Here is a 57219-nt window from a genome sequence, read left to right on the forward strand (position 1 = left end):
AGGGAGCCGCCGCATGACCACCACCGACAGCAAGCAGGCAGCCACCACCGACAGCAAGCGGGCAGCCACCGTCGGCAGCAAGCAGGCAGCACGGACCTCCCGGACGCGCACCGCCGCGTCCGGCGTCGCCCTGATCGCCCTCGTCGGCACGGCGCTCGCCGCCGCGCCCGCCCTCACCGCCACCGCCGCGCCGACGGTCGATGCGAGCCCCGCCGCGATGCTCGCGCCGTACTACACGCAGCTCGACCTGACCGGCGACGACCAGGTCACCCGTGACGACGTGGCACTCCTCACCGCCCACCTCGGTGCGACGAGCAGCACCGACCCCGACTGGTCGACGGTCGCGGCGGCGGACACCGACCAGGACGGCACGATCACCGTCGCCGACGTCGCCGCGCTCTCGCAGCGGATGATCTACGACGACGGCCCGTTCCAGCTCGTCGAGGCGTCGACGATCGACATGCAGGCCGCGATGAACGCCGGGGTCACCACCTCGGCCGCCATCACGCAGGAGTACCTCGACCGGATCGCCGCCTACGACCGCACCAAGGTCGACCCGGCGTCGACCGGCCGCCCGCTCAACTCGATCATCACGACGAACGCCGCCGCGCTGACCGTCGCGAAGGCCGCCGACGCCGAGCGTGCCGCGCACGGCATGACGAGCATGCTCCTCGGGGTCCCGATCGCCGTGAAGGACAACTACGACACCAAGGACATGCCGACCACCGGTGGCTGCGGCTGCTGGGACGGCAACCAGACCACCACCGACGCGACCATGGTCGCCGGGCTCCGGGACGCCGGCGCGGTGATCCTCGCGAAGGCCAGCCTGGACGAGTTCGCCTACGGCTTCGTGTCGGAGTTCTCGGCCGGCCAGCCGGCTGGCTCCTCGCTCCTCGTCGCGAGCCCGTACGTCACCGCGCAGAGCGCCGGTGGCTCGAGCGGCGGCACCGGCGCGGCGATCGCGGCGAACCTCGCCGGCATCGGGTTCGGCACCGACACCGGCGGATCGATCCGCATCCCGTCGACCTACAACCAGCTGGTCGGCATCCGCCCGACCGTCGGCCTGACCAGCCGCGACGGGATCATCCCGCTCGCGCTGTCGCAGGACACCGGCGGGCCGATCGCCCGCTCCGTGACCGACGCCGCGGTGGCCCTCGACGCCGTCACGGGCGTGGACGCCGCCGACCCGGCGACGAGCGCGCAAGTCGGCAAGGTGCCCACGTCGTACACCGCGTCGCTCGACCCGACCGCGCTGCAGGGCGCCCGGATCGGCTACGTCACGAGCATGGTCGGCACGAACGCGACGACGAAGCGACTCTTCGACCAGTCGGTCGCCGAGCTGCAGGCCGCCGGCGCGACCGTCGTCCCGATCACCGCGACGACGGGCTTCAACCGCGTACTCTCCGAGGGGAGCGGCAGCACGAACGAGTTCAAGCACGACCTGGACGAGTACGTGGCGAAGCACCTCGACCCCGACGTGAGTGCGCGGTCGCTGCAGGGCATCCTCGACTCCGGCAGGTACGTCCCGAGCCGGAAGGCGACCTACGAGTCGCGGAACGCGGTCACCGACGCGCAGTACCAGGCGTGGGCGGGTCCGAGCGGTTCGCACACGACGCAGCTCGCGACCGGCAAGCAGCTCGTCACGCAGATGCTGCAGGACCAGGACCTCGACGCCCTCGTGTACCCGTCCGGGACGCCGTACGGCACCCAGTCGACGAACATGCGGCTCAGCCCGAACACCGGCATGCCGGCGATCACCGTTCCGATGGGCCAGGCCACGGCAGCGGACGGCACCGTCACCGGCGGCGGCGTGAACCTCGAGTTCCTCGGCCGTTCGTTCGACGAGGCCACGGTCATCGGACTCGGCTACGCCTTCGAGCAGGCGACGCACGCGCGCACCACACCGGCCCTCTACGGGCCGGTCGGCTGACCGGGAGCGGCCGTCGGTCGGTCGCGACGCGACCCCACACCGGACGGGAGGCGCGGCACCAGCTGGTGTCGCGCCTCCCGTCCGTCACGTGGCCGGGTGGTGACCGTCAGTTGAGGACGGGGGTGTCCTCGGGGACCACGCCGCCGCCGTAGAGGTCGGTCGCCAGGTCGCGGAGCGCGCGCAGCGCGACGCGCTGCGTGAGCGGGCCGTAGGAGATGCGTGCGACGCCGAGTTCCTGGTACTCGGCGGCGGGCAGGGCGCCCGGCAGGCCGATGACCGAGAGCTTGCCGCGTCCGAGGCCCGCGACGAGTCGCTCGACCACGTCGCGCTGGATCGCGCCGGGGACGAACACGAGCGCCGCGCCGTTGTCCAGGAAGGCCTTGCCGCGGGCGATCGCGTCCTCGATGCTCTCGTCGATCGGGCGGTCTCCACCGCGGGCGATCGCGTCCGTGCGGGCGTTGAGCTGGAAGTCGATGCCCTCGGCCTGGGCGGCGGCGGTGATCGCGGCGACGCGGGCCACGGCCTCGTCGAAGGGGCGGAGCCGGTCCTCGACGTTCGCGCCGACGATGCCCGCGCCGATCGCCCGCCGGATCGTCTCGGCCGGGTCCTCGTAGCCGTCGTCGAGGTCTGCGGTCACCGGCAGGTCGGTCGCGCTCGCGATCGTCGCGGCGCCGGCGAGGGCGACGTCGAGGGGCATCCCGCCGTCGTCGTAGCCGTGGCTCGCGGCGATCGAGTGCCCGGCGGTCGCGATCGCCTTCGTCTCCGGCAGGTCGCTGACGACCTTGGCGCTGATCGCGTCCCACACGTTCACGACGCGGAGGATCTCGGGGGCTTCGTGCAGCTGCTTGAGGGTGGTCGCCTTGTCGGCGGTGCTCGTGCTCATGCCCCGAACCTACGGGCGGGACGGCGAGCGTGTCCGTGAGGCGCGTCAGCCCCGAAGGCGGGGAATCTCGGTGTCGTCGGCACGCCCTACGATTCTCCGAGGATCACTCGCCAGACTCATGCCCGATCAGTGGCTGATCGGCGCTGAACGAGAGGGATGACCTTGGCACGTAGACGCGGTTTCTTCGCGGAGATCCAGCACCAGCAGCGGCTCGCGGATCAGCGCGCAGCTCGCGCCCGGCGGGAACGTGCTGCCGCGCTTGCAGCCGTGGAACGTTCTCGCGTCCAGGTCGAGCGAGCTCGTGCACAGGCCGCCCGATCGGCGGCGGCATCCGCCCGGGCGACCGAAGCAGAGCGCAAGCGCGCCGAACGCGAAGCGCAGGCCGCCTACGCGGAGGCCCGCAAGGCTGAGGCTGATGACCAGAACGAAGCGCTCAGGCTGACGAACGAATCGATCGCGAATCTCCTCTCGGCAACGCTCGAGGTCGACGACTACGTCGACCTCGAGCAACTGAAGCGAACGGCCGAGCATCCGCCGTTCCCGCACCCGGATCTCGAAGCGCCGATTCCTCGCCCGATGCCTCTGGCTCTCCCGCCGGCACCGATGTGGCAAGAGCCGCCCGCTCCGAAGGGTCTGTTCGGAAAGCGGAAGAAGCACGAAGAGCTGAAGCAGGAAGCGTGGGCTACCTTCCAAGCGAATGGAGCCGAGTGGGAGCGTCTCCGCGATTCTCTTCCTGGGCGACAAGCAGAGGCGGACCGACAGTACGAAGGCCTCGAGCAGCGGCGCCGTGACCAGCTCGCTGCGGAGCGACGTCGCTACGAAGCGGCGTGCAACGTCCGCCAGCGCGATGTCGACGAGCACAACGCGGAGATCGATGCCCTCATCGCGGGGCTCGGGTACGGCGTACCCGAGGCCGTCCAGGAGTACCTCGACATCGTCCTCGCGAACTCGATCTACCCGGAAGACTTCGAGGTGCGGCATGAAGCGTCCTTCGACGCCGCTTCGAGCGAGGCGCGCATCCGCGCCGTCGTGCCGGCACCTGAGACGATCCCGACCGTCAAGGCTTACCGCTGGGTGAAGGCGTCGGACGAGATCGTCGGCTCTCCGCTCACCAAGAAGGATCAGACGGAGCGGTACGGGGACGCACTCGCGCAAGTCGCCCTCCGCACGCTCCACGAGGTGTTCGAGGCTGACCGCCGCGGTATCGTTCAGTCGATCTCGCTCGAGGTCGGACCCGCCACCAAGGATCCGGCGACCGGGCTCGACCGGTTCTTCCCCCTGGTGGCCGTCGGAGCCTCGCGGGAGCACTTCACCGGATTCGACCTTTCGGCAGTCGTGCCGTCCTCGACACTGCAGCACCTCGGTGCTGCGATCTCGAAGAACCCGTTGTCGCTCAGTGTCGTCGATCCTGGCGGGGTGCGCCGATCATGAGTACTCGACGGTTCAACCCGCCTCCGTCGTGGCCGCCGGTGCCGGCGGGATGGGAACCGCCGACATCGTGGGTGCCTCCCTCTGACTGGCCAGCGCTTCCGGCCGGATGGTCGTTGTGGATCGAGGACGAGCCGATCGATCCGGTGTTCGCTTCCGAGGACGTGCCGCCGCCGACTACGGACGCAACGGCTTCATCACCCGTCGCCGACTCACAGCTGACGGTGACGGAGATCGAACGCGACGGTGTCGTGTTCGTCGTCCTTCCGGTAGGGAGGGGAGCGGGATCCCCGGTCGTGACGATCCCGCGTTCGTCCTGGACTGGAGGCAGCGGTGACCGGCCGACGGTCGAGCCGTCCGAGGTGCAAGACCGTGCGATCGGCAGCCGGTCGACCGAACGTGCCGTCGTGGATCCTCGGGATCAGCGGATCGCGTCGCTCGAAGCTGAGGTGCTGCGACTTCGCAGCAGCACGACGGCGCCGTCGAACGGCGCGGTTCCCCTCGATGATCAGCAGGTCCTGCAGTCAGTCGGGATCTACCGGTACCACCACCCGCTGGAGAACGCAGTCGCTTACAAAGATCGTCTGACCGTCATCGAAGCGGAGATCGCGGCGCTCGTCCGCGAGGGACGAGCGATCGAGCGGTCGAACATGTTCACGTTCGACAACTCGCTCGCCAAGGGGCGGAAGATGAGTGACGATCTCTCCAAGCTCATGCTCCGCGCGTACAACGCCGAAGCAGACAACGCGGTTCGGTCCCTGCGCGCCGGGAACGTCGAAACCGCCAAACGACGGCTTGAGAAGTCACGAGAGGCCATCGCACGACTGGGAGCGATGATGGAGATGCGCATCGCGGCCGAGTACCACGACCTCCGCGTTGAAGAGGTCGAGTTGACGTCGGACTGGCTCATGCGGAAGCAAGAGGAGCGGGAACTCGAGCGAGACGAGCGTGCCCGACTGCGTGAGGAGAAACGCGTCCAGCAGGAACTCGAGGCAGAACGCGAGCGCCTCGACAAGGAACGCGCACTGATCGAGCAGACGATCGAGCGCCTGCGTGAGAACGGCGAGGTGGACGCAGTACTCGAAGCCCGCCTCGGTCAGATCGACGCCGCAATCCAGCAGAACGACTTCCGTGCGGCGAACATCCGAGCGGGGTACGTCTACGTCATCTCCAATCGCGGCGCCTTCGGATCCGATGTCGTCAAGATCGGGCTCACTCGGAGGCTCGAGCCCTCCGATCGAGTGAACGAGCTCGGAGGTGCTTCGGTCCCGTTCCGATTCGACGTGCACACCATCTACTTCTCCGAGGACGCTGTGTCCCTCGAGACCGAGCTGCACCGACACTTCGCCTCTCGCGCGCTCAACCAGGCGAACCCGCGCAAGGAGTTCTTCTTCGCGACTCCGGCAGAGGTTCGCGAGGTGCTCATGCAGAAGGTGGGCGCCCTTCTCGAGTTCCGGGAGGACGCAGAGGCGACCGAATACCTGCAGTCTGTCGGGGCGTGGCCGGTGCGGGCAGCCTGATGAAGTGACCACCCCTGCGACGCGGGATGACGGTCGGACTCGCACCGTGCCTCCTCTCCGATGCATGCTGATACGCATGGCTGACGACGAACAGGACCCGGTCGGCTCGCTCCGCGGGGTCCGCACGAGCATCAAGTGGACGCGGTACGCGCCCGACGTGCTGCCCCTGTTCGTCGCGGAGATGGACCACGACGTCGCACCGGCGATCCGGCAGGCGCTGATCGAGCGGGTGCAGCAGTCCGACCTCGGGTACCTGGACGGACCGGGGCCGCTCGCGCCCGCGTTCGCGCAGTTCGCCCGCGAGCGGTGGGGCTGGGACGTCGACCCGGCACGCGTGCACCTGGCGACGGACGTCAGCGTCGGGATCGTCGAGTCGCTGCGTCTCGCGCTGCCCGACGGTGGGCGCGTCGCCATCACGCCGCCGGTGTACCCGCCGTTCTTCGAGCTCGTCGAAGAAGCGCGATGTCAGGTCGAGGAGGTGCCGCTCGCCGAGCAGTGGGGCGTCTACCGGCTCGACCTCGAGGGGCTCGAACGGGCGTTCGCCGACGGGGTCCGCGTCTTCCTGCTCTGCAACCCGCACAACCCGATGGGTCTGGTGCACGACCGGGCCGACCTGGTGGCGCTCGCCGAACTCGCCGCGCGGCACGACGTGCTCGTCATCAGCGACGAGATCCACGCGCCGCTGACGCACCCCGGAGTCCGCTTCACCCCGTTCGCGATGGTCGCCGAGGCCGCGGGTGCCCGCAGCGTCTGCGTGACGAGTGCGAGCAAGGGGTGGAACCTCGCGGGGGTGAAGTGCTCGGTGATCGTGGCGGGGGACGACCGGACCGAGGCGCTCCTCGACACGCTGTGGGAGGAAGTGGCCTGCCGGACGAGCATCCTGGGCCTGCACGCGAACCTCGCGGCGTTCACGCTCGCGACGGACTGGCTCGACGACGTCGTCGCCCGGATCGTGGCGAACGAGCGGCTGCTCGGGTCGCTGCTCGCCGAGCACCTGCCCGGGGTCGTCTACACGCGCCCGCGGGCCGGGTACCTGGCGTGGCTGGACTTCCGCGGGATCGGCCTGGGCGACGACCCGGCGGTGCCGCTGCGCGAGAACGCCTACGTGGCGCTGAACTCGGGACTCGGGTTCGGGTCGCAGGGGCGGGGGTTCGCGCGGCTCAACCTGGCCTGCTCACCGGAGACCCTGCGCGAGGCGGTGTTCCGCATCGCGGCGGCGTACCCGTCGAGTGCGCAGGAGGGGTTGGTCTGGCACGTGGCGTGAGGGCCGCGCGCGTCCGACGCCGTGGGATCAGTCGTCGACGTACTGGTTGCGCCCGACGACGCGGATTCGCAGGTCGTCGGTGCGGTCCATGGCGAGGAACTCCCGTGCGACAGGCCCGACGGACGACCAGCGCAGGACCTCGGTGATCGGGGTCCCCTCGATGAACACCTGCCACACGCCGCGCTCGCGGACGGCCTGCACCTCGTACGTCGCCATGCCGCGAGCGTACCGGCTCAGCGCAGACGCTTCTCGTACCAGCGCATGGTCGGGACGGTCCCGTCCGGCTTCGCCCAGTCCGCAGGGGAACGGTGGGTCAACCGCCAGCCGCGGCGTTCGTACAGCCGCCACGCGCCTGGGGTCTCCTCGGTCACGTCGAGCCGGAGGGTCGGCACGTCGGCGTCGGCGTCGACGTCGGTGGCGGCTTCGGTCGTCGCCTTGGCTGCGGCTGTGGCTGCGGCTGCGGCGGCCGCTTCGGCGGTCGCGAGGAGGGCGTCGGCGATCCCGAGCCCGCGGTGGTCCCGGTGCACGACGAGCCGGGTGACCAGCGGGGCCGCGTCCGGGTCCGGAGCGGCCAGCCCGACGTGCCCGACCACGCTGCCGGACGACCACGCGGTCCACGCGACGAGGTGCCCGGGCGGCGTCAGCCACGACGCGGGGTCGTCGGGCCAGCGCGCCGGGTAGCCGTCTTCTCGGTGCGTGCGCCGGAGTAGCTCGACCAGGAGCTCCAGGTCGTCGTCGCGGCGCGGTCGGATGTGCACGACCGCGACGCTACCGGGCCGGGGGTCACACCAGGTCGAGCACCATGTGCACGTCGGCGCGGGCGTAGGGGCTCGGGGTGACCTCGTCGTGTTCGAGGTGCCGGAAGCCGAACGCCTCGTACAGGTGCACCGCGTTCGCCAGGCTGCTGGCGCTCTCGAGTGCCACGCGCTGGGAACCCAGTGCCCGCGCGCGGTCCAGGGCTGTGGCGATGAGCTTCCGGCCGGTGCCGTGCCCCTGGTGCTCGGGCGACACCGCCATCTTGACGAGCTCGTACACGCGCTCGCCGACGGGCATCAGGCCGACGCAGCCGATCACCTCGTCGTCCAGGCGGGCGACGAACACCGCACCGCCGGGTTCGACGATGCGGCCGACCGGGTCGCCGAGGATCGCCCGGTCCTCGTCCTCGAGCGTGAAGTACCGCTCGATCCACGCCTCGTTGAGGGTCCGGAACGCGGTGGCGTCGGCGGGGGAGTCGAGTTCGGCGATGGTCAGGGTGGGCGTCGCTTCGGGCATGCCTCCATCCTCGGCGGGCGATGCAGTCACGTCCAATACTCGTTCGTGCACATCGATAACCTGACTGCATGGATGTCGACCTCCGTCAGCTGCGCGCCTTCCTGGCCGTCGCGGACGAACTGCACTTCGGTCGGGCAGCGTCCCGACTGCGGCTCGCGCAGCCCGCCCTGTCGCAGCAGATCCGGCGCACCGAACGCGACCTCGGTGTCGACCTGTTCGTCCGGACCTCGCGCAGTGTGGCGCTGACGCCGGCGGGTCACGTGCTGCAGGGTCGGGCGAGGTCGCTCCTCGACCAGGTGGAGCGCGACCTGGACGAGGTCGTCCGGGTCGGTCGGGGTGAGGCCGGTCGGCTCGACGTCGGGTTCGTCGTCTCGGCGCTGCCCCTCGGGCCGATCGAGCGAGTCCAGGCGTTCCGGCAGCGGTACCCGCTCGTCCGCGTCGAGCTGTCCGAGGGCTACTCGTCGACGCTCCTCGCCCGGATCGTCCGCGGCGAGCTGGACCTCGCCGTCCTGCGGGATCCCGACCCGACGCCCGCCGTTCGCTTCCGGCCCTTCCGGTCCGAACCCTTCGTGGCCGCGGTCCCGCGCGGACACCGGCTCGCGGACCGGAAGGCGATCCGCGGCGCGGAGCTCGTGGACGACCCGTTCGTCTTCTTCCCCGCCGTCGCCGGTTCGGTCGCGACCGAGCGGAACCTCGCGCCCGTCGTCGTCGAGGGGCGCCGGCCGCGGGTCGTGCAGGAGGCGACGACCTGGGCGACCGTACTCCACCTGGTCGGCGCGGGGCTCGGGGTCACGGTCGCGCCGGAGAGCGCCACGCTCGCCGCGCCGGACACGGTCGTGCTGCTCCCGCTGCGGGACGATCCGCACCGGAGCGAACTGGTGTGGGCCGTCCGGGCCGACGACGACCGCGAGATCCTCCGCAACTTCATCGCCGCGACGGAGCCCTGACCCGCGCGGTGCGCTGCCGAACCCGCACGGCGCCCGATGCCCGGGGGTCCGGATCGAACCAGGCACCCGACATCGAACCAGCGCGCGGGGCTGGTTCGATGTCGGATCGGTGGTTCGACACCGACCGACACCGACCGACACCGACCGTCACCGACCGCACCCGCACGGCGCCGACCACGCGCCGTCAGCCCACGCAGACGGACCGGACGCGCAGCGACAGCCCCTCGGCGGTCCCGCGGATGTCCGCGCTCGCGACGCCGTGCGGTGCCGGGTCGTCGGCGGTCCACTCGTCGAGTCCCATCGCCCGACCGCTCATCGCCAGTCCCGCGGCGGTCCAGGTCGCCGTGACCCGGTCGAACGGCACCTGCGCGTCCGGGTACCGGCTGTAGACGGGCACGAGGACGGTCGCCACGGCCCGCGTGCCCTGCTCGTTCCCCAGTGCCTCCCGACCCACCGCGCAGGGCTCGACGGTCGTCGTCACCGTGGCGTCGACCCCGGTCCGCGCCACGGACTCCGCCGCGAGGGACCGCACGGCCTCCGTCTCGGCGCTGACGTCCGCCGACACCCACGGCAGCGCCGGACCCTCGAGGTCCTGCGGCTCGGCGGAGCCGAGGGGGAGTCCGAGCAGACCCACGATCGTCGCACCGGTGCCGTCCGGCCCCGTCAGCGAGAACGCGGTGCGCGGGGTCACGCCGTCCTGGGCCGCCTCGTCCCGGGTGCCGGCGAGCACCGTCGCGGTGCCGCGCGGATCCGGGACGGCCGCGCGCAGGAAGGGGCGAGCGGGTCCACCGCGGTCGGTCCGGTCGTAGCGGGTCCCGACCTCCGACCGGACGTCGCGGGCTCCGGCCTGGTCGAGCGCTGCGAGCAGGGCGGCTCCGGGGTGCAGCGCGTCGACCTCGACCGAGGAGTCGCCCGCCACCACCGTCACGGTGCGGTCCCCGGCGTCGGTCCGGACCCGGCGGACGGTCTCCGTCCACGAGGGCAGGGCGTCCGCCTCGACCCGGGTGCCGTACCGGTCCGCGTCGACAATCCGGACGAACGACTCGGCGCGGAGCCGTGCCGCCGTGTCGACCAGGTCCGGGTCGACCGGGTCGACGACGACCGCGGCGCGACCGTCACCGGCGGGGACGGTGAGCCCGACGACGAGCGTCGTGCCGGGCACGGGTGACGGCCCCCGGTCCGACACCACGCCGCGCACGGCAGCGGCCACGTCGAGGTCGCTGGTCCGGGCACGCACGTCGACACGGGCGAGCCAGTGCGTCGGGTCGTCCTTCGCGTCGACCTGGTCGACGTCGCCCTCAGCCCGGGCGACGCCGGGCAGCGCACGGAGGTCGTCGAGCAGTGCGGCGAGCGCGTCCTCGGACCCCTTCGGCGACGGCGTCTCGAGGAACCCCCGGGTGCATCCGCCGAGCAGCAGCACCGTCACCAGGGCGAGCAGGGTGGCGAGGACGGTCGGCCGGATGGTGGTCACGGGCTGACCCTAGGAACAGCGCGCGGCCGCCAGCGGATCGTCGCCCCGCACTGTGCCCGGGGACACAGAGTCGGTCAGCCCGGTGGCAGCACCGCCGCCCGCTGGTCGCCGAGCTCGTCCTCCCGCCAGGGCCGGGCACCACGGAGCGTGAGCCCGAGCTGCACGAGCACGAACCCCACGTGCGGTTCGACGTCCGGGTCCCAGGCGCCCTCGACCCCGAGGCCGAACGCCCCGAGCTCGTCGTCGGCCTCGTCGCGCAGGCTCAGGCGCCAGCGGCCGTCACCGAGCTCCTCGACGACGGCCCAGCGAGCGGTGTCGAAGCGGCTCACGCGGTCTTCGCGACGTCCTCGGTGAAGTTCCGCACGCGCTGCTGCAGCGCTTCGCCGCGCATGGCGATCGTCGCCGGCGGGTTGAGGTGCGGCGGCGCGGTGCGGATGAGCATCGAGCACCCGAGGTCCTCGCAGATGTACGACCCGATGGTGTTCCCGTTGCGGCCGGACTCGCCGGCGCGCGCCGCGGAGAACAGGCGGACCTGGGTCGCGGGCTGCGGGGAGTGGCAGAACGAGCACATGGCCGCGATGCCGGGGCGGAGGGAGCCGCCGGCGGAGCGCACGACGATCCCGACGGGGCGGTCGTCGATCCAGGACACGATGTACCCCCGGCGCGCGGCCTGCGGGTCGCGCCAGCCGAGGAACTCGCGGTCGTCCCAGAGCATCTCGTGCAGCCCCGGGATCGGGAGCTGCTCGAGCTCGTCCGGGGTGGCGTTGACGAACGACGAACGGATGTCTGCTTCGGTCAGTGGCTTCACGGTGCTTGTCACCCTATGCCTCGCCCCCGACAGACGCCGTCACCCCAGCCTGGAGGCACGGATCGCTCCGAGCGCGCTCGTCCCGTCCGCCACGAGCACCGCCCGGCGCAGCGCGTCGCGTCCGACGCGACGTGCCGCCGCGTCGTCCGCCGCGAACTCGACGAGGACGCGCGTCGAGCGCGCCATGGCGCGCGCCCCGGGCACCCACGGGACCGCACGCTCGATCGACTCGGCGACCGCGACCGCCCACGCGTGGTGCTGGGTCAGGTGGGCGCGTTCGTGGGCGACCACCGCCTCCAGTTCGTCCGTCCGCAGCAGGTCCGCGAGCCCGGTGCTCACCAGCACCCCGCCGGACCTGCCGGGGACCGCGCACGCCAGTGCGTGGTCCGCCTCGACCAGCGCGACGCGCGTGCCGACGATCTCGCGCTGCGGTGCCGCGCCGGACCGTATGGCGTCGCGGACGGCCTCGTGCTCCGCCCCGGGGCGGACCCGCACCGCGACGACGAACGCGAGCACGCCGAGCAGGGCGACCCCGAGGTTCAGGCCGTGCGTGGGGGAGTCGCCGAGGCGCAGCGGATCGGTGAGCGGGCGGTCGGTCAGGACGACGAGGGCGATGCCGACCACGAAGCCGACCACGCCGAGCAGGACGGCGACCGACCACGAGACCAGGGCGGTCCGGGGGTGGTCGATGGTCCAGGCCGAGCGGGTCAGGACCCGCGGCGCGACGACCACCACGACGAGCGCGAGGGCGATGAGGGCGACTCCGGCGACGACCACGGGCGGCTCGGGATCAGGAGCGGGCTCGGGCGTCGAGGGCGCGGCGGAGGACGTCGAGGTCGTCCGAGGCGAGCGAGCCTGTGAACTGCAGCAGGGCGGCCTCGCGGTCGGAGGCGGCGGCGAGCGCGTTCGACATCAGCGAGGCGGTCTGCTGCTCGCGGCTGTGCGCGGCGCGGAAGGTCAGGGGCGCGTCGTCGTGCTCCTGTCGGTCCACCTGGCCCTTGCGGCCGAGCCGGTCGAGCACGGTGAGGACCGTGGTCAGCGCGGGGCGCGGCTCGCGGAACGCGTCGAGGACCTGGCGGGCGGTGAGCCCGGCGTCCGCGTCGGCGGCCCTGTCGTCGTCAGCGGCCCACAGCGCCTCGAGCACCGCCTGTTCGAGCTGCCCGCGGGGGCGCGATCGCTGTCCTGCCACCGGTGCATTCTACGAGACGTCGAAGCCCCGGCTGCGACACATGCCGGAAACGCGGTGTCGGTACACTCGGCACCGGACAACTGAACACCGGCCGCTCATCCGTCGCGGGAGACGTCGTGCGGTGCCCACGGGCACGCGCGACACCGAAGGAGCAATCCCCCCCCGCCAATCTCTCAGGTCCCACACCGCAGCGGACAGGCCACTCTGAAAAGCAGACGACGTGCCCCCGCCGGGTGGTCCGCCGTCTCGCCCACGGTGAAAGCCGCCGGACCTCACGGGCCGCGGTGAAACTCTCAGGCCCATGACAGAGGGGGAGTTCCGCCCGACGATGGCCGTCGGGTCCTGCCGATGCCAGGAGAACTCCCTCATGCGTTCCTCGCCACTCGAGTCCGCCCACGAAGCCGCGGGCGCCTCCTTCACCGACTTCGCCGGGTACCGGATGCCCGTGCGCTACTCCTCCGACCTCGCCGAGCACCACGCCGTCCGCACGGCCGCGGGGGTGTTCGACCTCTCGCACATGGCCGAGGTGGGGGTCACCGGTCCGCAGGCGGTGGCCTTCCTCGACCACGCGCTCGCCGGCTCCTTCGGCGCGATGCCGGTCGGCCGGGCGAAGTACTCGTTCCTGCTCGCCGAGGACGGCGGCATCCTCGACGACCTCGTCATCTACCGCACCGGCGAGGACGTGTTCCTCGTCGTCGCGAACGCCGCGAACCGGTCCGTCGCCGTGGACGCGCTGACCGCCCGCGCCGCCGGGTTCGACGTCGCGGTCTCCGACGACTCGGACAGCACCGCGCTCGTCGCGATCCAGGGGCCCGCCGCCGCCGGGACGCTCGACGCGCTCGTCGTCGCCGACCGCCTGCAGCCGGAGACGCCGCTCGACGAGCTCCGGTACTACCGGGTGCTCCACGCGCTGTTCGACGGCGCCGAGGTCCTCGTCGCCCGCACGGGCTACACGGGCGAGGACGGCTTCGAGATCTACAGCGACACCGACGTCGCGACGGCGATCTGGGACGCACTCCTGGACGCCGGCGCCGACCGCGGTGTCGTCCCGGCGGGGCTCGCCGCGCGCGACACGCTCCGGCTCGAGGCCGGCATGCCGCTGTACGGGCACGAGCTCGACACCACCGTGCGTCCCGCCCAGGCCGGACTCGGCCGGGTCGTCGCGACCTCGGGCTCGTTCGTCGGGGACGCCGGTGTGCAGCCCGCCGACGACGCCCCGGTGCTCGTCGGACTCGTGACCGAGGGTCGTCGCGCTCCCCGCGCCGGCTACGACGTGCTGCACGACGGCACCGTCGTCGGGACCGTCACCTCCGGGGCGCTCTCCCCGACGCTCGGGCACCCGGTCGCGATGGCCTTCGTCGACCCGGCCCTCGCCACCGAGGGCACCGTCCTCCACATCGACGTCCGCGGGACCGCCGTCCCCAGCACCGTCACCCCGTTCCCCTTCTACCGCCGCACTCCGAGAGGCTGAGCCCGTGACCGACCAGACCGCACTCCAGTACACCGCCGACCACGAGTGGATCCTCGTCGAGGGCGACACCGTCACCGTGGGCATCACCGACCACGCCGCCGAGCAACTCGGGGACGTCGTCTACGTCGAGCTCCCCGCCGTGGGCACCACCACGACCGCGGGTGAGCAGATCGGCGAGATCGAGTCCACCAAGAGCGTCGGCGAGCTCTTCGCGCCGATCGAGGGGCAGGTCATCGCGGTGAACGACGCCGTCGTCGACGCCCCCGACACCGTGAACCAGGACCCCTTCGGCGCGGGCTGGCTCGTCAAGCTCAAGGTCGACGGGACCTCCTTCCCCGAGGACCTCATGGACCACGACGCGTACCGGGCCTCCATCGCATGACGACCGCCGACCAGAACCTGCAGACGTCCTTCGCCGACCGTCACATCGGCACGACGGCCGCCGACCAGCGCACCATGCTCGAGACCGTCGGGCAGCCGTCGCTCGACGCGCTCGTCCGCACCGCGATCCCTGAGTCGATCCACGCCGTCCCGGTCACGCACTCCGCGATCCCCGCTGCGGTCGGCGAGACCGAGGCCCTCGCGGAACTCCGTGCCAAGGCCGGGCGCAACACCGTCCGCCGCGCGATGATCGGCCTCGGCTACCACGGCACGCACACACCCGCGGTGATCCAGCGGAACGTGCTCGAGAACCCGAGCTGGTACACGGCCTACACGCCGTACCAGCCGGAGATCTCGCAGGGCCGGCTCGAGGCGCTCATCAACTTCCAGACGATGGTGTCCGACCTGACCGGTATGGCGACCGCGGGCGCGTCGATGCTCGACGAGGGCACCGCCGTGGTCGAGGGCATGCTCCTCGCCCGCCGCGCGTCGAAGGTCAAGGGGGACGCGTTCCTCGTGGACGCCGACCTGCTGCCGCAGACCCGTGCGCTCCTCGACCACCGTGCGGACGCCGTGGGGATCGCCCTGCGCACCTTCGACGCGGTCGACGGCCCCACCGACGAGCAGCTCGACGGCGCGTTCGGGGTCGTCCTGCAGTACCCCGGAGCCTCCGGACGCATCGTCGACCCGACCGCCACCATCGAGCGCGTCCACGCGGGCGGCGGCATCGCGGTCGTCGCCGCGGACCTGCTCGCCATGACGCTGCTCGCCAGCCCGGGGGACCTCGGCGCCGACGTCGCCGTGGGCACGAGCCAGCGCTTCGGCGTCCCGCTCGGCTTCGGCGGCCCGCACGCCGGCTACCTCGCCGTCCGTGCCGGTCTCGAGCGCCAGCTGCCGGGCCGACTCGTCGGGGTGTCCTTCGACGCCGACGGACAGATGGCCTACCGCCTCAGCCTGCAGACCCGCGAGCAGCACATCCGCCGCGAGAAGGCGACGAGCAACATCTGCACCGCGCAGGTGCTGCTCGCCGTGATGGCCTCGATGTACGCCGTCTACCACGGGCCCGAGGGGCTGCGCTTCATCGCCGACCGGGTCGCCCGGACGACGACGGCGCTCGCCGACGCGGCACGTGGTGCCGGACTCCAGGTGGTGCACGAGGCGTTCTTCGACACCCTCACCCTCCGCGCGCCGGGTCGGGCCGGTGCGATCGTCGACGCCGCCCGGAGCGCCTCGTACCTGCTGCACCGCGTCGACGCCGACACCCTCCAGGTGTCCGTCGACGAGACGACCACCCCGGACGACGTGACGGCCCTCGCCGTCGTGTTCGGTGCCGTGGACGCGACCGTCCCCGGGACGGAGACCGCCGTCCGGGACGCAGCCACGGGCCTCCCGTCCGCCCTGCTGCGCAGCAGCGAGTACCTGACGCACCCCGTCTTCAGCGCGCACCGCAGCGAGACCCGGATGATGCGGTACCTGAAGCACCTGTCCGACAAGGACTACGCGCTCGACCGCGGCATGATCCCGCTCGGCAGCTGCACGATGAAGCTCAACGCGGCGACCGAGATGGCGGCGGTGACCTGGCCGGAGTTCGCGAACGTGCACCCGTTCGCCCCGCGCGAGGACGTCGCGGGGTACCTCGACATGATCGGCGACCTCGAGACCTGGCTCGCCGAGGTCACCGGCTACGACACCGTCTCGCTGCAGCCCAACGCGGGCAGCCAGGGCGAACTCGCGGGCCTGCTGGCGATCCGCGGGTACCACCGGTCGAACGGCGACACCGAGCGGACCGTCTGCCTGATCCCGTCGAGCGCCCACGGCACCAACGCGGCGTCGGCGGTGCTCGCCGGGATGCGCGTGGTCGTGGTGGCGTGCGACGACGACGGCAACGTCGACCTCGACGACCTCCGCGCCAAGACGGCGCAGCACGCGGACACGCTCGCGGCGCTGATGATCACCTACCCGTCCACCCACGGCGTCTACGAGCACGACATCCGCGAGGTCTGCGACGCCGTGCACGACGCCGGCGGTCAGGTCTACGTCGACGGCGCGAACCTCAACGCCCTGCTCGGGCACGCGCGCTTCGGCGACTTCGGCGGCGACGTGTCGCACCTGAACCTGCACAAGACCTTCTGCATCCCGCACGGCGGCGGCGGCCCCGGTGTCGGCCCGGTCGCGGCGAAGGCGCACCTCGCACCGTTCCTGCCCGGCCACCCGATGGCCCAGCAGGACGACCGTCGGACCGGCACGACCGCGGAGGCGGCCGACGGGCGCCTCGCGCATGCCGGCGGTCCGGTGTCGTCGGCGCCGTACGGCAGCCCGAGCATCCTGCCCATCACGTGGACCTACGTCCGGATGATGGGGCTCGAGGGGCTGACCCGCGCGACCGAGGCTGCCGTGCTCGGCGCGAACTACGTCGCGGCACGGCTGCGGGACGCGTTCCCGGTGCTCTACACGGGCGCCGACGGGCTCGTGGCGCACGAGTGCATCCTCGACCTGCGGCCGCTGCGCGACAGCACGGGCATCACGGTGGACGACGTCGCGAAGCGGCTCGTCGACTACGGGTTCCACGCGCCGACGATGTCGTTCCCGGTCGCCGGGACGCTCATGGTCGAGCCGACCGAGAGCGAAGACCTCGCCGAGCTCGACCGGTTCGTGGACGCCATGCTCGCGATCCGGGCCGAGGCGGCGGCCGTCGAACGAGGGGAGTGGCCGGCGGACGACAACCCGCTCGTGCACGCCCCGCACACGGCCTCGTCGGTGATCTCGGGGGAGTGGGCGCACGCCTACACCCGGGAGCAGGCGGTCTACCCGCTGCCCGGCATCAGCGCGCGGAAGTACTGGCCGCCGGTGCGTCGCATCGACCAGGCGTACGGGGACCGCAACCTGGTGTGTGCGTGCCCGCCGATCGAGGCGTTCGCCTGACCGTTCCCCCGATCCAGCAGAGCAGGTAGCGTGTGCCCCGTCCGGTCCGTCCGGGCGGGGCACGCGTGCGTCCGGGTCCGTCCCGGCGGCCGGAAAGGTCGGAGCGCTCCACGTCCCGCGGCGTCGCGGTTCGCTTGCACACCGCTGTGCGCTCGTGCAACAACTTCGTTGCAGAAGCAACAATCCGGCATCGGGTTCGTGCGAGCGCGCGAAACTTGCATCCTCCCGCAACGATCCTGCGACTTGGTTTCCGATTTGTAACCGATCTCCGCAGGGTTTGGTCGGTGGTCTCGGCACTGCCTACAGTGCAATGACACGCGCGCCCGGCAGCACCTCTGTGCCTGGCGCGTCCCATGCACCAGGAGGAACCTTGATCAAGAAGCGCGCTGGGCTCTCCGCCCTCGCCGTGCTCGGGGCCACAGCACTCGCCCTGACCGCCTGCTCGTCCAACGGCAGCAGCAGCAACGGTGGTGACTCGGGCTCGACGAACGCGTCCGGCATCGTCACGACGAACGGCAGCGAACCGCAGAACCCGCTCATCCCCTCGAACTCCACCGAGACCGGTGGCGGCAAGATCGTCTCGTCGATCTTCGAGGGCCTCGTCTCGTACGACGAGAAGGGCAAGCCGGTCAACGAGGTCGCGAAGAGCATCACCACCGATGACTCGAAGACCTACGACATCAAGCTGAACACCAACTACACCTTCACCAACGGCGAGAAGGTCACGGCTGAGTCGTTCACGAAGGCGTGGAACTGGGCTGCCCAGTTCTCGAACGCGCAGGGCGCGAGCTACTTCTTCGAGAACATCCAGGGCTACGACGCCGAGAAGGACTCGGAGCTCACCGGACTCAAGGTCAAGAGCGACGACGAGTTCACCGTCACGCTCAACTCGCCGCAGTCGGACTTCCCGCTGTCGCTCGGCTACTCGGCCTTCATGCCGCTGCCCTCGGAGTTCTACAAGGACACCAAGGCCTTCGGTGAGAACCCGATCGGCAACGGCCCCTACAAGCTCGACGGTGACAAGGCCTGGACGCACAACCAGTCCATCAAGCTCGTCACCAACAAGGACTACGAGGGCAAGCGCAAGCCGAAGAACGGTGGTCTGACGATCACGTTCTACACGACCCCGGACACCGCGTACGCAGACGTGCAGGGCGGCAACCTCGACGTCCTCGACGCGATCCCGGACAGCGCCTTCCAGACCTACAAGTCGGACTTCCCCGACTCGAACGTCAACCAGGCCGCGGCGATCTTCCAGGCGATCTACCTGCCCTACTACCTCGACCACTGGAAGGGTGAAGAGGGCAAGCTCCGTCGCGAGGCGATCTCGATGGCGATCAACCGCAAGCAGATCACCGACAAGATCTTCGACGGCACCCGCACCCCGGCCAAGGACTTCACCTCCCCGGTGATCTCCGGCTGGAACGGTGATCTCAAGGGTTCGGACGTCCTCGACTACAACAAGTCGAAGGCCAAGGAGCTGTGGGCCGAGGCCGACAAGATCTCGCCCTACAACGAGACGCTCACCATCTCGTACAACGCCGATGGCGGTCACGAGGCGTGGGTGACCGCGGTCACCAACTCGATCTCCAGCACGCTGGGCATCAAGGCGCAGGGCAACGCGATCCCGACGTTCCAGGAGGCCCTGGACACGCAGAAGAACGACAAGCTCACGGGCGGTAGCCGCACCGGTTGGCAGGCCGACTACCCGTCGCTGTACAACTTCCTCGGCCCGACCATGGGTGAAGGTTCGTCCAGCAACTACTCGCGCTACGACTCCACCGAGTACAACGACCTCCTCGCGAAGGGCCGTTCGGCCTCCTCCGTCGAAGAGGGCAACAAGTACTTCGACCAGGCCCAGGAGCTGCTGTTCCAGGACCTGCCGGAGATCCCGCTCTGGTACGCCAACGTGACCGGCGTGTGGTCGAACGACAACGTCACCAACGTCAAGTTCGGCTGGGACTCGGTGCCGCTGTACTACGACATCGAGGTCAAGAAGAAGTAACGCGGGTCTCCTCGGAGACCCACCGCGAGCAGGTATCCTGCTCCGCGACCACCGGACGGGGGTCCGGGGACCGAACGGTCCCTGGGCCCCCGTACCACGGCGGCAACACCTTCCCCCACCACCGCGGGCGCCGCCGCCCGCACCGGACTCCCGTGCCGACCCGCGGACCGTCCACCCCTCACGACATGAACCAGAACGACATGCGCGCCGCGCAGGACCGAGCGATCTGATGCTCTGGTACCTCGGCAAGCGCCTCCTGCAACTCATCCCCGTGTTCTTCGGGGCCACGTTCCTCATCTACTTCATGGTCTTCTCGCTGCCCGGCGACCCGATCGCCGCGCTGTTCGGCGACCGCCAGCCGTCGCCGCAGGTGATCGAGCAGCTCCGGCAGCAGTACAACCTCGACAAGCCGTTCATCGTCCAGTACCTGCTCTGGATCGGTGGCGTGTTCAAGGGCGACCTCGGCGTCACGTACTCGGGCCTGCCGGTCTCGCAGCAGCTCGCGGCCGCGTTCCCGATCACCGCTCGACTCGCGATCCTCGCCCTCGTGTTCGAGGCCGTCGCCGGCATCGTCGTCGGTGTCATCGCTGGTCTGAAGAAGGGCAAGTGGTTCGACGCCACCGCGCTCGTCGTCTCGCTGCTGCTCATCTCGGTCCCGACCTTCGTCGTGGGCTTCCTGCTGCAGTACGTCTTCGGCATCCAGCTCGGCCTGTTCCGGGTCACGGTGTCCGGTCAGGCGCCGTGGTCGGAGCTCGTGCTCCCCGCGATCGTCCTCGCCTCCGTGTCGTTCGCGTACATCGTCCGCCTGACCCGGGCGAGCGTCGCCGAGAACATGAGCGCCGACTTCGTCCGCACCGCCACCGCGAAGGGCCTCCCGCGTCGTCGTGTCGTGGGCGTGCACATCTTCCGCAACTCGCTCATCCCCGTGGTGACCTACCTCGGTGTCGACATCGGCAACCTGATGGTCGGCGCGGTCGTGACCGAGGGCATCTTCAACATCAGCGGTGTCGGTGGCACGGTGTTCCGGGCCGTCAAGCTCGGCGAGGGACCCACGGTCGTGTCCTTCGTCGCCGTGATGGTCATCATCTTCATGCTCGCCAACCTCCTGGTCGACCTGCTCTACGCCGTCCTGGACCCGAGGATCCGCTATGCCAAGTAACGCCGAGTCCCGTTCCGCGACGCACTACGTCGCGCCGATCGAGGAGACGCCGCTGCAGGCGGTCGACCAGGTCAACGAGGACGAGAAGACCCGTTCCATCTGGACGGACGCATGGGACTCCATGCGCACCCGCCCGACGTTCTGGATCTCGTCCGTCCTCATCCTGCTCGTGCTGGTCGTCGCGATCTTCCCCGGCCTGTTCACGCACGTCGACCCCCGTGCGGCCAACCTCGACTTCAGTGACGAGGGTCCGCGCCCGGGACACCCGCTCGGGTACACCCGACAGGGCTACGACGTGTATGCCCGCGTCATCTGGGGTGCGCGCAACTCGGTCATCGTCGGCCTCGTCGCCACGATCCTCGTGTCCGTCGTCGGCATCGTGATCGGCGCCCTCGCCGGGTTCTACGGCGGCTGGCTCGACACGATCGTCTCCCGCATCGGTGACATCTTCTTCTCGATCCCGACCATCCTCGGCGCGATCGTGATCATGTCCGTCATCCCCGCGCGCAACGCCCTGACCGTGGCCCTCGTGCTCGCGGCCTTCGCGTGGCCCCAGATCGCCCGCATCATGCGCGGTGCGGTCCTCAGCGCGAAGCAGTCCGACTACGTGATGGCCTCGGCCGCCCTCGGCGTCAGCCGCTTCACGACGCTGGTCCGTCACGTCATCCCGAACGCGCTCGCTCCGGTCATCGTCGTCGCGACCGTGTCCCTCGGTTCGTTCATCGTGGCCGAGGCGACCCTGTCGTTCCTCGGCATCGGGCTGCCGCCGTCGGCGCTGAGCTGGGGTCTCGACATCGGCACCGCGCAGACGTCGATCCGCACCAACCCGTCGACGATCTTCTGGCCGTCCGCCGCCCTGTCCATCACCGTGCTCGCGTTCCTCCTCCTCGGTGACGTGGTCCGCGACGCGCTCGACCCGAAGGCGAGGGCCCGCCGATGACCGAGACGCTCACCGACCCCACGACCAGCCGTCCGACGAACCCGGGGACGCCGCTCCTCGAGATCACGGACCTGCAGGTCGGGTTCAAGACGCAGAGCGGGTTCGTCCAGGCCGTCCGCGGTGTCAACTTCACCCTCGAGCAGGGCGAGCGCCTGGCGATCGTCGGCGAGTCCGGTTCGGGCAAGTCGACCAGCGCCCAGGCGGTCATCAAGCTCCTCGCCGGCACGGGCGAGGTCACGGGTGGCTCGATCAAGTTCAACGGGCGTGAGCTCGTCGGGCTGTCCGACAAGGAGATGTCCGAGATCCGCGGGAAGGAGATCGGCTACGTCCCCCAGGACCCGATGTCGAACCTCAACCCGCTGTGGTCGATCGGCTTCCAGGTCGAAGAGGCGATCAAGGCCAACGGCATGGCGACCGGCAAGCACGCGATCCGTGCCCGCGCGGTCGAGGTGCTGCAGGAGGCCGGTCTCGGTGACGCCGCGACCCGCCTGAAGCAGTACCCGCACGAGTTCTCCGGCGGCATGCGCCAGCGCGTGCTCATCGGCATCGGCCTGTCGAGCCGCCCGAAGCTGCTCATCGCCGACGAGCCGACCTCGGCGCTCGACGTCACCGTGCAGCGCGTCATCCTCGACCACCTCGAGACGCTGACGCGGGACTTCGGTACCTCCGTCCTGTTCATCACCCACGACCTCGGGCTCGCCGCAGAGCGCGCCGAGAAGCTCGTCGTCATGTACAAGGGCCAGGTCGTCGAGTCGGGGCCCTCGAAGGAGATCCTCGCCAACCCGCAGCACCCGTACACGCAGCGCCTCGTCGCCGCGGCACCGTCGCTCGCGAGCCGCCGCATCCAGTCGAAGGTGCAGCACCAGCACGTCGACATCGCGGACGCCGGCAGCGAGGACGACGAGCTGATCGCCCGCGCCCAGGAGCGCGAGCACCAGCCGGCGAAGGACCTCATCGTGGTGAAGAACCTCGAGAAGGTCTACAAGCTGCGCGGCAAGAACCTGCAGACCCGCGAGCTGAAGGCCGTGGACGACGTGTCCTTCGCGATCCCGAAGGGCACCACCACGGCGCTCGTCGGCGAGTCCGGTTCAGGCAAGTCCACCGTGGCGAAGCTCGTCCTGCAGCTCGAGTCGATCACGAGCGGCACGGTGCAGTTCGACGGCATCGACATCGGCGCGCTGAAGGGCAAGGAGCTCTTCGACTTCCGCCGCCGCGTGCAGCCGGTGTTCCAGGACCCGTACGGCTCGCTGGACCCGATGTACAACGTCGGGAACACGATCGCGGAGCCGCTCGCCACGCACAAGGTCGGCGACAAGGCCAGCCGCCGGGCCCGCGTGCTCGAGCTGCTCGACCAGGTCGCCCTGCCGAAGTCGATGGTGAACCGCTACCCGAACGAGCTCTCCGGTGGTCAGCGCCAGCGCATCGCCGTGGCCCGTGCCCTCGCGCTCAAGCCCGAGGTCATCGTGCTCGACGAGGCGGTCTCCGCGCTCGACGTGCTCGTCCAGGGCCAGATCCTGGACCTGCTCACCGAGCTGCAGACCGAGCTCGGCCTGACCTACCTCTTCATCACGCACGACCTCGCCGTCGTCCGCCTCGTCGCGGACAACGTCTGCGTCATGCGGAAGGGGCAGATCGTCGAGAAGGCAACGACCGACGAGGTCTTCGCCGCGCCGAAGGAGCAGTACACCAAGGACCTGCTCGCTGCGATCCCGGGCGCCGGGTTCGAGTTCGGGCGCTGATCCTGAGCGGTACCGAGGCCGGACGCACCGCCGTCCTCCGCGCTGGGCGCGGGGGAGCGGTGGCGTCCGGCCTCGTCGCGTTGCTGGGCCTCTTCCTGCTCGGCGACGCCGCGGTCCGGGGGAGCTGGGACGTCGTGCTCACCGCCCTCGGCCCGCTCGCCGTGCTCGTCTGGGCGCTCTGGGTGCTCACCTTCCGTCCGTCGATCCGACTCGACGACGACGCGCTGACCGTCGTGAACCCCCTCCGTGAGACCCGCGTGCCGTGGGGCGCGGTGGCCGACGTCCGCCTCCGCTGGCAGATCGTGGTCGAGACCACCGAGGGCCGCACGGTCTCCTGCTGGGGTGGCCCGTCGCTGCCTCGCCCGAAGCCCGCGCGCCGAGGCGAGCCGCGGACGCTGCCGCAGCCGGTCGAGATGTCGGTGCTGCTCGACCGCTGGGCGGAGCGCCGCGAGGCGGGTGCCGCCGGTGGCCTGGTCGTCCGCGGATGGGACCGACTCGCGTTGCTCGTCGGCGCGGCGGCCGTCGTCCTCCTCGCGGTCTCCCTGGTGAGCGCTGCGCTGCGCTGACCCCGCCACCCACCGGCCTGGAGGCGCGGCACCAGCCCCGCCACGCGCCTCCCGTCCGTCGCGCACGCACCCCGCGCACCGCAGCCCGCCCGTCTCTCGCGCGCCCTGCCGAGCGGGCCGTTCCCGCGACGCGCCGCGCACGCCCGGCGCGGATGCCGCCCGCTCGCGCGGCGCCGCACGGACCCGTCGGCCGAGCGGGCGGAAGGTGTCACCCGTCCCGGCGAACGTGACGCGTACTGCCCGCTCGCGTGCCCGGGCGGTCGCGTGCGTCGAGCGGGCGGGATGCGTGGGGAGGGGAGCCGCTGACGCGCGGATCCCGCCCGGTCGCGACGGCGCGCCCCGCGATGAGCCGAGCGGGCGGTTCCTGCGGGGCGACGGGCGTCCCGGCCGCGGATTCCGCCCGCTCGCGCGCGCCGGGCGGAACCGTGTGCCGAGCGGGCGGAAGGTGTCACGCGGTTCGGGCGAACGTGACGTGTACCGCCCGCTCGCGTGCGTGGGATGACCGCGCGAGCCGAGCGGGCGGAATGCGCGGCGCGAGGAGCCGCTGACGCGCGGATTCCGCCCGCTCGCGCGGGGCGCGGGGAGCCGGTGCGCCGAGCGGGCGGAACGTGTGGCCCGGTCGTCGCGAGCGTGACGGCTTCCGCCCGCTCGCGGTCCACGGCCGAGCGCGCGCGGGCACGTGCAGACGCCGGACGGGAGGCACGTGGCGCGGCCGCCACCTGCCTCCCGTCCGTGGGTGGCTCAGACCGCGGCGGTCGCGTGCTCCGTGAGCAGGTGCTCCTGGTCGGTCTGCACGCAGGCGACTCCGCGGCCCGCGACGTCCTGCAGGTGCGGGTCGACGGCGCGGCACTGCTGCTGGCGGCCCTCGTCGAGCAGCTGGTAGAGCGGGCACCGGGTGCGGAACCGGCAGCCCTCGATGCGCTCGGTGGGGCTCGGCAGGTCTCCCCGCAGCAGGATGCGTCCGCGGGCTGCCTCGGCGGAGGGGTCCGGGACGGGGACCGCCGACAGGAGCGCCCGCGTGTACGGGTGCTGCGGGTCGTCGAAGACGCGGTCGCCCTCGCCGTACTCGACGATGCGGCCGAGGTACATCACGGCCACGTCGTCGGCGATGTGCCGTACCACCGACAGGTCGTGCGCGACGAACAGGTAGGACAGGCCCAGGCGGTGCTTGAGGTCCTCGAGCAGGTTGATGACACCGGCCTGGACGGAGACGTCGAGCGCGGAGACCGGCTCGTCGAGCACGAGGATCTTCGGCTCGACGATGAGCGCGCGGGCGATGCCGATGCGCTGCCGCTGGCCGCCGGAGAACTCGTGCGGGTATCGGTCGATGTAGCTCGGCTCGAGTCCGACCAGCTCGAGCGCGTCACGGACCCGGCGGCGGATCTCGTCCTTCGGGACACCGTGCACGGTGAGGGGTTCGCCGATCACCGAACCGATGTCGAGCCGCGGGTCGATGGACGCCATCGGGTCCTGGAAGACGACCTGGATGTCGCTCCGCAGGGCCCGGCGGTCGCGCTTCGAGAGCGTGCCGGTGTCGACGCCGTTCACCCGGATGGTGCCCTGCTGCGCCCCGGCGAGCTCGAGGATCTCCATGATCGTGGTCGTCTTGCCGCAGCCGGACTCGCCGACGAGCCCGAGGACCTGCCCGCGCTTCAGGGTCAGGGAGATGCCGTCGACGGCGTGCACCTCGCCGATGCGCCGACGGAAGACGGCACCCTTGGTGAGCGGGAAGGTCTTGACGACGTCCTGGAGTTCGAGGACGACCTCGTCGCCGTGGTCGATGGCGGCCTCGGGGACGTCCTCGGGGCGGGGGAAGATCTCGGAGCGGGCGAGGGTGCCCGCGGCGATCTCGTCGCGACGGATGCACGCGGCGGTGTGGTCGTCGAGGAAGGTGCCGTTCGTGATCGTCGGCGTGGTGCCGGTGAGCACGGGGTTGCCCGCCGCGGCCGGGACGGTGGGCGCGAGCAGTGCGGGCTCACCGTCGCGGCAGGCGTCGATGACGGCCGGGCAGCGGTCCGCGAACGGGCACCCGGTCGGCCGGGCGGTCAGGAGCGGCGGGCGGCCGTCGAGCGGCACGAGACGCTCGGTCCGTGCCGAGGTCATGTTCGGCATCGAGCGGAGCAGGCCGATCGTGTACGGCATCACGGGCTCGTGGAAGAGCTCGTCGACCGGCGCGGTCTCGACGATCCGTCCGGCGTACATCACCGCGACCCGGTCGGCGTTGCCCGCGACGACCCCGAGGTCGTGCGTGATGAGCACGACCGCGGCGCCCGTCATGTCCTTCGCGGTCTGCAGCACGTCCAGGATCTGCGCCTGGATCGTGACGTCGAGCGCCGTGGTGGGCTCGTCGGCGATGATCAGCTTCGGGTCGTTCGCGATCGCGATGGCGATCATCGCGCGCTGGCGCATGCCGCCGGAGAACTCGTGCGGGAAGGCGTCGAGCCGGCGGGCCGGGTTCGGGATGCCGACGGCACGCAGGAGCTCCTCGGAGCGGACCCGGGCGGCCTGCGTGGTGAGGGCCCGGTCGTGCAGCTTCAGGCCCTCGGCGATCTGCTGCCCGATCGTGTACACGGGCGTCAGCGCGGACAGCGGGTCCTGGAAGACCATCGCGATGTCGCCACCGCGGAGCCGTGACATCTCGCGGTCAGTGCGGCCGACGAGCTCCTGGCCGTCGAATCGAATGCTGCCCTGCACCTGGGCGGACGACGGCAGCAGGCCCATCACGGCCATCGACGACACGGACTTGCCCGAACCGGACTCGCCGACGATGCCGAGGAACTCGCCCTGCTGCACCGAGTAGTCGACACCCCGGACCGCGTAGACCGGCTTCGTCCGCGGGTTGAAGGTGACGGACAGGTCGGAGACGGTGAGCAGCGGCTCAGTCACGGTTGGCTCCAGAGGTGGGGTCGATGGCGTCGCGCAGGGCATCGCCGAGCAGGCTGGTCGACAGGACGGTCGCGACGAGGGTCGCGGCCGGCAGCACGAACAGCCACGGACGGGTGACGGCGGACTGGCTCCCGGCGGCGAGCAGCGTGCCGAGGGACACGTCCGGCACCTGGATGCCGAAGCCGAAGAAGCTCAGGGCGCTCTCCGACAGGATCATCGCGCCGACGCCGAGGGTCGCGTCGATGATGAGCAGCGAGGCCACGTTCGGCAGGATGTGCCGGCGGATGATCGTCGACGACGGCACGCCCATGAACCGGGCGGCCTTCACGTAGTCGCGTTCGCGCAGCGACATCGTCTGCCCGCGGATCACGCGCGCCATGATCATCCAGCCGAAGATCGCCAGGCCGACGATCAGGGCCACCCAGCTGAGGTTCTTGAAGAGCGGGCTGAGGAGCACGAGCGCGTAGAACGACGGGATCACGAGCAGCAGGTCGATGCCCCACACCAGGGCACGGTCGACGAATCCGCCGAAGTAGCCGGCGACCGCGCCGACGATCCCAGCGATCAGGGTCGAGGCGGGTCCGGCGATGAGACCGATGAGCAGCGACTTCTGCAGGCCGACGAGCGTCTGCGCGTAGATGTCCTGTCCGATGTCGTTCGTGCCGAACCAGTGGGCGGCGCTCGGTGCGGCGCCGAAGGCCAGGCCGTCCGAGTCGACCGCGTTCCAGTGGTACAGGTACGGACCGACGAAGGCCCAGAGGATGATGAGCAGCAGGGCGCCACCGCCGATGCGGGCGCGCCAGGTGCCGAGGACCTTCCGCCAGAGCGGGGTGCGGCCGGACCGGACCTCGATGACGTGCGCGGGCGTCCCGGCGTCACCGCTGCCGGGGTCGCCGGCGGTGGTCGTGGTGGTGGGGTCGAGTACGGACACGGGTCACACCCTCACTCGCGGGTCGAGCGCGGCGTAGAGCAGGTCCGCGAGGGTGCCTGCGATGAGCACGAGGATCGCCGTGAAGAGGATCGTGCCCGCTGCCGCGTTGATGTCGTTGTTGGTGATGCTCTGCACGAAGTACTCGCCCATGCCGTGCCAGCTGAAGACCAGTTCGGTGATGCTCGCGCCGGTCAGGATCAGGCCGAACGAGTACGCGAAGAAGGTCGACATCGGGATGAGGGCGACGCGGACGCCATGGCGCATGATGGCCGATCCGCGCGTCCGGCCCTTCGACCGGGCGGTGCGGATGAAGTCGTTCGACAGGACGTCGAGCATCGCCGAGCGCTGGTACCGCGAGTACGAGGCCACGGCGCCGATCGTCAGCGAGATCGTCGGGAGCAACAGGTGGACGAGCCGGTCGCCGAGGACGGGGAAGAACCCGGTCACCCCCGGTGTGTACTCACCGGTGAAGCTGATGAGCTGCGTCCCTGCCGCGTTGTTCAGCGCGGTCGCGAGGATCATGAGCACGACGGCGATCACGAACACCGGCGTCGCGAGGACGGCGAAGGACAGGTACGAGGACACCTGGTCGGACGCCCGGTACTGCCGGACCGCGTTCCAGACGCCGAGCAGCACGCCGAGGATCGCGCCGAGCAGCGTGCCGATCACCAGCAGCCGCAGGCTCGTGCCGGACCGGGCGACGATGTCGGCCGTGACCTCGGTGCCGCGGGCGCTGATGCCGAGCGAGCCGTGCGTGACGAGGCCCACCCACCAGTCCCACGTGCGGACGAGCAGGGGGGTGTTCGGGTCGGCGCCGAGCTTGCGGAGCGAGGCGTCGATCGTGCCCTGTGGCACGGCGGGGTTGCGGCCCAGGAACCGGGATGCCGGGTTCAGCGTGGAACTGGCGAGCAGGTACCCGAGGGTGGTCGCGACGATCGTCAGGATGACGTAGTTGACGATGCGCTTCGCGATGAAGGCAAGCATGGACGATGGACCTCGCAGGGTACGGACGGCGTTGTCGGCGAGGAGAGCGTAACCCCATCCGTCGACGTCGTGGTGATGCGAAGTGACGCTATGCAACATGTGTTACGGCCGTGTTTCGATTCCTCGCAGGGACTCTTGTGGAGCCTTCTGATGTGGCTAGGGTTCTCAACCAAAGACGTGACGGCAGGGGCCGCCGACGTTCGCCAGCGCTCAGCGCGAACCACACCGAAAGGGGATCCTCGCGATGCGAATGAGGATCAAGAGCACCGCTGTGCTCGCCACCGCAGCCGCCGCAGCACTCGTGCTGGCCGGCTGCTCGGGCGGCGGGACGGCGGGGGAGAGCAGTTCCGCGGTCGCCCAGTCGTCGCTCAAGTCGACGGGCTGGACGACCGCGGACCGCAGTTCGATCAAGGACGGCGGCTCCCTGACGCTGCCGATCGACTCGGCTCCCGCCAACTTCCAGATCAACAACCTCGACTCCGGCACGGTCGACGACCAGACCATCGCCGGCGTGTACCTGCCCGGGTTCATCCAGTTCAAGGAGAACGGTGACTGGGAGGCGAACCCGGACTACGCCGAGTCCGTGAAGCTCACGAAGGACTCCCCGCAGACCGTCGAGATCAAGATCAACCCGAAGGCCGTGTGGTCCGACGGGACGCCGATCACCGAGAAGGACGTCGAGGCGAACTGGAAGGCCCTGAACGGGACCAACCCGGCGTTCGCGCCCCTCGCGACGAACGTCTGGGAGGACGTCGACTCCGTGACGCAGGGCTCGGACGAGCGCGACGTCGTCATCACCTTCAAGAAGGTCAACGCCGACTGGCCGAGCGTGCTCGGCGGGATCTACCCGTACTGGGCCGTCGACACCCCGGACCACTTCAACAAGGCGTGGGCGAAGGGCCCGTACGCGGCCGACGGGACGACGTACGTCTCGGGCGGCCCGTACATCGTCAAGTCGTTCGACGCGAACGGCGGCGTGCTCACCTTCGAGAAGAACCCGAAGTGGTGGGGTGACACCCCCAAGCTCGACACGATCGTCTTCAAGACGGTGTCGCGCGACAGCGTGGCCCAGGCGTACGCCAACAAGGAGTTCGACGCGTTCAACCTGAACGGCAGCGCCGACAACTTCAAGACCGCGAACAGCCGGTCCGACTCGAAGATCGAGCGCTCGCTCGGCACGACCCAGCGGCAGATCACGCTGAACGGCACGTCCGAGGTGTTCAAGGACAAGTCGGTCCGCCAGGCGTTCGCGCAGGCCATGAACCGTCAGGTCCTCGCGCAGGCGATCCTCTCGCCGGTGAAGAGCCCGGTGACCGTCCTGAACAACCTCATCTACCTCCCGGGGCAGAAGGGGTACCAGGACGACGCGTCGAAGGTCTACGGCTACAGCACCGACTCCGCGAAGAAGAAGCTCGAGGACGCCGGCTGGAAGATCGGCTCGAACGGATACGCGTCGAAGGGCGGCAAGGAGCTCGACGTCCGCTTCGTGATCCCGTCGGACAACCAGAACTCGGCCAACATCGCGCAGCTCGTGCAGCAGCAGACGAAGCTCGCCGGCTTCAAGGTCACGATCGACACGGTCCCGACCGACGACTTCTTCACGAAGTACGTCACGACGACCACGCGTGACTTCGACGCGACCTACTTCGCCTGGCAGGGCACGCCCTTCCCGGTGTCGTCCACGAAGTCGATCTACTACCCGGCCGACGCAGGCCAGAACTACACCGGCGTGACCGACGAGTCGCTCGGCAAGCTCTGGGACACCGCGAACGCCGAGCTCAACGCGAACGACCGGATCAAGGACGCGCAGAAGATCGACAAGGTGATCGTCGGCGTCGCCGGCACCATCCCGCTGTTCCCGGAGCCCTACGCCTGGGGTGTGCGGAAGGACCTGGTCAACTACGGTCCGGCGCAGTTCCAGCAGAGCTCCGTCAAGTGGCAGGACGTCGGCTACACGAAGTAGTCACGACCGCACCGAGAACCCCCGACGCCTCCGGGCGCCGGGGGTTCTCCCGTGTACGGCAGCTGGCAGCTGGCAGCTGGCAGCCGGCAGCCGTCGGCCGCAGCCGGCCGTCGCCTGGCGGCCGCCGACCCCCTCAGAGCCGCGCGCCCGCCATCGACGCGGCCACCCCGAGCACGATCATCCCGACCACCGACCAGCCGTGCGCTCGGTGCGTGATCACCGCCGGCACGACGGTCGCCGGAGGCGGGCCGTCCTGCACCACCGGCTCGGGCAGGAACGCACGCATCCGAGCGGCCGCAGCCTCCACGTCGAGGCGGGTCGTGCCTCCCGTCCGGTCCGTCGGCAGCACGCCCAGCCGAGCCGTCCTGCGTGTGGCGAGCCAGGTGCGGCGCACGCCCTCGCTCGAGACGATCTCGATCCCGTACTTCGTCCGGATCTCGGTGACGCGGCGCCAGTCGTAGGTGCTGGTCCGTCGGACGTCGACGACCTGCAGGTTGCCGTCGGTGCAGACGAAGCGCGGCCGCCACAGGACCGCGTACGCGACGAGCGCGATGAACAGGCTGGGCACCGGGGCGAGCCACGGGGCCCCGCCGCCGACCAGGGCGAGCGGCACGAGGAGCACGGCGACCGCCCAGAGGACGACGGCGGACAGACGCATGCCGGGGGCAACGATCACGGTGCGGGTCACCCGAGCATGGTAGGCGAGCGGGCAGTGGGACCCGCGCCGACGAGGCGGACGCGCGTACCGAGAGTGCCTCCCCGGGAACGTCCGGGGAGCGGGTGTGACACACCGGCGCGTATCTCCGGACGACCCGATTCCCCGGGGAGGCAAGTCCTGTGGACCTCTCGTGCATCCATGGTCACCGCGCCCCAGTTCGGGTGTCAATACCCGACCCCGGAACCTTCAGGAAGTCGCCACGCCGTTCCGGCACAGAACTCGCTGCCCCGGCGGTGCGCCCGCTACTCGACCAGCCGCTCGACCTGTTCGCGGATCGTCGCGGCCTTGGGGAACCGCAGCCCGACCAACCCGACGTGCCGCCACCGCAGCACACCGTCCGGTCCCACCAGGAACACCGACCGGCGCAGTCCGATCCCCGGAGCCTGCAGGCCGTAGGCGCGGACGATCCGTCCGGCGGGGTCGCTCAGCAGCGGGAACGTCAGCGACGCCCCGCGCGCGAACGCCTCGTGCGAGTCCAGCGCCTGCGGACTGATGCCCCACACGACGACACCGAGGTCCTGGAACCCGTCGAGCTCCTCCTGGTAGCTGCAGAGCTGTGCCGTGCAGACCAGGCTGGCGTCCCCGGGGTAGAAGGCCAGGACGACCGGTCGGCCGATCTCGGCGGACAGCGCGTACTCGCCGTCGGTGCGGTGACCGGCGCGGACGATCGTGCCCGGCAGGGTGAAGTCGGGAGCCGGTTCGCCGACCTCGGGGATGCTCATGCGCTCACGGTAGGGCCAGGTGCCCGGGAGCCAGCCGCAACCTGCGTGTCGCGGCCCGCTGGTTGGCCGGGCGGGCAGGCGGGCGGGCGGCCCGGCAGGCGGCGGGCTGACGGCCTGGAGGCACGGTGCCGCCCCGCCACGCGCCTCCCGCCCGGCGGTCGGTCGCGTCCGGCGCGTCGGTGGAGCAGAACACGTCGGGTCGCGCCCGCGGACCCGACGTCTTCTGCTCCACCAACACCGGCATCAACACCGGCACCAGCACCGGCACCAGCACCAGCACCAGCACCAGCACCGGCGCCAGCACCGACGCCGGCGCCGGTGCCCCGATCCCGCCGGGTCAGCGGAACAGGTGCGGGAACGCCGCGGCGACGTACGGGTACCCGACGAACACCGCCGCGTCGAGCAGGCAGTGCGTGATCACGAGGGGGAGCAGCCGCCCCCACCGGGTGTACATCCAGCCGAACACGATCCCCATCACGGCGTTCCCCACGAAGGCCCCGAAGCCCTGGTACAGGTGGTAGCTCCCGCGCAGGACCGCGGTGGACAGGATCACCTGCCACCGCCCCCACCCCAGCCCGCCGAGCCGCTCGTACAGGTAGCCGACCACGATGACCTCCTCCTGCAGCCCGGACCGGATCGCCGAGAGCAGCAGGACGGGGATCGTCCACCAGTACGTGTTCAGTGCCGCCGGGTCCACGTCCACCGTGAAGCCGAGCGCCCGGCCCGTGAAGTACAGCGCGAGCCCCGGGATCCCGATGCCCAGGGCGATGAGCGCCGCGCCGCCGAGGTCCGGGCGCACGCGGAACCGGTCGATGCCGAGCCGGGACAGGTGCGGGCGGGTCGTGCTCCAGAGCAGGGAGCAGACGAGCGCGACCGGGGCCAGGTCGACCGCGATGCCCAGGAGCTGCCGCGCCAGGTCGACGTACTGCACGGTCGTCGTCGACTGGTTGAGCGCCGTGGACTGCTCGCCGAGCGGGGTCGTCTGCGACAGGTCGTCGATGATCTGCAGGATCGAGTAGAGCGCGCTCCCGCCGAGCGACAGCATGAGGACGATCGTGATCTCGACCCACGTTCGCCGTCGGCTCATACGCTGTACTCCTCGTGGTTGCGAACTACCGGTAGACTGGCGTGTCGGGCGTTCTGCCCGCGGGTGCCATGTGTCCACGACGACCGGCCGCCCGATCTTCTCCGAACACTTGAAGGATGTCCTGTATGGCGCTCGCCACCCGGTCCGACCTGCGCAACGTCGCCATCGTGGCACACGTCGACCACGGCAAGACCACCCTCGTCGACGCGATGCTCACGCAGACCAACTCGTTCGACGCCCACTTCGAGGGCGAAGACCGCATGATGGACTCGAACGACCTCGAGCGCGAGAAGGGCATCACCATCCTCGCGAAGAACACCTCGGTGCTCTACAACGGGAAGCACGCCGAGGAGTTCAACCCGGGCGGTCGCATCACGATCAACGTGATCGACACCCCCGGCCACGCCGACTTCGGTGGTGAGGTCGAGCGCGGCCTCTCCATGGTCGACGGTGTCGTGCTGCTCGTCGACGCGTCCGAGGGCCCGCTGCCCCAGACCCGCTTCGTGCTCCGCAAGGCGCTCGCCGCGAAGCTCCCGGTGATCCTGCTCGTCAACAAGACGGACCGCCCGGACTCCCGCATCGACGAGGTCGTCTCCGAGTCGCAGGACCTGCTCCTCGGCCTGGCCTCCGACCTGGCGGACGAGGTCGACGACCTCGACCTCGACGCGATCCTCGACGTCCCGGTGGTCTACGCCTCGGGTCGCGCGGGCGCCGCGAGCCGCAACAAGCCCGAGGACGGCTCGCTGCCCGACAACGACGACCTCGAGCCGCTGTTCGAGGCGATCCTGCAGCACGTCCCGGCCCCGAAGTACGACGACGAGCACCCCCTGCAGGCGCACGTCACGAACCTCGACGCGTCGCCGTTCCTCGGGCGCCTCGCGCTGCTCCGCATCTTCCACGGCACCATGAAGAAGGGGCAGACGGTCGCGTGGGTCAAGCACGACGGCACCGTCGCGAATGCCCGCATCACGGAGCTCCTCATCACGAAGGCGCTCGACCGCTACCCGGCCGAGTCCGCCGGCCCCGGTGACATCGTCGCCGTCGCCGGTTTCGACACGATCACCATCGGCGAGACGCTGTCCGACCCCGAGGACGTCCGTCCGCTCCCGACCATCACGGTCGACGACCCGGCCATCTCGATGACCATCGGGACGAACACGAGCCCGCTCGTCGGCAAGGTCAAGGGCCACAAACTCACCGCCCGCATGGTCAAGGACCGTCTGGACCGCGAGCTCATCGGCAACGTCTCGCTCAAGGTGCAGGACATCGGCCGCCCGGACACCTGGGAGGTCCAGGGCCGCGGTGAGCTGGCGCTCGCCATCCTCGTCGAGCAGATGCGCCGCGAGGGCTTCGAGCTCACCGTCGGCAAGCCGCAGGTCGTCACGAAGCGTGACGAGAACGGCAAGCTCCTCGAGCCCTACGAGCACATGACGATCGACACGCCGGAGGAGCACCTCGGCGCGATCACGCAGCTCATGGCCGCGCGCAAGGGTCGCATGGAGAACATGACGAACCACGGCACCGGCTGGATCCGCATGGAGTTCATTGTGCCGTCGCGTGGCCTCATCGGCTTCCGCACGTCGTTCCTCACCGAGACCCGCGGCACCGGCATCGCGAACGCGATCTCGCACGGCTACGACGAGTGGGCCGGCCCGATCCAGACCCGCATCAACGGCTCGATCGTCTCCGACCGCGCCGGTGTCGTCACGCCGTTCGCCATCACGAACCTGCAGGAGCGCATGACGTTCTTCGTCAACCCGACGGAGGAGGTCTACGAGGGCATGGTCATCGGCGAGAACTCGCGCGCCGACGACATGGACGTGAACATCACGAAGGAGAAGAAGCTCACGAACATGCGTTCGGCGAACGCCGACTCCTTCGAGTCGATGACGCCGTCGCGCCAGCTCTCCCTCGAGGAGTGCCTGGAGTTCGCGCGCGAGGACGAGTGCGTCGAGGTCACCCCCGACCACGTCCGCATCCGCAAGGTCGAGCTGGACGCGCAGGCGCGCCAGCGCGCGTACGCCCGCCTGAAGCGCCAGGACGCGTAAGCAGGTCCGGCCTGGAGGCACTGCCTCCGTCCGACGGCCCGGTCACCGCAGCAGGTGGCCGGGCCGTCGGCGTCCGTGCCGTCCGTCCCGAGGGTTACGGTGGAGGGCGTGACCCTCGACCTCCTCTCCCTGTACCAGGACCTGCACGCCCACCCGGAGCTCGGCTTCCAGGAGCATCGCACGGCCGGCGTCGTCGCCGACCGGCTCGCCGAGCTCGGAGGGCTCGACGTCACCACGGGCGTGGGCGGTACAGGGGTCGTCGGCGTGCTGGCGAACGGGGACGGCCCGGTCGTCTGGCTCCGCGCCGACATGGACGGCCTGCCCGTCCAGGAGCGCACCGGACTGCCGTACGCGAGCACCCACACCGGGCGGGACGACGAGGGCGCCGAGGTCCCGACGATGCACGCCTGCGGGCACGACATCCACGTGACGTGGCTGCTCGGCACGCTCGGACGGCTCGTCGACACCCGCGATGCCTGGTCGGGCACCGTCGTCGCCGTGTTCCAGCCGGCGGAAGAGGTGATCTCCGGCGCCCGGGCCATGCTCGAGGACGGCCTGGTCGAGCGGTTCCCGAAGCCCGACGTCGTCCTCGGCCAGCACTCCGCGCCGGCACCGGTCGGCGTCGTCGCGGTCGGCTCCGGCCCCGTGATGGCGTCGAGCGACCGACTGACCGTCACGTTCAACGGCCGCGGCGCGCACGGCTCGGCGCCGCAGGCCTCGCTCGACCCGATCGTCACCGCCGCGAGCGCCGTCGTGCGGCTGCAGACCGTCGTCTCGCGCGAGGTCTCGCCGTCCGACGCCGGTGTCGTCACCGTCGGCAGCTTCCACGCCGGCACCCGGCCGAACATCATCCCGGACCAGGCCGTCATCGAGATCTCGACGCGGGCCCGCAACGAGGAGACCCGGGAGCGCATCATCGCGTCGATCGAGCGCATCGTGCGTGCGGAGAGCGACGCGGGCGGCCTCCCTGCCCCGACCATCCAGCGGGCGCCGGGGGCCGAGGTCACCGTGAACGACGCCGAGGCCGCTCGGCGCGTGCTCGAGGCGCTGCAGGGCGCGGTGCCGGACGCCCGCGACCTGGAGATCGGCCTCGCGATGGCGTCCGAGGACGTCGGGCAGCTCGCCACCGCGGCCGGCGTGCCGCTCGTGTACTGGTTCACCGGGATCACCGACCCGGAGCTCTTCCGTCGCGGCGACGACGTCCCGAGCAACCACTCGCCGTTCTACGCGCCGCAGGCCGAGACTGCAATCCCCGTCGGGGTCGACGCGCTGACGGCCGCGACCCGCGCCTGGCTGTCCTGACGCGCCCCACCCGCCGGGCGTGCCCCGCCGGGCGTGACCCGGTGGCGGGCAGGCAGGTTCCCAGGGAACGCACGCCGCGCCTCCCGGCTGTCGCCCTATGGTGACCGCATGCGTACGACCCGGACCCTGCTCGCCGCCGTGGCGGCGGGCATCACCCTCGCCGGTCTGACCGGCTGCTCGGCCGCCGACGTCCAGCAGGCGACCGCCCTCGGATCCTCGGTGGCCTCGAACGTCTCCGAGACGGTGCAGGGCATCGACGGCAAGGCGATCCAGGACGGGATGTCCTCGGTCGCGGGCGGCATCGACGGCGCCCTCGACGCGGCCCTCAAGGGCACGGGGGTGACCTCCGACGGCAAGGTCCCGGACGGGTTCCCGACCGCCGAGGTCCCGCTCGTCGACGGCACGGTCCTCGGCGGCGGCACGGGGCCGAACGGCTCCGGCTGGGTGGTGCAGGTCCGTGCGGGGTCGGTCGACGACTTCGCCGCGGCCGCCCAGCGCCTGGCGGACGCCGGGTACACCGAGTCCGCGAAGCGGGCGGACGCCTCGAGCGCGTTCGGGCTGTTCCGGAGCGACGCGCACCGCGTGGTGCTGACGTTCTCGAAGAGCGGGGACGGCGTCACCGCGACGTACATCGTCACCCCGCGGTAGCGAAGTAGCCTTGGCCCTGATGTCCAAGGTCCCCGCCACGCGCCCCGAGCGCGTCCTGTTCGTGCACGCCCACCCCGACGACGAGACCCTCGCCTCCGGCGGCACCATCGCCACGCTGCTCGAGCTCGGGGCCGAGGTCACCGTGCTCACCGCCACGCGGGGGGAGCAGGGCGAGGTGCTCGTGCCGGAGCTCGCCGGGATCGCCGGGGACGGCCCCCGCGTCGCCGAGCACCGCGAGACCGAGATCGCCGCCGCGCTCGCCGCCCTCGGCGGTCCGGCGCACCTGTGGCTCGGCGGACCCGGCGCGCGCCCGACCGACCTGGCGCCGCGGCGGTACACCGACTCCGGGATGCAGTGGGGCCCCGACGGGCGGGCGATCGCCGCCGACGACGCCCCGGCGGACTCGCTCACCGCGGCGGACCTCGGCGAGGTCGTCGACGACGTCCGGGCCGCGATCCGGTCGACCGGGGCGGACGCGGTGGTCAGCTACGCGGACGACGGTGGCTACGGCCACCCGGACCACGTGCGCGTGCACCACGCCGCCCGGTACGCCGCCCGTGCTGAGGAGGTCCCGTTCTCGATGATCGTCGACCCCGCGACGACGGAGCCCGACCTGACCGTGGACGTCGTGCCGGTCCGGGCGAAGGTCCGCGCGGCGCTCGAGCAGTACCGCTCCCAGCTGACGGTGGACCCGGCCGCGACCGACGACCCGCGGGCGCTGTCGTGGGTGATGCCGCACGGGGAGCGGCAGCACGCCCGCGACGTCGAGGCCTTCCGACACGACGCCGACCCGGTGCCCGAGACCCCGCAGACCTTCGCGGAGCTGTCCGGCCAGGGCAAGGCCGCGGCCGTCGTCGTGTCCGTGGTCGCCGGACTGCTCGCTGGCGCGCTCGGCACCGTCACCCACCAGCAGACGATCGGGGGCATCCCGGTCGGCATGGTCATCACGACGCTCGTCGTCGTCGGGCTCGTCGTCGGCCTCCGCCTGCTGTTCCGCTCCCGGGTCCTCGTCGCAGCCGCCGGCGTCGCGGTGATCGTCGCGACCCAGGTGCTCGTGTCGGTCGGCGGACAGTCGTCCCCGCTCGTGCTCGCGAACCCCGCCGGGTACGTGTGGACGTTCGCCCCCGCGGTCATCACGCTGCTCGCCCTCGCCTGGCCGGACCTGTCCGGACTCCGGGCCGCCCGGGCCGCCGCCGAGGCGCGGGACGGTGCGCGGTCAGGGTCGGCCCTGCCCCGCGAGTAGGATCGAGAGCGCTCAGTCCGAAGGGAGCACCCGCACCGTGACCTACGTGATCGCCCAGCCCTGTGTCGACGTCAAGGACCGCGCCTGCATCGACGAATGCCCGGTCGACTGCATCTACGAGGGTGACCGGTCGCTGTACATCCACCCCGACGAGTGCGTCGACTGCGGTGCGTGCGAGCCGGTCTGCCCGGTCGAGGCGATCTACTACGAGGACGACCTCCCCGAGGAGTGGGCCGACTACTACAAGGCGAACGTCGAGTTCTTCGAGGAGATCGGCTCGCCCGGCGGTGCCGCGAAGGTCGGTGTGATCCACAAGGACCACCCGGTCGTCCTGGCCGAACCCCCACGCGGCTGACCGGCGACACCCCCGTGGCGCTCGACCTCCCCGACTTCCCCTGGGACCAGCTCGTCCCGTTCAAGCAGCGCGCAGCGGCGTCCGAGGGCGGCATCGTCGACCTCAGCGTCGGCTCGCCCGTCGACCCCACGCCCGAGGTCGTCCGACGGGCCCTCGCCGACGCCACCGACGCGCACGCCTACCCGCAGGTCGCGGGCACGCCGGCCCTGCGCGAGGCCATCGCCGACTGGTACGGCCGCCGGCAGGGGATCACCCTGACGCCCGACCAGGTCCTGCCGACGATCGGCTCGAAGGAGTTCATCGCGGGGCTCGCGCTGTGGCTCGGCATCGGACCGGGCGACACCGTCGTGTTCCCCGAGGCCGCGTACCCGACCTACGAACTCGGCGCGGCCCTCGTGCGCGCCGAGGCCCTCGCCGCGGACGACCCGGCGACCTGGCCGGCCACGACCCGGCTCGTCTGGTTGAACTCCCCGGGCAACCCGGACGGCCGCGTGCTGTCGGTGGAGCGGCTCCGCGCCGCCGTCGCCCGCGCCCGCGAACTCGGCGCGGTCGTCGTCGGGGACGAGTGCTACGCCGAGCTCGGCTGGGAACCGCCGTACGACACCGCCCCCACGCCGTCGATCCTCGACCCGCGCGTGGTCGGGGACTCGGTGGACGGCGTCCTCAGCGTGTACTCGCTGTCGAAGCAGTCGAACCTGGCCGGGTACCGCGCGGCGTTCGTCGCCGGTGACGCCGCGGTCCTCGCCGACGTGCTCGCCGTCCGGAAGCACACCGGCATGATGCCGCCGCTGCCCGTGCAGCAGGCGATGGTCGAGGCGCTGGCCGACGACACCCACGTGCAGCAGCAGAAGGCCCGCTACCGCGCCCGGAGGAACATGCTCCGACGGGCACTCGAGGACGCGGGCTTCCGGATCGACCACAGCGAGGCGGGCCTGTACCTCTGGGCGACCCGCGGCGAGCCCGCACTCGACACCGTGTCGTGGCTCGCGGACCGCGGCATCCTCGTCGCCCCCGGCACGTTCTACGGCCCGGCGGGGGCCGAGCACGTGCGGGTCGCGCTCACCGCCACCGACGACCGGATCGCGGCGGCGGCGCAGCGTCTGGCGAGCGCCCGACGACTCGCCGGTTCCTGACCCAGCCGGGCCGGGGTGCCGCAGCTGGGACATCCCGGCGACGCGGCCGGAACGTCCACGGGACGCGGTCGGAGCCGGTCCGTCTCCGTGCACAATCCGCGGTTCCCACCAATTCCGAGGGCTCCCGTGGTGCACGACCGACAGTCCCCGCGATTAGGCTGTGGTCGTGACTGACACTGCCAACGACGCTCAGAAGACGGCCACACCGCCCACCACGCCCGTCCCCGTGAGCCCCGCCGCCGCCGAGTCCACGGAGACCGCGACGCTCACGTTCCCGGGCGGCACGGCGGAGTTCCCGATCCTGCCGAGCGTCGACGGCGCGTCGGCGATCGACATCTCGACGCTCAAGAAGCAGACCGGGCTGAACACGCTCGACTACGGCTTCGTGAACACCGGCGCCACGAAGAGCGCCATCACCTACATCGACGGCGACGAAGGGATCCTGCGCTACCGCGGGTACCCGATCGACCAGGTCGCGTCGGGCTGCACCTACCTCGAGGTCGCCTGGCTCCTGATCTACGGCGAGCTCCCCACCGCGGACGAGCTCGCCGGGTTCGACGCCCGCATCCGTCGCCACACGCTCCTGCACGAGGACCTCCGTCGCCTGTTCGACGCCCTGCCGCACTCGGCGCACCCGATGTCGGTGCTGTCCAGCGCGGTGAGCGCCCTGTCGACGTACTACGAGGACGACATGAGCGTCGACGACCCGGAGAAGGTCGAGCTGCAGACCGTCCGGCTGCTCGCCAAGCTCCCCGTCATCGCCGCCTACGCGCACAAGAAGGCGATCGGGCAGGCCTTCCTGTACCCGGACAACTCGCTGTCCTTCGTCGACAACTTCCTGCGGCTGAACTTCGGCACCATGGCCGAGACCTACGTGCCGAACCCGGTGCTGTCGAAGGCGCTCGAGCGGCTGCTCATCCTGCACGAGGACCACGAGCAGAACGCGTCGACCTCGACCGTGCGCCTGGTCGGCTCGACGAAGGCGAACATGTTCGCGTCGATCTCGGCGGGCATCAACGCCCTGTACGGCCCGCTGCACGGGGGCGCGAACGAAGCCGTGCTCGAGATGCTCCAGCAGATCAAGGACTCCGGCGAGCCGGTGTCGCGCTTCGTCGAGCGGGTGAAGAACAAGGAGCGCGGGGTGAAGCTCATGGGCTTCGGACACCGCGTCTACAAGAACTACGACCCGCGCGCGAAGCTCGTCAAGGAGTCCGCGCACGAGGTCCTCGAGTCCCTCGGCGTGCAGGACGATCTCCTCGACATCGCGATGGAGCTCGAGCAGATCGCGCTCGAGGACGAGTACTTCGTCAGCCGTCGGCTCTACCCGAACGTCGACTTCTACACCGGCATCATCTACCGGGCGATGGGCTTCCCGCCGCGGATGTTCACGGTCCTGTTCGCGATCGGTCGCCTGCCGGGCTGGATCGCCCAGTGGCGTGAGCTCAACAACGACCCGCTCAACAAGATCGGCCGCCCGCAGCAGCTCTACGTGGGGCACCCGGAACGGGACCTGCCGACGCGCTGACCGGTGCGTCCTGCCCGCGCACGCTGGGCAGGCGGCCGGGATGCGACGGACGGGAGGCTCGTGGCGGGTCCGCCACGTGCCTCCCGTCCGTCGCCTCGTGCGCTGGGCCGGTCCCCGGCTACGCGTGCAGCGCGGTGTTGAGCTGGATGCCCTCGCCCCTGCGCTGGAGTGCCTCGACGGCGCCCGTGACGGAGTTCCGGCGGAACAGCACGTTCGGCGTCCCGGAGAGCTCGGCGGCCTTCACGGTCCTGGGCGTGCCGTCCGGGCCCGGGGCGGCCCCGACCAGGACGACCTTCGTGCCGGCCGTGACGTACAGCCCAGCCTCGACCACGGAGTCGTCGCCGAGCGAGATCCCGAGCCCGGCGTTCGCCCCGAGCAGGGCGCGCTCGCCGAGCGACACCCGGTGGGTCCCGCCGCCGGACAGCGTGCCCATGATCGACGCGCCGCCACCGATGTCCGTGCCGTTCCCGACGACGACGCCCTGCGAGACGCGGCCCTCGATCATCGCGTCGCCGAGGGTGCCGGCGTTGAAGTTCACGAAGCCCTCGTGCATGACGGTGGTGCCCGGCGCGAGGTGCGCCCCGAGCCGGACCCGGTTCGCGTCGCCGATGCGGACGCGGTCCGGGACGACGTAGTCGAGCAGGCGCGGGAACTTGTCGACCGCGTGCACGGCGATCCCGGCGCGCTGCAGGACCGGACGGAGCCGGGTGAGGGCATCGGGGTGCACCGGGCCGGCGTTCGTCCACGCGACGATCGGCAGGTGTCCGAAGACACCGTCCAGGCTGATGGTGTTCGGCTGCACGTGCAGGTGGCTGAGCAGGTGCAGGCGGAGGTAGGCGTCGGGCGTGCTCGCCGGGGCGTCGTCGAGCACGATCGCCGTCGTCACCGCCTCGACCCGGACGTCACGCCGCGGGTCGTCGCCGACGTGGGCGCGCAGGTCCTCCGGGAACGCGGCGTCTGCGGGGAGCTCGCCCAGGTGCGTCTCCGGGTACCAGGTGTCGAGGGTGGTGCCGTCGGCGGCGATCGTGGCGAGGCCGTGGCCCCAGGCGTGTGTGGGGCGGTCGGTGGCTGCGGGCGCGTCGGTCACGCGACCAGGGTACCGACCTGCCGGGCCCGGCCACCCGTCCAGCGGGACGGTCGTGGGGGAGGCGATCCGTGCCTCCCGGCCGGTGCCGTGGACCAGCCGACCGCAGGACGCGGCCGGTACGCTGACCGCATGCCGGAGCTGCTCGACCTCACCGCCTCGTCCATCGACATCACCCGCGTGATCTGCGACATCGAGTCGGTGTCCGGGAACGAGGGCAGCCTCGCCGACGCGATCGAGGCGACGCTCGCGCCCCTCGACCACCTCGAGGTGGTCCGCGACGGCGACGCCGTCGTGGCGCGGACGGACCTCGGTCGGGACCGCCGCGTCGTCATCGCCGGGCACATCGACACCGTGCCGCTGAACCACAACCTGCCGACCGAGTTCCGGACCACGGAGGACGGCACCGAGATCCTCTGGGGCCGCGGCACCGTGGACATGAAGGCCGGCGTCGGGGTGCAGCTCAAACTGGCGTACGACCTCGTCGCACCGAACGTCGACGTCACCTGGGTGTTCTACGACCACGAGGAGGTCAGCGACTCGCTGAACGGCCTCGGTCGACTCGCCCGCACCCGGCCCGGACTGCTCGCCGGCGACTTCGCGATCCTCGGTGAGCCCTCCGGGGCGCAGATCGAGGGCGGCTGCAACGGCAACCTGCGGGCCGAGGTCCGCACGTTCGGCAAGCGCTCGCACAGTGCCCGCAGCTGGATCGGCGACAACGCCATCCACAAGACCGCACCGATCCTGGCCATCCTCGCCGCCTACGAGCCGCGCACGGTGACCGTCGACGGCCTCGACTACCGCGAGGGCCTGAACGCCGTCGGGATCTCCGGCGGCATCGCCGGCAACGTCATCCCGGACGAGGCGATGGTCCACGTGAACTACCGCTTCGCGCCCTCGCGCAGCGCGGACGAGGCCGTGGCCCACATCCGCGAGCTCTTCGACGGGTACGACGTGCAGATCGTCGACCTCGCCGCCGGCGCGCGTCCCGGGCTCGACGCCCCGCTCGCGCAGGACTTCGTCGCCGCGGTCGGCGGGCCGGCCCCGCGCCCGAAGTACGGCTGGACGGACGTCGCCCGGTTCTCAGCGCTCGGCGTCCCCGCCGTGAACTACGGCCCCGGCGAGCCGGTCTTCGCGCACCACGACGACGAGCAGGTCCCCGTCGACCAGATCTCTGCGGTCGAGGACGGTCTGCGGCGGTGGCTGACGGCGTGACGACGGGCTCCGCGCCGGTCGTCGCGGGGCGTCGGCCGGGGGTGCGGTGGCGCGCCCGGTACCGTGCCGTGCCCTGGTGGGTGCGGATCACCGTCGTGTACGTCGTCGCACGGATCGTCACCGGGGCGATGCTCCTGGCCTACGCGGGGCAGCAGGCTGCGAACTCGTTCACGGTCCAGCACCCCTCGTACCTGTCGTTCGCCGCGATCTGGGACGGTGCCTGGTACCGGGTGATCGCCACCGGCGGGTACCCGTCGACGCTCCCGGTGGACGCCGCCGGGCACGTCACCGAGAACGCGTGGGCGTTCATGCCGGCGTACCCGTTCCTGGTCCGCGGGCTGATGCTCCTCACCGGGGCGTCGTTCGAGGCCGTCGCCGTGACCGTGTCGCTGGTCGCCGGGTGGGGTGCCGCGCTCGTGTTCCGACGGCTGCTCGGACGGTTCCTCGACGACGGCCGGGCGACGTTCGCCACGGTGCTGTTCTGCGTCGCGCCGGTGTCCGCGATGTTCCAGGTCGCCTACGCAGAGTCGATGGGGATGTTCCTGCTCCTCGTCGCCCTGCTGCTGCTCGTGGACCGCCGCTGGTGGACGATGCTGCCGGTGGTCCTGCTGCTCGGCATGACCCGGCCCACCGGACTCGCGTTCGGGCTGCTCGTGGCGCTGTTCCTGGTCGTGTGGGCCGTCCGCCCCGCCTGGGTGCGCGAGTACGCCCGCCCGACCGTCCGCACCGCCCTGCCGCCGCTCGTGGTCGGCGCGGTGTCCGGTCTCGTCGGGCTCGCGTGGCCGGCGATCGCCTGGGCCGTGACCGGGGTGCCGAAGGCGTACACCGACACCGAGCTCGCCTGGCGGTCGTCGTACATCGGCTGGCAGGAGCTCGTGCCGTTCACCCCGTGGGTGCAGGGCTTCGGCTGGTGGTTCCGGCAGCCGGCCGGCGGCATCCTGCTCGCCGTGGCGGTCGTCGGGTTCGCCGTCTTCGTGTTCCAGCCCGCTGCCCGTCGGGTCGGGCTCGAGCTGCGGCTGTGGGCGGTGGCGTACGTCGTGTACCTGCTCGCGGTCTTCTTCCCGCAGTCGAGCACCTGGCGCATCCTGCTGCCGATCGCGCCGCTCCTGGGCATCGTGGCGCTGCCCCGGTCATCGGTCTACCAGGTGCTCCTCGTCGCCGCGTGCCTCGTGCTGCAGTGGATGTGGCTCGACGCGTGCTGGTTGGTCGACGGCTACGACTGGACGCCGCCGTGATCGACCTCGCGGTCGTCTGAGTCCTCGGCGGGGGCCGTGGCGGAGGGGTCCTCGCCCGGGCGCCAGTCGGCCGCTGCGTGCACCATCGCGTTCACCGTCGCGATGAACGGCACCGCGAAGAAGGCGCCGACGACGCCAGCGATGGTGGTGCCCGCGGTGACGCCGAGCACGACGCCGAGCGGGTGCACCTTGACGGCGCTGCCGGTCAGGAACGGGTGCAGGACGTGGCTCTCCAGCTGTTGCACGACGACCACCACGGCGAGCATGATGAGCGCCGGCACCAGCCCGTTGAACACCAGCGCGATGAGCACGGCGACGACGCCGGCGACGATCGCGCCGACCACCGGGACGAACGCCCCGAAGAACACGATGACGCCGATCGGCACGGCGAGCGGCAGCCCCAGTGCGAGCGCGCCGATGACGATGCCGAGCGCGTCGGTCACCGCGACGATCAGCTGCACGCGGATGAAGCTGGTGAGGGTCTTCCACCCCGCCTGACCGGCCGCGTCGATGCGGCCGCGGGAGCGCCGCGGGAAGATCCGGACGACCCACGACCAGATCCGGTGCCCGTCGATCAGCACGAAGATCGTCGTGAAGACCACGATGAACAGCCCCTCGAGCGCGTGCACGAGTCCGCTGCCCGCCTCGGCCGCACCGGAGAGGATCGACGAGGCGTGCGTCTGCAGGAACTTCGTCGCCTCCGCCAGGTACTTCGTGACCTGCGCCGAGGTGATGCCGAACGGCTCGGACGCGAGGAGGGTCTGGAAGGTCTGCACGTTGCTCGTCAGGCGTCGCTCGAGCGTCGGCAGGTCGTAGCGGACCTGCGCCGTGACGACGAGCGCCAGGATCCCGAGCACCACCACGACCGAGATGCAGGCCGTCAGCACCGCGAGCCACTTCGGCCACCGGTGTCGTTGCAGGAACGCCGAGAACGGGGCGAGCAGCGCGCAGACGAGCAGCCCGACCAGGAACGGCACCACGATGTCCTGCAGCAGGACCACCAGCGCGACGACGACGGCCAGGGCTGCCACCGTGACGAGGAAGCGCCACGAGAAGGCACCGGCGATGCGCATGCCCGTGGGCACCGCCTCGGCGACCGGTTCGGCCTGTGGACGGAGCATGGAGCGGATGTTCGGCATTCACCAAGGTCACCACTCGCAGCCGCGAGAACGTCGCATTCCGACACCCCCAACCTGGGCGGTTTCGCAGTTGCCCCCTCGGTACGGGATAATGGGCGAGCATCTTCTGCACGAAAGGGGACATCTGATGGCAGCGATGAAGCCGAGGACCGGTGACGGGCCGATGGAGGCTGTCAAGGAGGGTCGACTCATCATCGTGCGGGTTCCGCTCGAAGGTGGAGGCCGCCTGGTGGTCTCGGTCAACGACGCCGAGGCCAAGGAACTCCACGACGCACTCGCCGAGGTCGTCTCGGCGTAGTTCCGTCGAAGCACCACCGACAGGAGGCCCGGAGCGTACGCTCCGGGCCTCCTGCGCGCGCGGCCGGCCGGGCCCGTGCGCCCCTGCGCCTGTCGGTGCTGCCCGCCAGGATGGTGCCGTGCCCCGCACCCGCCTGCCGATCCGCCGCGTCGAGGAGTACGCGCCCGACCCGCTCCCGCGCGGCGCCTGGCCCGCCACGCTCGCGCCCGTCCGGCAGCTGCTCGACGACGGGTTCGACCTGGACCCGGTGACCGTGTTCGTCGGCGACAACGCCGTCGGCAAGTCCACCCTGGTCGAGGCGATCGCCATCGCGTTCGGGATGGGACCGGAGGGCGGCTCGACGATGTCCGGTCACAGCACCCGCCCCAGCGAGTCGCAGCTGTGGGAGCACCTCGTCCTCGTGCGGGAGCCCGGTGCGGCCAAGAGCGGCTTCTTCCTGCGCGCGGAGACCATGCACGGGGTGTTCACGTACCTCGAACAGCACGGCGGTGGTCGACCCGAACCGGTGTTCCACGAGCGGAGCCACGGGGAGTCGTTCCTCGACTTCGTGATCGACCGGTCGCAGTGGCCCGGGCTGTGGATCCTCGACGAGCCGGAGTCCGCGCTGTCGTTCTCCGGGTGCCTCGCGCTCATCGGGCTGCTGCAGTCCATCGTCGAGACCGGTCGCGGGCAGGTGCTCCTGTCCACGCACTCGCCGGTGCTCGCGGCGTTCCCGGGAGCCGCCGTGCACGAGGTCGGCCCGTGGGGGATCCGGCGGACGGCGTGGCAGGACCTCGACCTGGTCCGCGACCAGCGGGCGTTCCTCGCGGCGCCGGAGCGGTACCTGCGCCACCTGGACGCGGGCGGTCGGGACGGTCCTAGGCGCTGACCTTCGTCATCTGCAGCAGGCCGTCGCCGGCGGGCGAGAGCGCGCTCCGCACCGCCCCGGACGTCGACACCTCGGTCAGGAGCAGTCGGAAGTCCGTGGTCGCGCGGTCCCGACGCACCGGGTCAGCCACCCGACCGCGCCACAGGGCGTGCGGCACGAGCACCGTGCCCCCGACCCGGGCGAGCCGCAGGCCGTGCTCGACGTACTCGATGACGTGCTCCGGGTCGGCGTCCACGAGCACGAGGTCGTACGACGCCTCGTTCATGCGGGGCAGGACCTGGTTCGCCCGACCGGGGATGAGCCGGACGCGGGCGGGGGCGGTACCGGCGGCGATGTAGGCGTCGCGGGCGTACTGCTGGTGGTCGACCTCGACGTCGATCGTCGTGAGCGTGGCCTCGGGCGCACCGCTCAGCAGCCAGAGACCGGACACCCCGAGCCCGGTGCCGATCTCGATGATGCTCGTGGCGCGCGAGGCGGCGGCGACCACGGCGATCTGTGCGCCGATGGCGGGCGAGATCGCCTCGACCCCGAGCTCCAGGGAGTGCTCACGCGCTCGGGCGATCACCTCGGGTTCCGAGACGATGTCCTCGGCGAACTTCCAGTTCGACTCTTTCTCTGACACGCACACTCCGTTCGGAGGACAACTCTACGGGTGTGGCGCAGTGGGGACGGGTTACGCTCGTTTGCGTGTCCATCGACTTCAACAAGATCCTGATCATCGGGATCATCGCGGTGCTGCTCCTCGGTCCGCAGCGCCTGCCGATGTACGCGCAGAAGCTCGCCGAGTTCGTCAAGGCGGTACGCCGCTTCGCGGACACCGCGAAGGACCGCATGCGCGAGGAGATGGGCCCCGAGTTCGACGACGTCGACTGGCAGAAGCTCGACCCCCGGCAGTACGACCCGCGTCGCATCATCCGCGACGCCCTCCTCGACTCCCCGTCCAGCACCGCGAGCGGCATGGCCGCGGTCGAGACCGCGCAGGTCACCGCGTCGAAGGTGCGCGCGACGGCACCGGTGGTGCCGCTCGCCGCGGGCGAGGCGGCACCCTTCGACGCCGAGGCGACCTGACGCCCGTTCCGTGACCCGGTGACGGACAGGAGGCACGGTGCCGGCTGGCACCGTGCCTCCTGTCCGTCGGCGGGTCGCGCCGGGCCGGTCCTTTGAGCCCATCGCAACCGTCCTGGGATGCCGGTCCGCGCATTGGAGGGCGGAAGGAACGGCACCCCACGCGCGGATCGGCCCCCGACGCGCAGATCGGCCTCTGATGCGCGGAACGGTCTCCGACGCGGTCAGTCCTTCGTGGCGACGACCGTGAACGTGGTGGGCAGGCGGTCGCGGTCCTCCGCGGGCCAGACCCACGAGCCGTGCCCGTCCTCCTCCATCCGGGGGCTGAAGCGCCAGGGCAGGGTGCGTCCCTCGTCGAGCAGCCGCAGGCGGAGCCCGGCGCCGAGCAGGGCGTTCACGACCTCGGACAGCGGGTGCGGCCACTCGTACGTGCGAGTGTTCGCGACGGTGCCCTCGCCGGCGTAGGTCCCCGCGTCCTCCCACTGCTGGGCCGTGCCGTCCGGGAAGTACCGGTACCGCGTCACGAGCTCCGGGGCGCCCTCGTCGAGCGCGTACAGCGCCGGGTGCCCGTCACGGATGAAGAACACCCCGCCCGGCCGCAGGAGCGCCGCGACCTGCGCGGCCCAGCGGTCCAGGTCGGCGAGCCAGCAGATCGTCCCGATGCTCGTGTAGACGACGTCGAAGTCGCCGACCACGGCGGCGCGCGCGTCGAGCACGTCGGTCTCCACCCACGTGACGTCGAGGCCGAGCCGCTCCGCGAGCGCGGCGCCGGAGGCGAGTGCCGGGGCCGAGAAGTCCACGCCGGTGACGCGGGCGCCCTCGCGTGCGAGCGAGACGGTGTCGGTGCCGATGTGGCACTGCAGGTGGCAGACGTCCAGCCCGTCGAGCGAGCCGGACGGCAGCCACCTGCTGAGGACCGGCAGGTCGTCGCGCACGACGTCGGAGCGGTGCGCGGGGTCGTCGAGGGCGGCGACGTCGTACGCGCCCTCGTGGATGGGCACCCGGTCGTCCCAGTTCGCGCGGTTGGTGTCGCGGGCGGCGTCCCAGTCGACGGTGACGTGGTCGGTGTTGCTCATGCCCGCCACGCTAGCGAACCGTCCGCCGTCCGCCGTCCGCCGTCCGCCGTCCGCCGTCGGTCGTCCGCCGTCGGCTGTCCGCCGTCCCCCGCCGGTCGTCCGCCGTCGGTCAGGACAGCGAGAGCCCGAGCTTCCGGCCGGCCAGCCCGCGGCCCATCGTCGTGATCGTCGCCGCGATCTCCTGCAGGGCGACCGCCGCGGGGTCCTCCGGGGCGCCGAGGACGACCGGCAAGCCGGTGTCCCCGCCCTCGCGGAGGGGCACCGACAGCGGCACGCGACCGAGCACCGGTACGGGGACGTCCTGACCGCGCGACAGCCGTGCGGCGGTCTCGTCGCCCCCGCCCTCGCCGAACAGGTGCAGCACGCTGCCGTCCGGCTGGACGAGCCCGGCCATGTTCTCGACGACGCCGATCACCCGCTGCCCGGTCTGGCGCGCCACGACCCCGCTGCGCTCGGCGACGTCGGCCGCGGCCGCCTGGGGTGTGGTCACGACGAGCACCTCGGCGTGGGGGAGCAGCTGCCCGACCGAGATCGCGACGTCCCCGGTGCCCGGCGGCAGGTCGAGCAGGAGCACATCGAGGTCGCCGAACCACACGTCGGTCAGGAACTGCGCGACCGTGCGGTGCAGCATCGGGCCGCGCCACGACACCGCGGTGGAGACGTCGTCGACGAACATCCCGATCGAGACGACCTTCACGTCGTGCGCGACCGGCGGCAGGATCATGCTGTCCACCCGGGTCGGCCGGGGCGCGACGCCGTTCGCGTCCGTCAGGCCCATCAGCCCGGGGACGCTGAACCCGTGCACGTCGACGTCGACGATCCCGACCCGCTGTCCGGCGGCGGCGAGGGCCGCGGCGAGGTTGACGGTCACGGTGGACTTGCCGACGCCGCCCTTGCCGCTCGTCACGGCGATCACCCGGGTCAGCGAGTCCGGGGTGAACTGCACGCCGCGCGGGCGGTCGCCGCGGAGCCGTTCGGTGAGCGCGGCCCGGGTCGCCGGACTCATCACGGAGACGTCGACGTCGACGTGCCGCACGCCGTCCACGGATCCGGCGGCGGCACGCACGTCGCGCTCGATCGTGTCGGCGGCCGGGCACCCGACGACCGTGAGTTGCAGGTCGACGCGCACCGAGCCCTCCGGCTGCACGTCGATCCCGCGGATCATGTCGAGCTCCGTGACGGGCCGACGGATCTCCGGGTCGAGCACGCGGCCGAGCGCAGCGAGGACCGCTGCACCCAGACGCTCGTCCGGCTGCTGGGGGTCAGCCACGGGTCCGGGCGCTCCCCGCCTCGTCGTCGAAGGCCTCTGCGGCGTCCCGTCGGTCGAGCTCCTCGAGCAGCGACCGGATCTCGGCGCGGATGAAGTCCTTCGACGCCATCTCCCGCATCGCCAGGCGGAGGGCGACGACCTCGCGGGCGAGGTACTCGGTGTCCGCCAGGTTCCGCTCGGCGCGCTGCCGGTCCTGCTCGAACTGCACCCGGTCGCGGTCGTCCTGCCGGTTCTGCGCGAGCAGGATGAGCGGCGCCGCGTACGACGCCTGCAGGGACAGCACGAGCGTCAGGGCCGTGAATCCGATCGAGGCCGAGTCGAACTGCCAGTTCGCCGGGGCGACCGAGTTGTAGATCATCCAGACGGCACAGAACAGCGTCAGGCCGACGAGGAACCAGGGCGTGCCCATCGCGCGGGCGATGCCCTCGGTCGCACGACCGAAGGTGTCGCCGCGGCCACGGCGGCGGGTCGGGAGCACGCGCGTGCGCATGCCCTTCGGCGAGTCCAGGCGCTCCTGGCGGGAGTCATCCGTTCGGGCCACGAGTGGTCCTCCTTCCCGTGGTCACGGGCGTCTTGCGCGGGCGTTGGCGGAGTCGCGAGGGGGAGTCACCCTCGCCCTGACTTCGCCAGTCGTCCGGCAGGACGTGGTCGAGGACGTCGTCGATCGTCACCACCCCGACCAGGCGGTGGGCGTCGTCGACCACGGGGACGGACACGAGGTTGTAGGTCGCCATCACCCGCGTGACCTCGGCGGCGCTCGCGTCGACGCGCACCGGTTCGGTCTGCTGGTCGATGAGCGTGCCGAGACGCTCGTTCGGCGGGTAGCGGAGCATGCGCTGGAAGTGCACGAGCCCGAGGAACCGGCCGGTCGGCGGCTCGTACGGGGGGAGGGTCACGCAGACGCTCGCACCGAGGGCCGGGGCGAGCTCGTGCCGACGGATGAGCGCGAGGCCCTCGGCCACGGTCGCGTCGGCGGAGACGATCACCGGCTCGGTGGTCATGAGGCCACCGGCGGTGTCCGGCTCGTACTCCAGGAGCATCCGGACGTCCTGCGCCTCCTCCGGCTCCATGAGCTGCAGCAGGGCCTCGCTCCGGTCGTCGGGGAACTGCGCGAGCACGTCGGCGGCGTCGTCGGGCTGCATCTGGTCGAGGACGTCCGCGGCGCGGGCGTCCTCGAGCCGGGTCAGGATGTCGATGCGCTCCTGGTCGGGCATCTCCTCGAGCACGTCGGCCAGTCGGTCGTCGGGGAGCTCCTCGGCGACCTCGAACCGCCGCTCCTCGGGCAGGTCGAGCAGCGTCGACGCGAGGTCGGCCGGCAGCAGGTCGGAGTACGCGGCGATGACGTGCTCGGCGGACTGGGCCTCGCCGGGGAGCTCGTCCTCGGTGACCTCGTTCCAGGTGGCGAACGTGGTCGGGCCCTTGCCGAACGGCGACGGCGTGGTCTTCGGCTTGCGCAGGAAGAGCTGCGACACCTCCCAGTCGCCCTGCCCGCGGTCCTCGATCGCGACGTCCTCGATCGTGGCGCGGGTGCGCTCCTTCTTGATGAGGACCTTGCGGCCGAGCATCTCGGCGATCACCCGCACCTCGCCGCCGCGCTGCTCGAAGCGACGCATGTTGACGAGCCCGGTCGTGATGACCTGCCCCGCGCCGATCGAGGTGATCCGGCCGATGCTCACGAAGATGCGGCGCTTGCCCGGGACCTCGACGATGAGCCCGACCACATGGGGAGGGTCGACGCGACGGTAGACGACCAGGACGTCCCGGACGCGGCCCACGCGGTCGCCCGCGGGGTCGAAGACGGAGCACCCGGCGAGGCGGGCGACGAAGACCTTCGTGGCGCTCACCCGTCCATCGTAGTCGCTCGGATCCCCGCCGACCGGGCGGCGGGTCGGCCACGCCTGAGCGGGTGCAGATGTGCGGGCCGCCCGAGCGGTGCCCCGTCGCGCGCTGGCGGCCGGGGATCTCCCGGGAGGCGTACGTGCGATCGCAAGGTGTCCGGTGGATGATGGCTGGGTGAGCAACCAGAGCCCGTTCGCCGGACGCACCGCCCAGGCCTTCCCCACGCTCCCGCGTGGCGACGTCCTCGGGACCTACGACAGCTACCCCGACGCACAGCGCGTCGTGGCGAAGCTCGCCGAGGCCGACTTCCCGGTCGCGAAGATCGCGATCGTGGGCAACGACCTCAAGACCGTCGAACGCGTCACCGGCAAGATGACGTACGGCCGCGCCGCCGTCGCCGGTGCGCTGTCCGGTCTCTGGCTCGGCATCTTCTTCGGCATCGTCCTGACGCTGTTCTCGCCGAGCGCCGGTGGCCTGATCATCGCCGCCGCGATCATCGGTGCGGCGTTCGGCATGCTCTACGGCATCGTGTCGTTCGCGATCACGAAGCGGCAGCGCGACTTCACGAGCGTGCACCAGGTGCTCGCCACGAACTACCAGATCGTCGTCGACCCGCAGCTGACCGGTCAGGCACAGCGGATCCTCGGCCAGCACGGGCAGGCCCCGTCGACGCACTGGAACGACGCTCCGCAGCCGGGGGCGCCCGGCACGCAGGCGCGGCCCTTCCAAGGCCAGCAGCCGTGGCGTCCGGGTCCGTCCCAGGGGTCGCCCTACGGCGGCCACGCCACACCGCACCAGCCTGGAGGCGCGCAGCAGCCGGGTGCGTCGACTCCCGCTCCGCAGACGGGCGCGCCGCGCTACGGCACGAACGACGGTCCCCGCTACGGCGAGACGCCGGAGACCGCGCAGCAGCGCCCGCCGGCCGTCGACCCGCGGGTGCCGAACGCGCGTCCGGACGAGCCGCCGCAGTACGGCGAGCGGGTGTCCGGCCAGACGCCGACCGTCCCGGCCCAGCCGGACGCGCCGCGTTCCGCTCCCGGGCAGGACGACGCACATCAGCGCGACGCAGATCGGCGCGACGACCGGGCCTGAGCCGCTGCCCGGCCGGGGGTCCTACAGGATCTTCGAGTAGCAGATCGACCGCGCGGCGCCGACGTAGGGGCCGAAGTTCGCGATCCGGGTGAAGCCCTCGCGCTCGTAGAACCCGATCGCGCGCTTCTGCTCGTCGCCGGTCTCGAGCACGAGCGCCGGGGACCCGAGGTCGATCGCGGCCTCTTCGAGCCGGCGGAGGATCGCCGACGAGACGCCCGCGCCCCGGGACTCCGGACGCACGTACATGCGCTTGATCTCGGTGATGCCGTCCTGCACGATCCGCAGGCCGCCGCAGCCGAGCGGGGTGCCGTCGGCGTCCCGCGCGAGGAAGAACACCGCGATCGAGTCCGCCGTCGGCTTCTCGCCCGGCTCGGTGTCGCCGCCGTACGCCCGGTCGATCTCCAGACGCTGCGCTGCCCGGAGGCGCTGGGCGTCGGGGGAGTCGAAGTGCTCGACGTCGATCGCGAGCTGGTCCGTCGTCGGGACGGTCTGCTGCGCCGGCGTGGTCTGCGACGGCGTGGTCTGCGACGGCGTCGACGTGGTCTGCGACGGCGTGGTCGGGGGCGTGGTCACCCGCTCAGGCTAGCGGCCGGAGCGGGCGATCCACCCCTCCACTTCCGAGGGGGTCCGGGGGATGCCGACGGACAGGTTCTCGGCACCGTCCTCGGTCACCAGGACGTCGTCCTCGATGCGGACGCCGATGCCGCGGAACTCCTCCGGGACGGTCAGGTCGTCCTGCTGGAAGTACAGGCCGGGCTCGATCGTGAAGACCATGCCGGCCTGGACGATGCCGTCCAGGTACATCTCGCGGCGGGCCTTCGCGCAGTCGTGCACGTCGAGACCGAGGTGGTGGCTCGTGCCGTGCACCATGTAGCGGCGGTGGAACTGGTTGTCGGGCTGCAGCGACTCCTCCGCGGTGCCCGGCAGGAAGCCCCACTCGGCGGTCTTCCGCGCGATGACCTCCATCGCCGTGGCGTGCACCTCGCGGAAGGTGATGCCGGGTTTGACGATCGCGAACGCGGCGTCGGCGGCTTCGAGCACGGCCTCGTAGACCATCCGCTGCACTTCGGTGAACGTCCCGGAGACCGGGAGGGTGCGGGTGATGTCGGCCGTGTAGAACGAGTCGACCTCGACCCCGGCGTCGATGAGGATCAGGTCGCCCGGCTGCACGGCGCCGTCGTTGCGCGTCCAGTGCAGGATGCAGGCGTGGTGCCCGGACGCGGCGATCGTGTCGTAGCCGACCGTGTTGCCGTCGGCGCGGGCGCGGCGGTTGAACGTGCCCTCGACGATGCGCTCGCCGCGGGGGTGCTCGAGCACGGCGTCGAAGTCACCGATGACGTCGTCGAAGCCGGACTTCGTGGCCTGCACGGCCTTCCGGAGCTCCCGGACCTCGTACGCGTCCTTCACGAGGCGGAGCTCGGACAGGTCGCGGGACAGCACATCGTCGGTGGCGGGGGCGGCGTCGGTCTCCGGGGCGCCGCCGACCGCGGTGCCGAGCCGGGCGTCGAGCGACCGGGTGAGTTCGTCGTCCGCGTCGCGCACGACGAGGACCGAGGCGTCGAGGTCCTGCGCGACGGCGTCGAACGCACCGAGGTCGGCCGTCGCGATGCCGAGGTCCGCCGCGACCTCGTCGAGGGACGGACGCGGGCCGACCCAGAACTCGCCGATCTCCGGGTTCGCGTAGAACTCCTCGGAGTCGCGGCCGGCCGTCGCGCGGAAGTACAGCGTGGCGTCGTGCCCGGGGCCGTTCGGCGTCAGCACGAGGACGGAGCCGACGACGGTGTCGGTGCCCCAACCGGTCAGGTGCGCGAAGGTCGAGTGCGGGCGGAACGGGTAGTCGCAGTCGTTCGACCGCACCTTCGCCTGGCCTGCGGGGACCACGATCGTGCGGCCGGGGTGCAGCTCGGAGATCCGGGCTCGACGCTCGGCGGCGAACGCGGCCTGCTCGCGCGGCTCCGGGAGCGGGCGCTCCCGGTCGGCCCACTGCGACGCGATGTGGTCCTTGAACGTCGAGGACCCGGGGGTCGTGGAACGGTTGCTCGTCGCGCGGGGAGTCGTGTCGGCCATGCGTCCCATCATCGCACCGACCCCGCGGCCGCACCGACCCGGTCCGCCGACGACCTGGGTCCGCGGCCTGAACGGCCGTTCACGTGTCGGTACGATGAACGGGTGCCCGATCCGTTCATCGACCTGCACGCCCACTCGAGCGTGTCCGACGGCACCGAGCGGCCGGCGGAGCTCGTCGCCGCAGCCGCCGCGGCCGGGCTCGACGGCGTCGCCCTGACGGACCACGACACCACGGCCGGCTGGGACGAGGCGATCGCCGCCGTCGCCGCGCTGCCGATGACCCTGCTGCCCGGGCTCGAGCTGAGCACCCGGGTCGGGTACCGCAGCGTCCACGTGCTCGGGTACCTCGTCGACCCGACCGATCCCGGGCTCGTCGCGGAGACGACCCGCATCCGCGACGGACGGTTCGCCCGCGCCCGCCGCATGGTCGACCGGATCGGCCAGGACCACCCGATCACCTGGGACGACGTGATCGCGCAGTCCACCGACGGCGCAACGATCGGCCGCCCGCACATCGCGGACGCGCTCGTCGCCGCGGGGCTCGAGTCCGACCGGAGCGCGGCCTTCCGCGGCATCCTGCACCCGGCGTCCGGGTACTACGAACCGCACGACGCACCGTCGCCGTTGCACGGGGTCGCGCTCATCCGCGCCGCCGGCGGTGTGCCCGTGATCGCACACCCGGCGGCGTCCTCCCGCGGGATCGTGATCGACGAGCCGATGCTCCGGGAGCTCGTCGACGCCGGGCTCGGCGGCCTCGAGGTCGACCACCGCGAGAACCAGTCCCACGGCAAGCGCACCCTGCTCGACTGGGCAGCCCGCCACGACCTGTTCGTCACCGGGTCGAGCGACTACCACGGCACCGGCAAGCCGAACCGCCTCGGCGAGCACCGCACGGCCCGCGTCGCGTTCGACGCGATCGTGTCCCAGGCGACCGGCAGCGCGCCGGTGCACGGGCCGGGCTCCCGCCTGGCCTGAGTCCGCTCGCCTGCCGCCCTGCCTCGCGGGGTGGCACCCGCCCCGTCGATGGAGCAGTCGTCGTCGGGTCCGCGCGCGCCGCCCGACCGTTCCTGCTCCATCGTGGGCCGGAAGGTGGGCGGGGACGACGAAGGCCCCGTCGCGTCAGCGACGGGGCCTTGCGGACGGGAGGCGCTACTCGCCCTCGCCGGCTGCCTGCGGTGCCGAGGCGGTCGCCTCGGACCCGGCGCCGCCACTGCGGCGACGGCGACGGCGACGACGCTTCGCGGCGCCGTCGGTCGAGGTGCCATCGCCGGCGGACTGCGACGCCTCGGTGGTCGGTGCCGGTGCGGCCGAGGACCGTGCATCCGAGGACGTGGCGCGCGGGGCGGACTGCTGCGTGCCTCCAGTCCGGGTGCGGGACCGCGAACGCGAGCCGCTGCGCTCACCTGCGGGCTTGTCGGAGCGGCGCTGCTCACCGGAACCGGCAGCGGCGGCGTGCGACGACGCACCGGGGAGGCGACCCTTCGTGCCGGCCGGGATGTCCAGGTCGGTGAACAGGTGCGGGGACGACGAG

The 57219-nt window shown here is 71.4% G+C and carries 54 protein-coding genes and 1 riboswitch (2 of these 55 running past the window's edge); of the genes, 29 read left to right on the forward strand and 25 right to left on the reverse strand.

Going from position 1 to position 57219, the window contains the following annotated elements; all coding sequences use genetic code 11:
• Both DEU32_RS00810 and DEU32_RS00815 read left to right on the forward strand, forming a co-directional pair.
• Nucleotides 1-17 carry the 3' portion of a cohesin domain-containing protein gene (locus DEU32_RS00810; protein ID WP_114848941.1) on the forward strand. The gene continues 766 nt to the left of window position 1, outside the view, so only the last 17 of its 783 coding nucleotides appear in the window; its start codon lies beyond the left edge, outside the window; its stop codon occupies nt 15-17.
• Entirely contained in the window at nt 14-1930 is a 1917-nt protein-coding gene (locus DEU32_RS00815) for an amidase family protein (protein WP_258554737.1), read from the forward strand. The genes DEU32_RS00810 and DEU32_RS00815 overlap by 4 nt, the downstream gene beginning before the upstream one ends.
• A 106-nt stretch (nt 1931-2036) precedes the next feature.
• Here the strand turns inward: DEU32_RS00815 and DEU32_RS00820 are convergent, their stop codons facing one another.
• On the reverse strand, nt 2037-2813 hold the full coding sequence (locus DEU32_RS00820) for an isocitrate lyase/phosphoenolpyruvate mutase family protein (RefSeq protein WP_058741962.1): 777 nt from the start codon (nt 2811-2813) through the stop codon (nt 2037-2039).
• Between the two features lie 156 nt (nt 2814-2969).
• Here DEU32_RS00820 and DEU32_RS00825 point away from each other — a divergent pair, with 156 nt between their 5' ends.
• The 3 genes from DEU32_RS00825 to DEU32_RS00835 all read left to right on the forward strand — a co-directional run bounded on the left by DEU32_RS00825 (nt 2970) and on the right by DEU32_RS00835 (nt 7025).
• A complete protein-coding gene (locus DEU32_RS00825; RefSeq protein ID WP_229666760.1) occupies nt 2970-4244 on the forward strand; it encodes a hypothetical protein in 1275 nt (424 codons plus the stop codon).
• 113 nt (nt 4245-4357) lie between these two features.
• Complete coding sequence (locus DEU32_RS00830; protein ID WP_258554738.1) at nt 4358-5761, forward strand: DUF4041 domain-containing protein; 1404 nt, start codon at nt 4358-4360, stop codon at nt 5759-5761.
• A 76-nt stretch (nt 5762-5837) separates the two neighbouring features.
• Nucleotides 5838-7025 carry a MalY/PatB family protein gene (locus DEU32_RS00835; RefSeq protein ID WP_258554739.1) on the forward strand — a complete coding sequence of 396 codons (1188 nt, stop codon included), beginning with the start codon at nt 5838-5840 and terminating at the stop codon, nt 7023-7025.
• Between the two features lie 27 nt (nt 7026-7052).
• On the opposite strand, the gene DEU32_RS00840 is transcribed toward DEU32_RS00835, so the two are convergent.
• Genes DEU32_RS00840 through DEU32_RS00850 form a run of 3 tightly spaced genes read right to left on the reverse strand, consistent with a single transcriptional unit; the run spans nt 7053 to nt 8297 of the window.
• The gene (locus DEU32_RS00840; protein ID WP_114848943.1) at nt 7053-7241 is read right to left on the reverse strand and encodes a hypothetical protein; all 189 of its coding nucleotides are present in this window, start codon (nt 7239-7241) and stop codon (nt 7053-7055) included.
• A gap of 17 nt (nt 7242-7258) precedes the next feature.
• Nucleotides 7259-7783: a GNAT family N-acetyltransferase gene (locus DEU32_RS00845; protein ID WP_114848944.1), complete on the reverse strand. Its 525-nt coding sequence runs from the start codon at nt 7781-7783 to the stop codon at nt 7259-7261.
• Between the two features lie 25 nt (nt 7784-7808).
• A complete protein-coding gene (locus DEU32_RS00850) occupies nt 7809-8297 on the reverse strand; it encodes a GNAT family N-acetyltransferase (RefSeq protein ID WP_114848945.1) in 489 nt (162 codons plus the stop codon).
• A gap of 68 nt (nt 8298-8365) precedes the next feature.
• Between DEU32_RS00850 and DEU32_RS00855 the strand changes: the two genes are divergently transcribed.
• Nucleotides 8366-9244 (forward strand): LysR substrate-binding domain-containing protein, encoded by an 879-nt coding sequence (locus tag DEU32_RS00855; protein ID WP_058741968.1) that lies wholly within the window; start codon nt 8366-8368, stop codon nt 9242-9244.
• 184 nt (nt 9245-9428) lie between these two features.
• Here DEU32_RS00855 and DEU32_RS00860 read toward each other — a convergent pair whose 3' ends face one another.
• From DEU32_RS00860 to DEU32_RS00880, 5 genes are all read right to left on the reverse strand, one after another.
• Nucleotides 9429-10715 (reverse strand): hypothetical protein, encoded by a 1287-nt coding sequence (locus DEU32_RS00860; RefSeq protein ID WP_114848946.1) that lies wholly within the window; start codon nt 10713-10715, stop codon nt 9429-9431.
• A 74-nt stretch (nt 10716-10789) separates the two neighbouring features.
• Entirely contained in the window at nt 10790-11044 is a 255-nt protein-coding gene (locus DEU32_RS00865; protein ID WP_058741970.1) for a hypothetical protein, read from the reverse strand.
• Nucleotides 11041-11523, reverse strand: coding sequence for an FBP domain-containing protein (locus DEU32_RS00870; protein WP_058741971.1), 483 nt, complete (start codon nt 11521-11523; stop codon nt 11041-11043). The genes DEU32_RS00865 and DEU32_RS00870 overlap by 4 nt, the downstream gene beginning before the upstream one ends.
• 39 nt (nt 11524-11562) lie before the next feature.
• The gene (locus DEU32_RS00875; RefSeq protein WP_114848947.1) at nt 11563-12300 is read right to left on the reverse strand and encodes a M56 family metallopeptidase; all 738 of its coding nucleotides are present in this window, start codon (nt 12298-12300) and stop codon (nt 11563-11565) included.
• Between the two features lie 13 nt (nt 12301-12313).
• A complete protein-coding gene (locus tag DEU32_RS00880; RefSeq protein WP_114848948.1) occupies nt 12314-12712 on the reverse strand; it encodes a BlaI/MecI/CopY family transcriptional regulator in 399 nt (132 codons plus the stop codon).
• A gap of 95 nt (nt 12713-12807) precedes the next feature.
• A riboswitch (glycine riboswitch) is annotated at nt 12808-12910 on the forward strand.
• 169 nt (nt 12911-13079) lie between these two features.
• Between DEU32_RS00880 and gcvT the strand changes: the two genes are divergently transcribed.
• The 8 genes from gcvT (at nt 13080) to DEU32_RS00920 (ending at nt 23895) form a co-directional block, all read left to right on the forward strand.
• Entirely contained in the window at nt 13080-14183 is a 1104-nt protein-coding gene (gene gcvT / locus DEU32_RS00885) for a glycine cleavage system aminomethyltransferase GcvT (RefSeq protein WP_114848949.1), read from the forward strand.
• 4 nt (nt 14184-14187) lie between these two features.
• A complete protein-coding gene (gene gcvH / locus DEU32_RS00890) occupies nt 14188-14565 on the forward strand; it encodes a glycine cleavage system protein GcvH (RefSeq protein WP_114848950.1) in 378 nt (125 codons plus the stop codon).
• Complete coding sequence (gene gcvP / locus DEU32_RS00895) at nt 14562-17486, forward strand: aminomethyl-transferring glycine dehydrogenase (RefSeq protein ID WP_114848951.1); 2925 nt, start codon at nt 14562-14564, stop codon at nt 17484-17486. Before gcvH ends, gcvP begins: the two co-directional genes overlap by 4 nt.
• A 370-nt stretch (nt 17487-17856) precedes the next feature.
• Entirely contained in the window at nt 17857-19491 is a 1635-nt protein-coding gene (locus DEU32_RS00900) for an ABC transporter substrate-binding protein (protein WP_181819153.1), read from the forward strand.
• Between the two features lie 229 nt (nt 19492-19720).
• Nucleotides 19721-20650 carry an ABC transporter permease gene (locus DEU32_RS00905; RefSeq protein ID WP_114848953.1) on the forward strand — a complete coding sequence of 310 codons (930 nt, stop codon included), beginning with the start codon at nt 19721-19723 and terminating at the stop codon, nt 20648-20650.
• Entirely contained in the window at nt 20640-21590 is a 951-nt protein-coding gene (locus tag DEU32_RS00910) for an ABC transporter permease (protein ID WP_114848954.1), read from the forward strand. Before DEU32_RS00905 ends, DEU32_RS00910 begins: the two co-directional genes overlap by 11 nt.
• Nucleotides 21587-23329: an ABC transporter ATP-binding protein gene (locus tag DEU32_RS00915; protein WP_114848955.1), complete on the forward strand. Its 1743-nt coding sequence runs from the start codon at nt 21587-21589 to the stop codon at nt 23327-23329. Before DEU32_RS00910 ends, DEU32_RS00915 begins: the two co-directional genes overlap by 4 nt.
• Nucleotides 23330-23388: 59 nt before the next feature.
• Nucleotides 23389-23895, forward strand: a complete 507-nt coding sequence (locus DEU32_RS00920; protein WP_058741980.1) for a PH domain-containing protein — start codon at nt 23389-23391, stop codon at nt 23893-23895.
• A gap of 741 nt (nt 23896-24636) precedes the next feature.
• Here DEU32_RS00920 and DEU32_RS00925 read toward each other — a convergent pair.
• From DEU32_RS00925 to DEU32_RS00935, 3 genes are read right to left on the reverse strand one after another with little or no spacing between them, the layout of a single operon-like run.
• Entirely contained in the window at nt 24637-26823 is a 2187-nt protein-coding gene (locus DEU32_RS00925) for an ABC transporter ATP-binding protein (RefSeq protein ID WP_114848956.1), read from the reverse strand.
• On the reverse strand, nt 26774-27712 hold the full coding sequence (locus DEU32_RS00930) for an ABC transporter permease (protein WP_114848957.1): 939 nt from the start codon (nt 27710-27712) through the stop codon (nt 26774-26776). The genes DEU32_RS00925 and DEU32_RS00930 overlap by 50 nt, the downstream gene beginning before the upstream one ends.
• A gap of 3 nt (nt 27713-27715) precedes the next feature.
• Complete coding sequence (locus tag DEU32_RS00935) at nt 27716-28696, reverse strand: ABC transporter permease (protein ID WP_058741465.1); 981 nt, start codon at nt 28694-28696, stop codon at nt 27716-27718.
• Nucleotides 28697-28940: 244 nt separating this feature from the next.
• On the opposite strand from DEU32_RS00935, the gene DEU32_RS00940 reads away from it, so the two are divergent.
• The gene (locus DEU32_RS00940) at nt 28941-30659 is read left to right on the forward strand and encodes an ABC transporter family substrate-binding protein (RefSeq protein WP_114848958.1); all 1719 of its coding nucleotides are present in this window, start codon (nt 28941-28943) and stop codon (nt 30657-30659) included.
• 133 nt (nt 30660-30792) lie between these two features.
• Here DEU32_RS00940 and DEU32_RS00945 read toward each other — a convergent pair whose 3' ends face one another.
• From DEU32_RS00945 to DEU32_RS00960, 3 genes are all read right to left on the reverse strand, one after another.
• Entirely contained in the window at nt 30793-31347 is a 555-nt protein-coding gene (locus DEU32_RS00945) for a hypothetical protein (protein ID WP_141860575.1), read from the reverse strand.
• A 272-nt stretch (nt 31348-31619) separates the two neighbouring features.
• A complete protein-coding gene (locus tag DEU32_RS00950; protein ID WP_114848960.1) occupies nt 31620-32099 on the reverse strand; it encodes a peroxiredoxin in 480 nt (159 codons plus the stop codon).
• Between the two features lie 337 nt (nt 32100-32436).
• The gene (locus tag DEU32_RS00960; protein ID WP_114848961.1) at nt 32437-33186 is read right to left on the reverse strand and encodes a CPBP family intramembrane glutamic endopeptidase; all 750 of its coding nucleotides are present in this window, start codon (nt 33184-33186) and stop codon (nt 32437-32439) included.
• Nucleotides 33187-33311: 125 nt separating this feature from the next.
• Here DEU32_RS00960 and typA point away from each other — a divergent pair, with 125 nt between their 5' ends.
• The 7 genes from typA to DEU32_RS00995 all read left to right on the forward strand — a co-directional run bounded on the left by typA (nt 33312) and on the right by DEU32_RS00995 (nt 41440).
• Nucleotides 33312-35234 carry a translational GTPase TypA gene (gene typA / locus DEU32_RS00965; RefSeq protein WP_058741470.1) on the forward strand — a complete coding sequence of 641 codons (1923 nt, stop codon included), beginning with the start codon at nt 33312-33314 and terminating at the stop codon, nt 35232-35234.
• Nucleotides 35235-35342: 108 nt separating this feature from the next.
• Entirely contained in the window at nt 35343-36536 is a 1194-nt protein-coding gene (locus DEU32_RS00970; protein WP_114849174.1) for an amidohydrolase, read from the forward strand.
• Nucleotides 36537-36644: 108 nt separating this feature from the next.
• Nucleotides 36645-37184 (forward strand): hypothetical protein, encoded by a 540-nt coding sequence (locus DEU32_RS00975; protein ID WP_114848962.1) that lies wholly within the window; start codon nt 36645-36647, stop codon nt 37182-37184.
• Nucleotides 37185-37203: 19 nt separating this feature from the next.
• The gene (locus DEU32_RS00980) at nt 37204-38427 is read left to right on the forward strand and encodes a PIG-L family deacetylase (RefSeq protein ID WP_114848963.1); all 1224 of its coding nucleotides are present in this window, start codon (nt 37204-37206) and stop codon (nt 38425-38427) included.
• 37 nt (nt 38428-38464) lie between these two features.
• Nucleotides 38465-38782 (forward strand): ferredoxin, encoded by a 318-nt coding sequence (fdxA, locus tag DEU32_RS00985; protein WP_058741473.1) that lies wholly within the window; start codon nt 38465-38467, stop codon nt 38780-38782.
• 14 nt (nt 38783-38796) lie between these two features.
• Nucleotides 38797-39915 (forward strand): succinyldiaminopimelate transaminase, encoded by a 1119-nt coding sequence (gene dapC / locus DEU32_RS00990; protein ID WP_114848964.1) that lies wholly within the window; start codon nt 38797-38799, stop codon nt 39913-39915.
• Between the two features lie 226 nt (nt 39916-40141).
• Nucleotides 40142-41440: a citrate synthase gene (locus tag DEU32_RS00995; protein WP_083519881.1), complete on the forward strand. Its 1299-nt coding sequence runs from the start codon at nt 40142-40144 to the stop codon at nt 41438-41440.
• A 118-nt stretch (nt 41441-41558) separates the two neighbouring features.
• Here DEU32_RS00995 and dapD read toward each other — a convergent pair whose 3' ends face one another.
• On the reverse strand, nt 41559-42527 hold the full coding sequence (gene dapD, locus DEU32_RS01000) for a 2,3,4,5-tetrahydropyridine-2,6-dicarboxylate N-succinyltransferase (RefSeq protein ID WP_114848965.1): 969 nt from the start codon (nt 42525-42527) through the stop codon (nt 41559-41561).
• Nucleotides 42528-42656: 129 nt separating this feature from the next.
• Here dapD and dapE point away from each other — a divergent pair, with 129 nt between their 5' ends.
• Complete coding sequence (gene dapE, locus DEU32_RS01005; RefSeq protein ID WP_114848966.1) at nt 42657-43739, forward strand: succinyl-diaminopimelate desuccinylase; 1083 nt, start codon at nt 42657-42659, stop codon at nt 43737-43739.
• Nucleotides 43724-44974 (forward strand): hypothetical protein, encoded by a 1251-nt coding sequence (locus DEU32_RS01010; protein WP_258554740.1) that lies wholly within the window; start codon nt 43724-43726, stop codon nt 44972-44974. Before dapE ends, DEU32_RS01010 begins: the two co-directional genes overlap by 16 nt.
• Here the strand turns inward: DEU32_RS01010 and DEU32_RS01015 are convergent.
• The gene (locus tag DEU32_RS01015) at nt 44953-46095 is read right to left on the reverse strand and encodes an AI-2E family transporter (RefSeq protein ID WP_220152758.1); all 1143 of its coding nucleotides are present in this window, start codon (nt 46093-46095) and stop codon (nt 44953-44955) included. The two genes, DEU32_RS01010 and DEU32_RS01015, sit on opposite strands and share 22 nt — an antisense overlap.
• A 145-nt stretch (nt 46096-46240) precedes the next feature.
• Here DEU32_RS01015 and DEU32_RS01020 point away from each other — a divergent pair, with 145 nt between their 5' ends.
• Together DEU32_RS01020 and DEU32_RS01025 are read left to right on the forward strand one after the other, a co-directional pair.
• Nucleotides 46241-46411, forward strand: a complete 171-nt coding sequence (locus DEU32_RS01020) for a DUF3117 domain-containing protein (RefSeq protein ID WP_017887054.1) — start codon at nt 46241-46243, stop codon at nt 46409-46411.
• Nucleotides 46412-46529: 118 nt separating this feature from the next.
• Nucleotides 46530-47279, forward strand: coding sequence for an AAA family ATPase (locus DEU32_RS01025; protein ID WP_114848968.1), 750 nt, complete (start codon nt 46530-46532; stop codon nt 47277-47279).
• Here the strand turns inward: DEU32_RS01025 and DEU32_RS01030 are convergent.
• Nucleotides 47269-47901 carry an O-methyltransferase gene (locus DEU32_RS01030; protein ID WP_058741479.1) on the reverse strand — a complete coding sequence of 211 codons (633 nt, stop codon included), beginning with the start codon at nt 47899-47901 and terminating at the stop codon, nt 47269-47271. The genes DEU32_RS01025 and DEU32_RS01030 overlap by 11 nt on opposite strands.
• A gap of 65 nt (nt 47902-47966) precedes the next feature.
• Here DEU32_RS01030 and DEU32_RS01035 point away from each other — a divergent pair, with 65 nt between their 5' ends.
• Nucleotides 47967-48347, forward strand: coding sequence for a twin-arginine translocase TatA/TatE family subunit (locus tag DEU32_RS01035; RefSeq protein WP_058741480.1), 381 nt, complete (start codon nt 47967-47969; stop codon nt 48345-48347).
• Nucleotides 48348-48568: 221 nt separating this feature from the next.
• Here the strand turns inward: DEU32_RS01035 and DEU32_RS01040 are convergent, their stop codons facing one another.
• The 4 genes from DEU32_RS01040 to DEU32_RS01055 form a co-directional block, all read right to left on the reverse strand.
• Nucleotides 48569-49420: a bifunctional 2-polyprenyl-6-hydroxyphenol methylase/3-demethylubiquinol 3-O-methyltransferase UbiG gene (locus tag DEU32_RS01040; RefSeq protein WP_114849176.1), complete on the reverse strand. Its 852-nt coding sequence runs from the start codon at nt 49418-49420 to the stop codon at nt 48569-48571.
• Between the two features lie 109 nt (nt 49421-49529).
• Nucleotides 49530-50690, reverse strand: coding sequence for a P-loop NTPase (locus DEU32_RS01045; RefSeq protein WP_114848969.1), 1161 nt, complete (start codon nt 50688-50690; stop codon nt 49530-49532).
• The gene (locus DEU32_RS01050; RefSeq protein WP_114849177.1) at nt 50683-51180 is read right to left on the reverse strand and encodes a DUF1003 domain-containing protein; all 498 of its coding nucleotides are present in this window, start codon (nt 51178-51180) and stop codon (nt 50683-50685) included. Before DEU32_RS01050 ends, DEU32_RS01045 begins: the two co-directional genes overlap by 8 nt.
• A 34-nt stretch (nt 51181-51214) precedes the next feature.
• Nucleotides 51215-52534: a magnesium transporter MgtE N-terminal domain-containing protein gene (locus DEU32_RS01055; RefSeq protein ID WP_058741482.1), complete on the reverse strand. Its 1320-nt coding sequence runs from the start codon at nt 52532-52534 to the stop codon at nt 51215-51217.
• A gap of 169 nt (nt 52535-52703) precedes the next feature.
• Here DEU32_RS01055 and DEU32_RS01060 point away from each other — a divergent pair, with 169 nt between their 5' ends.
• On the forward strand, nt 52704-53621 hold the full coding sequence (locus tag DEU32_RS01060) for a general stress protein (RefSeq protein ID WP_181819154.1): 918 nt from the start codon (nt 52704-52706) through the stop codon (nt 53619-53621).
• A 21-nt stretch (nt 53622-53642) separates the two neighbouring features.
• Here the strand turns inward: DEU32_RS01060 and DEU32_RS01065 are convergent, their stop codons facing one another.
• Both DEU32_RS01065 and DEU32_RS01070 read right to left on the reverse strand, forming a co-directional pair.
• Nucleotides 53643-54194, reverse strand: a complete 552-nt coding sequence (locus DEU32_RS01065; protein ID WP_258554741.1) for a GNAT family N-acetyltransferase — start codon at nt 54192-54194, stop codon at nt 53643-53645.
• A gap of 9 nt (nt 54195-54203) precedes the next feature.
• On the reverse strand, nt 54204-55688 hold the full coding sequence (locus DEU32_RS01070) for an aminopeptidase P family protein (protein WP_114849179.1): 1485 nt from the start codon (nt 55686-55688) through the stop codon (nt 54204-54206).
• Nucleotides 55689-55790: 102 nt separating this feature from the next.
• Between DEU32_RS01070 and DEU32_RS01075 the strand changes: the two genes are divergently transcribed.
• Nucleotides 55791-56663, forward strand: a complete 873-nt coding sequence (locus tag DEU32_RS01075) for a PHP domain-containing protein (RefSeq protein ID WP_114848970.1) — start codon at nt 55791-55793, stop codon at nt 56661-56663.
• A 174-nt stretch (nt 56664-56837) separates the two neighbouring features.
• On the opposite strand, the gene DEU32_RS01080 is transcribed toward DEU32_RS01075, so the two are convergent.
• Nucleotides 56838-57219, reverse strand: partial view of a DEAD/DEAH box helicase gene (locus DEU32_RS01080; protein WP_114848971.1) — the 3' portion only. It continues 1115 nt past the right edge of the window; 382 of the gene's 1497 nt are visible here — the last part of the coding sequence; its start codon lies beyond the right edge, outside the window; it ends in the stop codon at nt 56838-56840.

The sequence above is a fragment of the Curtobacterium sp. AG1037 genome, from assembly GCF_003349855.1.
Taxonomy (GTDB): Bacteria; Actinomycetota; Actinomycetes; order Actinomycetales; family Microbacteriaceae; genus Curtobacterium; species Curtobacterium citreum.

Bases quoted from the DNA above. Each gene is read 5' to 3' on its own strand.
- DEU32_RS00815 (WP_258554737.1), top strand. From the start codon at position 14: ATGACCACCACCGACAGCAAGCAGGCAGCCACCACCGACAGCAAGCGG.
- DEU32_RS00820 (WP_058741962.1), bottom strand. From the start codon at position 2,813: ATGAGCACGAGCACCGCCGACAAGGCGACCACCCTCAAGCAGCTGCAC.
- DEU32_RS00825 (WP_229666760.1), top strand. From the start codon at position 2,970: ATGACCTTGGCACGTAGACGCGGTTTCTTCGCGGAGATCCAGCACCAG.
- DEU32_RS00835 (WP_258554739.1), top strand. From the start codon at position 5,838: ATGGCTGACGACGAACAGGACCCGGTCGGCTCGCTCCGCGGGGTCCGC.
- DEU32_RS00840 (WP_114848943.1), bottom strand. From the start codon at position 7,241: ATGGCGACGTACGAGGTGCAGGCCGTCCGCGAGCGCGGCGTGTGGCAG.
- DEU32_RS00850 (WP_114848945.1), bottom strand. From the start codon at position 8,297: ATGCCCGAAGCGACGCCCACCCTGACCATCGCCGAACTCGACTCCCCC.
- DEU32_RS00855 (WP_058741968.1), top strand. From the start codon at position 8,366: ATGGATGTCGACCTCCGTCAGCTGCGCGCCTTCCTGGCCGTCGCGGAC.
- gcvT (WP_114848949.1), top strand. From the start codon at position 13,080: ATGCGTTCCTCGCCACTCGAGTCCGCCCACGAAGCCGCGGGCGCCTCC.
- gcvP (WP_114848951.1), top strand. From the start codon at position 14,562: ATGACGACCGCCGACCAGAACCTGCAGACGTCCTTCGCCGACCGTCAC.
- DEU32_RS00905 (WP_114848953.1), top strand. From the start codon at position 19,721: ATGCTCTGGTACCTCGGCAAGCGCCTCCTGCAACTCATCCCCGTGTTC.
- DEU32_RS00910 (WP_114848954.1), top strand. From the start codon at position 20,640: ATGCCAAGTAACGCCGAGTCCCGTTCCGCGACGCACTACGTCGCGCCG.
- DEU32_RS00915 (WP_114848955.1), top strand. From the start codon at position 21,587: ATGACCGAGACGCTCACCGACCCCACGACCAGCCGTCCGACGAACCCG.
- DEU32_RS00925 (WP_114848956.1), bottom strand. From the start codon at position 26,823: ATGCCCTGCGCGACGCCATCGACCCCACCTCTGGAGCCAACCGTGACT.
- DEU32_RS00935 (WP_058741465.1), bottom strand. From the start codon at position 28,696: ATGCTTGCCTTCATCGCGAAGCGCATCGTCAACTACGTCATCCTGACG.
- DEU32_RS00940 (WP_114848958.1), top strand. From the start codon at position 28,941: ATGCGAATGAGGATCAAGAGCACCGCTGTGCTCGCCACCGCAGCCGCC.
- DEU32_RS00950 (WP_114848960.1), bottom strand. From the start codon at position 32,099: ATGAGCATCCCCGAGGTCGGCGAACCGGCTCCCGACTTCACCCTGCCG.
- DEU32_RS00960 (WP_114848961.1), bottom strand. From the start codon at position 33,186: ATGAGCCGACGGCGAACGTGGGTCGAGATCACGATCGTCCTCATGCTG.
- typA (WP_058741470.1), top strand. From the start codon at position 33,312: ATGGCGCTCGCCACCCGGTCCGACCTGCGCAACGTCGCCATCGTGGCA.
- DEU32_RS00975 (WP_114848962.1), top strand. From the start codon at position 36,645: ATGCGTACGACCCGGACCCTGCTCGCCGCCGTGGCGGCGGGCATCACC.
- DEU32_RS00980 (WP_114848963.1), top strand. From the start codon at position 37,204: ATGTCCAAGGTCCCCGCCACGCGCCCCGAGCGCGTCCTGTTCGTGCAC.
- dapE (WP_114848966.1), top strand. From the start codon at position 42,657: ATGCCGGAGCTGCTCGACCTCACCGCCTCGTCCATCGACATCACCCGC.
- DEU32_RS01015 (WP_220152758.1), bottom strand. From the start codon at position 46,095: ATGCTCCGTCCACAGGCCGAACCGGTCGCCGAGGCGGTGCCCACGGGC.
- DEU32_RS01020 (WP_017887054.1), top strand. From the start codon at position 46,241: ATGGCAGCGATGAAGCCGAGGACCGGTGACGGGCCGATGGAGGCTGTC.
- DEU32_RS01040 (WP_114849176.1), bottom strand. From the start codon at position 49,420: ATGAGCAACACCGACCACGTCACCGTCGACTGGGACGCCGCCCGCGAC.
- DEU32_RS01050 (WP_114849177.1), bottom strand. From the start codon at position 51,180: ATGCGCACGCGCGTGCTCCCGACCCGCCGCCGTGGCCGCGGCGACACC.
- DEU32_RS01070 (WP_114849179.1), bottom strand. From the start codon at position 55,688: ATGGCCGACACGACTCCCCGCGCGACGAGCAACCGTTCCACGACCCCC.